At 46.6% G+C, this 57,671-nt stretch carries 45 protein-coding genes (2 of these 45 cut by a window edge); 22 read left to right on the top strand and 23 right to left on the bottom strand.

Going from position 1 to position 57,671, the window contains the following annotated elements:
- The 16 genes from AYJ58_RS16485 to AYJ58_RS16410 all read right to left on the bottom strand — a co-directional run.
- On the bottom strand, positions 1–14 hold the 5' end (the start) of the coding sequence (locus AYJ58_RS16485; protein WP_198555493.1) for a rhodanese-like domain-containing protein. 403 nt of this gene lie to the left of the window's left edge; only the first 14 of its 417 coding nucleotides appear in the window; the start codon lies at positions 12–14; its stop codon lies beyond the left edge, outside the window.
- 94 nt (positions 15–108) lie between these two features.
- Positions 109–321 (bottom strand): YgaP family membrane protein, encoded by a 213-nt coding sequence (locus tag AYJ58_RS16480; RefSeq protein WP_006082265.1) that lies wholly within the window; start codon positions 319–321, stop codon positions 109–111.
- A gap of 43 nt (positions 322–364) precedes the next feature.
- Positions 365–3,613 (bottom strand): efflux RND transporter permease subunit, encoded by a 3,249-nt coding sequence (locus AYJ58_RS16475; RefSeq protein WP_106650959.1) that lies wholly within the window; start codon positions 3,611–3,613, stop codon positions 365–367.
- Between the two features lie 35 nt (positions 3,614–3,648).
- Positions 3,649–4,662: an efflux RND transporter periplasmic adaptor subunit gene (locus tag AYJ58_RS16470; RefSeq protein WP_106650958.1), complete on the bottom strand. Its 1,014-nt coding sequence runs from the start codon at positions 4,660–4,662 to the stop codon at positions 3,649–3,651.
- Positions 4,663–4,838: 176 nt separating this feature from the next.
- On the bottom strand, positions 4,839–5,555 hold the full coding sequence (locus AYJ58_RS16465; RefSeq protein ID WP_106650957.1) for an SIMPL domain-containing protein: 717 nt from the start codon (positions 5,553–5,555) through the stop codon (positions 4,839–4,841).
- A 173-nt stretch (positions 5,556–5,728) separates the two neighbouring features.
- Positions 5,729–6,115, bottom strand: coding sequence for a VOC family protein (locus tag AYJ58_RS16460; protein ID WP_106650956.1), 387 nt, complete (start codon positions 6,113–6,115; stop codon positions 5,729–5,731).
- Between the two features lie 103 nt (positions 6,116–6,218).
- Positions 6,219–7,520, bottom strand: coding sequence for an OmpP1/FadL family transporter (locus tag AYJ58_RS16455; protein ID WP_106650955.1), 1,302 nt, complete (start codon positions 7,518–7,520; stop codon positions 6,219–6,221).
- A 353-nt stretch (positions 7,521–7,873) separates the two neighbouring features.
- Positions 7,874–9,325 carry a sodium/proline symporter PutP gene (gene putP / locus AYJ58_RS16450; RefSeq protein WP_106651851.1) on the bottom strand — a complete coding sequence of 484 codons (1,452 nt, stop codon included), beginning with the start codon at positions 9,323–9,325 and terminating at the stop codon, positions 7,874–7,876.
- Between the two features lie 157 nt (positions 9,326–9,482).
- Positions 9,483–10,187: a DUF3379 domain-containing protein gene (locus AYJ58_RS16445; RefSeq protein WP_106650954.1), complete on the bottom strand. Its 705-nt coding sequence runs from the start codon at positions 10,185–10,187 to the stop codon at positions 9,483–9,485.
- A complete protein-coding gene (locus AYJ58_RS16440; RefSeq protein WP_106650953.1) occupies positions 10,180–10,743 on the bottom strand; it encodes a sigma-70 family RNA polymerase sigma factor in 564 nt (187 codons plus the stop codon). The genes AYJ58_RS16445 and AYJ58_RS16440 overlap by 8 nt, the downstream gene beginning before the upstream one ends.
- Positions 10,744–10,815: 72 nt before the next feature.
- Complete coding sequence (locus tag AYJ58_RS16435) at positions 10,816–12,525, bottom strand: BatD family protein (RefSeq protein WP_106650952.1); 1,710 nt, start codon at positions 12,523–12,525, stop codon at positions 10,816–10,818.
- The gene (locus AYJ58_RS16430; protein WP_106650951.1) at positions 12,519–14,516 is read right to left on the bottom strand and encodes a vWA domain-containing protein; all 1,998 of its coding nucleotides are present in this window, start codon (positions 14,514–14,516) and stop codon (positions 12,519–12,521) included. Before AYJ58_RS16430 ends, AYJ58_RS16435 begins: the two co-directional genes overlap by 7 nt.
- On the bottom strand, positions 14,516–15,535 hold the full coding sequence (locus tag AYJ58_RS16425; RefSeq protein ID WP_106650950.1) for a vWA domain-containing protein: 1,020 nt from the start codon (positions 15,533–15,535) through the stop codon (positions 14,516–14,518). The genes AYJ58_RS16430 and AYJ58_RS16425 overlap by 1 nt, the downstream gene beginning before the upstream one ends.
- Positions 15,529–16,185 carry a DUF4381 domain-containing protein gene (locus tag AYJ58_RS16420; RefSeq protein WP_106650949.1) on the bottom strand — a complete coding sequence of 219 codons (657 nt, stop codon included), beginning with the start codon at positions 16,183–16,185 and terminating at the stop codon, positions 15,529–15,531. The genes AYJ58_RS16425 and AYJ58_RS16420 overlap by 7 nt, the downstream gene beginning before the upstream one ends.
- Before the next feature lie 2 nt (positions 16,186–16,187).
- Entirely contained in the window at positions 16,188–17,141 is a 954-nt protein-coding gene (locus AYJ58_RS16415) for a DUF58 domain-containing protein (RefSeq protein WP_106650948.1), read from the bottom strand.
- A 23-nt stretch (positions 17,142–17,164) separates the two neighbouring features.
- On the bottom strand, positions 17,165–18,121 hold the full coding sequence (locus AYJ58_RS16410; protein WP_106650947.1) for an AAA family ATPase: 957 nt from the start codon (positions 18,119–18,121) through the stop codon (positions 17,165–17,167).
- A gap of 262 nt (positions 18,122–18,383) precedes the next feature.
- Here AYJ58_RS16410 and fadI point away from each other — a divergent pair, with 262 nt between their 5' ends.
- The 3 genes from fadI (at position 18,384) to AYJ58_RS16395 (ending at position 22,402) form a co-directional block, all read left to right on the top strand.
- The gene (gene fadI / locus AYJ58_RS16405; protein ID WP_106650946.1) at positions 18,384–19,694 is read left to right on the top strand and encodes an acetyl-CoA C-acyltransferase FadI; all 1,311 of its coding nucleotides are present in this window, start codon (positions 18,384–18,386) and stop codon (positions 19,692–19,694) included.
- Between the two features lie 5 nt (positions 19,695–19,699).
- Positions 19,700–21,820, top strand: a complete 2,121-nt coding sequence (gene fadJ / locus AYJ58_RS16400) for a fatty acid oxidation complex subunit alpha FadJ (protein WP_106650945.1) — start codon at positions 19,700–19,702, stop codon at positions 21,818–21,820.
- Positions 21,821–22,201: 381 nt separating this feature from the next.
- The gene (locus AYJ58_RS16395; RefSeq protein WP_106651850.1) at positions 22,202–22,402 is read left to right on the top strand and encodes a hypothetical protein; all 201 of its coding nucleotides are present in this window, start codon (positions 22,202–22,204) and stop codon (positions 22,400–22,402) included.
- Between the two features lie 292 nt (positions 22,403–22,694).
- Here AYJ58_RS16395 and AYJ58_RS16385 read toward each other — a convergent pair whose 3' ends face one another.
- The 3 genes from AYJ58_RS16385 to AYJ58_RS16375 form a co-directional block, all read right to left on the bottom strand.
- A complete protein-coding gene (locus AYJ58_RS16385) occupies positions 22,695–23,204 on the bottom strand; it encodes a hypothetical protein (RefSeq protein WP_198555491.1) in 510 nt (169 codons plus the stop codon).
- Between the two features lie 109 nt (positions 23,205–23,313).
- Positions 23,314–27,573, bottom strand: a complete 4,260-nt coding sequence (locus AYJ58_RS16380; RefSeq protein ID WP_106650944.1) for an EAL domain-containing protein — start codon at positions 27,571–27,573, stop codon at positions 23,314–23,316.
- A gap of 283 nt (positions 27,574–27,856) precedes the next feature.
- Positions 27,857–30,646 carry an insulinase family protein gene (locus tag AYJ58_RS16375; protein ID WP_106650943.1) on the bottom strand — a complete coding sequence of 930 codons (2,790 nt, stop codon included), beginning with the start codon at positions 30,644–30,646 and terminating at the stop codon, positions 27,857–27,859.
- Positions 30,647–30,815: 169 nt separating this feature from the next.
- On the opposite strand from AYJ58_RS16375, the gene sixA reads away from it, so the two are divergent.
- Entirely contained in the window at positions 30,816–31,286 is a 471-nt protein-coding gene (sixA, locus tag AYJ58_RS16370) for a phosphohistidine phosphatase SixA (RefSeq protein ID WP_006082236.1), read from the top strand.
- 123 nt (positions 31,287–31,409) lie between these two features.
- Here the strand turns inward: sixA and smrB are convergent, their stop codons facing one another.
- A complete protein-coding gene (gene smrB, locus AYJ58_RS16365) occupies positions 31,410–31,940 on the bottom strand; it encodes an endonuclease SmrB (protein WP_006082235.1) in 531 nt (176 codons plus the stop codon).
- A gap of 80 nt (positions 31,941–32,020) precedes the next feature.
- Here smrB and prmB point away from each other — a divergent pair, with 80 nt between their 5' ends.
- The 6 genes from prmB (at position 32,021) to AYJ58_RS16335 (ending at position 37,753) form a co-directional block, all read left to right on the top strand.
- The gene (gene prmB, locus AYJ58_RS16360) at positions 32,021–32,965 is read left to right on the top strand and encodes a 50S ribosomal protein L3 N(5)-glutamine methyltransferase (protein WP_106650942.1); all 945 of its coding nucleotides are present in this window, start codon (positions 32,021–32,023) and stop codon (positions 32,963–32,965) included.
- 124 nt (positions 32,966–33,089) lie between these two features.
- Complete coding sequence (gene aroC / locus AYJ58_RS16355) at positions 33,090–34,184, top strand: chorismate synthase (RefSeq protein ID WP_006082233.1); 1,095 nt, start codon at positions 33,090–33,092, stop codon at positions 34,182–34,184.
- Positions 34,185–34,288: 104 nt separating this feature from the next.
- A complete protein-coding gene (locus AYJ58_RS16350) occupies positions 34,289–35,464 on the top strand; it encodes an MFS transporter (protein WP_106650941.1) in 1,176 nt (391 codons plus the stop codon).
- A gap of 58 nt (positions 35,465–35,522) precedes the next feature.
- Positions 35,523–36,701 (top strand): ATP-NAD kinase family protein, encoded by a 1,179-nt coding sequence (locus AYJ58_RS16345; protein ID WP_106650940.1) that lies wholly within the window; start codon positions 35,523–35,525, stop codon positions 36,699–36,701.
- A 4-nt stretch (positions 36,702–36,705) separates the two neighbouring features.
- Entirely contained in the window at positions 36,706–36,990 is a 285-nt protein-coding gene (locus tag AYJ58_RS16340; RefSeq protein ID WP_012089592.1) for a YfcL family protein, read from the top strand.
- Positions 36,980–37,753 carry an RNA methyltransferase gene (locus AYJ58_RS16335; RefSeq protein WP_106650939.1) on the top strand — a complete coding sequence of 258 codons (774 nt, stop codon included), beginning with the start codon at positions 36,980–36,982 and terminating at the stop codon, positions 37,751–37,753. Before AYJ58_RS16340 ends, AYJ58_RS16335 begins: the two co-directional genes overlap by 11 nt.
- Before the next feature lie 97 nt (positions 37,754–37,850).
- Here AYJ58_RS16335 and mnmC read toward each other — a convergent pair whose 3' ends face one another.
- On the bottom strand, positions 37,851–39,884 hold the full coding sequence (gene mnmC, locus AYJ58_RS16330) for an FAD-dependent 5-carboxymethylaminomethyl-2-thiouridine(34) oxidoreductase MnmC (RefSeq protein WP_106650938.1): 2,034 nt from the start codon (positions 39,882–39,884) through the stop codon (positions 37,851–37,853).
- 138 nt (positions 39,885–40,022) lie between these two features.
- Here mnmC and fabB point away from each other — a divergent pair, with 138 nt between their 5' ends.
- The 9 genes from fabB to purF all read left to right on the top strand — a co-directional run bounded on the left by fabB (position 40,023) and on the right by purF (position 52,251).
- A complete protein-coding gene (fabB, locus tag AYJ58_RS16325; RefSeq protein WP_198555489.1) occupies positions 40,023–41,234 on the top strand; it encodes a beta-ketoacyl-ACP synthase I in 1,212 nt (403 codons plus the stop codon).
- Positions 41,235–41,394: 160 nt separating this feature from the next.
- On the top strand, positions 41,395–42,525 hold the full coding sequence (locus AYJ58_RS16320; RefSeq protein ID WP_106650936.1) for a 4-phosphoerythronate dehydrogenase: 1,131 nt from the start codon (positions 41,395–41,397) through the stop codon (positions 42,523–42,525).
- Positions 42,526–42,527: 2 nt separating this feature from the next.
- Entirely contained in the window at positions 42,528–43,544 is a 1,017-nt protein-coding gene (locus tag AYJ58_RS16315) for an aspartate-semialdehyde dehydrogenase (protein ID WP_106650935.1), read from the top strand.
- 178 nt (positions 43,545–43,722) lie between these two features.
- Positions 43,723–47,124: a FimV/HubP family polar landmark protein gene (locus AYJ58_RS16310; protein WP_106650934.1), complete on the top strand. Its 3,402-nt coding sequence runs from the start codon at positions 43,723–43,725 to the stop codon at positions 47,122–47,124.
- Positions 47,125–47,226: 102 nt separating this feature from the next.
- The gene (truA, locus tag AYJ58_RS16305) at positions 47,227–48,012 is read left to right on the top strand and encodes a tRNA pseudouridine(38-40) synthase TruA (protein WP_106650933.1); all 786 of its coding nucleotides are present in this window, start codon (positions 47,227–47,229) and stop codon (positions 48,010–48,012) included.
- A gap of 44 nt (positions 48,013–48,056) precedes the next feature.
- Positions 48,057–49,328 (top strand): bifunctional tetrahydrofolate synthase/dihydrofolate synthase, encoded by a 1,272-nt coding sequence (gene folC / locus AYJ58_RS16300; protein WP_106650932.1) that lies wholly within the window; start codon positions 48,057–48,059, stop codon positions 49,326–49,328.
- Positions 49,321–50,079, top strand: a complete 759-nt coding sequence (gene dedD / locus AYJ58_RS16295) for a cell division protein DedD (protein WP_106650931.1) — start codon at positions 49,321–49,323, stop codon at positions 50,077–50,079. The genes folC and dedD overlap by 8 nt, the downstream gene beginning before the upstream one ends.
- A gap of 115 nt (positions 50,080–50,194) precedes the next feature.
- The gene (locus tag AYJ58_RS16290) at positions 50,195–50,683 is read left to right on the top strand and encodes a CvpA family protein (protein WP_106650930.1); all 489 of its coding nucleotides are present in this window, start codon (positions 50,195–50,197) and stop codon (positions 50,681–50,683) included.
- A gap of 53 nt (positions 50,684–50,736) precedes the next feature.
- Positions 50,737–52,251, top strand: a complete 1,515-nt coding sequence (gene purF, locus AYJ58_RS16285; protein WP_106650929.1) for an amidophosphoribosyltransferase — start codon at positions 50,737–50,739, stop codon at positions 52,249–52,251.
- A 205-nt stretch (positions 52,252–52,456) separates the two neighbouring features.
- On the opposite strand, the gene AYJ58_RS16280 is transcribed toward purF, so the two are convergent.
- Positions 52,457–52,744, bottom strand: coding sequence for a hypothetical protein (locus tag AYJ58_RS16280; RefSeq protein ID WP_106650928.1), 288 nt, complete (start codon positions 52,742–52,744; stop codon positions 52,457–52,459).
- A gap of 166 nt (positions 52,745–52,910) precedes the next feature.
- Here AYJ58_RS16280 and AYJ58_RS16275 point away from each other — a divergent pair, with 166 nt between their 5' ends.
- Positions 52,911–55,022, top strand: coding sequence for a DNA topoisomerase III (locus AYJ58_RS16275; RefSeq protein ID WP_106650927.1), 2,112 nt, complete (start codon positions 52,911–52,913; stop codon positions 55,020–55,022).
- 196 nt (positions 55,023–55,218) lie between these two features.
- Here the strand turns inward: AYJ58_RS16275 and AYJ58_RS16270 are convergent, their stop codons facing one another.
- Positions 55,219–56,508 carry an alpha/beta fold hydrolase gene (locus tag AYJ58_RS16270; RefSeq protein WP_106650926.1) on the bottom strand — a complete coding sequence of 430 codons (1,290 nt, stop codon included), beginning with the start codon at positions 56,506–56,508 and terminating at the stop codon, positions 55,219–55,221.
- A 255-nt stretch (positions 56,509–56,763) separates the two neighbouring features.
- On the opposite strand from AYJ58_RS16270, the gene AYJ58_RS16265 reads away from it, so the two are divergent.
- Together AYJ58_RS16265 and AYJ58_RS16260 are read left to right on the top strand one after the other, a co-directional pair.
- Positions 56,764–57,408: an MBL fold metallo-hydrolase gene (locus AYJ58_RS16265; protein ID WP_106650925.1), complete on the top strand. Its 645-nt coding sequence runs from the start codon at positions 56,764–56,766 to the stop codon at positions 57,406–57,408.
- Between the two features lie 146 nt (positions 57,409–57,554).
- A protein-coding gene (locus AYJ58_RS16260) for a methyl-accepting chemotaxis protein (protein WP_106650924.1) crosses the window boundary here: on the top strand, positions 57,555–57,671 show its beginning. 1,623 nt of this gene lie beyond the right edge of the window; 117 of the gene's 1,740 nt are visible here — the first part of the coding sequence; the start codon lies at positions 57,555–57,557; its stop codon lies off the right edge, out of view.

The following is a 57,671-nucleotide window of genomic DNA, read 5'->3' as shown; positions in this document are numbered from 1 at the left end:
AGGTTGTGGGTCACTTTATCTCCTTGACGCCTTTTTGGCTGGCTTGTTTAAGCTAAACGAGTACTCGCTCAGCTATATCTTAACGCTAAAGTAGTGACTTTATGTGGCTTAACTTTGCTTAGCAATCTCAGCCTCTGATTTTACACCCAATTTGCGTAAAACCATGGCGGCAGGGCAAAAACCGGTAAAAGCACTTTGAAACAGGTTAGCGCCAACAAATGCGGTTAACCACAAAAAGTTGTGGTGCACATAGGCGGTTAACACCAGTGACAGTAACACCATAAATCCTGCAAAAGCCATAATGCTGCGTTCTAATGACATACCTTACTCCTTGAGGCCATTTTGGTGATGGCCTTTGTTGTGGTTAGTTTTGTGTTTGTGTCTGTATCTGAACAGTATTCATGCGGTTTTTCATTGCTGTGTAGTACAGCACAGGGATGACAACTAAGGTCAGTATGGTCGAGATAAAAATACCAAAGATCAGACTGATCGCTAAGCCATTGAAAATCGGATCATCAAGGATAAACAGCGCCCCTATCATGGCCGCTAGTGCGGTGAGCATAATGGGTTTAGCTCGCACTGCACCCGAGTGGATCACTGCCCGCTCGAAGGGCACGCCGGATGCGGTTTCTTGATTGATAAAATCGACCAATAATATCGAGTTACGCACAATAATCCCCGCCAGCGCTATCATGCCTATCATAGAGGTTGCGGTGAATTGTGCTCCGAGCAGGGCATGGCCTGGCATTACACCAATCACAGTTAATGGGATGGGCGCCATGATGATGAGCGGCACCAGATACGATCTAAACTGCGCCACTACCAAGAGATAAATGGCGATCATGCCGACCGCATAGGCGATGCCCATGTCTCTAAAGGTTTCGTAGGTGATTTTCCACTCGCCATCCCACAACACGGCGACTGAGTCTAGCCCTGTGGGTTGGTGAATATAATGCTGATCAAACCCTAAGCCATCGGCGCCATCAATTTTGCCCGCCATGTCAAACATGCCGTAGAGCGGGCTGTCCAGTGGCCCCGACATATCGGCGACGACCATGATCATAGGGATCATATTCTTATGGATAATCGGTGCATCGATTTTGCCGCGTTTGATGGTTACCAGCTCAGACACAGACACAGATTGCCCCGTTTGGCTTAGTAACTTCATATTCAGCACTTGCTCTAAATCGACTTTCGCGCCTTCGTTTAATTGCAGGCGGATCGGTATCGGTTGTTTTTGCTGGGCTTGATGTAAATAACTCACGTCTTTGCCGCCAACGGAGGTGGCAATCAAGTCGACAATATTGCTGTAGGGCACGGCCATCAGGCTAGCTTTACTGCGGTCGATCATCACTTGCCATTTTTGCTGGGCGGCGGGCAAGAAAATATCGATATCGACCACGTCTTTGGTTTCATGGAACAGCGCCTGCATCTCGTAAGCGGCTTGCTCGCGGATTGCGGGGCTTGGGCCATACACTTCAGCAACCAGCGGCGACCACACCGGCGGCCCAGGTGGCACTTCAACCACTTTGATATTGGCTTGATATTGCTCGCCAATTTGCTGCAGTTCGTCACGCACCGATACCGCTATGCTATGGCTGTCGCGCTTGCGGTGTTTCTTATCGACTAGGTTCACTTGAATGTCGCCAAGTTCTTGGCTGTGGCGCAGGAAGTAGTGGCGCACTAAGCCGTTAAAGTTCATTGGCGCGTTAGTACCCGCATATAACTGCAGATGCTCGACTTCAGGGACGGTTGTTAGATAGCGACTCAAATCCTGCAATACTCTTTGGGTTTGCTCTACGGGAGTGCCTTCTGGCATGTCCACCATGACTTGAAACTCGGACTTGTTATCGAAGGGCAGCATTTTCAGTACCACGAGCTGACCGACAGGGAGTGCGACGGCGATGCCGATTAACACAAATACGCCGGCAGCCAGTCCCACTCTTGCCTTACGGGCATTTTTACCCAGCAGGAAAGGACCAATTAAGTGAGTAAAGAGGCGCACCATCTTAGTTTCAGCTTCATCCTCGTGCGAGGCTTGGGCTGTATCGTGTTGGTCATTGTGTTTCAGCAGTTTACGACTGAGCCAAGGAGTGACCACAAATGCCACAACGAGGGAAATTAACATGCCCATACTGGCGTTGATGGGGATCGGGCTCATGTAAGGCCCCATTAAGCCCGATACAAAAGCCATCGGCAGCAAGGCTGCGATAACTGTAAATGTCGCCAGAATCGTCGGGCCACCGACTTCATCGACCGCCACTGGGATAAGCTCGCTGAAGGACTTTTTGCCGAGCGCCATATGCCGGTGGATGTTTTCTACTACGACTATGGCATCGTCGACCAAGATGCCGATGGAGAAAATCAAGGCGAACAAGGACACGCGGTTTAAGGTAAATCCCCACGCCCAAGAGGCGAAAAGGGTGATCGCTAGCGTGATAATAATGGCTACACCCACGACTAAGGATTCGCGTGCGCCCATGGTTAAAAAGACCAGTACGACTACGGCGCTGGTGGCAAAAATCAGTTTTAAAATAAGGGTGTTAGATTTATCCGCCGCGGTTTCGCCATAGTTACGTGACACTGTGACTTCGACATTTTCCGGGATCAACACATTGTCGACTTTAGCTATCCGCTCAATCACACTGTCGGCGATATCGACGGCATTTTGGCCTGCTTGTTTACCAATTGCGATTGTAACGGCGGGATAAATGTCGGTTTTATCTGCGTGCCAAACGCTCTGTTTCGGGATATCACTTTTTAAGCTGATTTCGGCAATATCCGCCAAATAAATCGGAATAGTCTTGCCTTGTTTATCTTGATAGACACTGACGACTAATTGCTTGAGATCGTCGATGGATTGTAAAAACTGCCCAGCTTGGACCTTTATCTCTTGATTGCCTTGCACTAAGGATGCAGGCATAGAGACCATATTATTGTCATTCAGGCTTTGTCTTAACTTGTCGTAGGTCAGATTAAAGCTGTTCATCTTGGCGGGATCGATACGTATGTTGGCCACCATATCGTGCTGGCCAACGGTATCGATTTCGCGAGTGCCGGGAATACGCTTAATTTCGGTTTCTAATCCAAGGGCGACATGGGTTAGCTGCTCAGCAGACACTTGCCTGTCCTTTGACCATAAGGTCAAACTGACAATGGGCACATCATCGATGCCGCGTGGTTTAATTAGCGGTTCACCCACGCCAGCGCCCCTTGGTAATTTATCCATGTTGGAATAAATCTGGTTGTATAGGCTGACGATGGCATCATTGCGCGCAACACCGACCTTAAAGATGACGATGATCAGCGCGCCATCGGGTTGGGAGAACGAGTACAGAGTATCTATGCCTTTGATTTCGGAGATCACTTGTTCCGCTGGCAGGGTGACTAAGTTTTCAACTTCCGTGGGTGTCGCGCCGGGATAAGGGATAAACACATCGGCAAAGGTGACATCAATTTGTGGCTCTTCTTCTTTTGGTGTCACCAAAATGGCAAATAAGCCAAGTAAGAGTCCGAGAAGCGCTAATAGCGGCGTGATGGCGCTATTTTGGAAGGCGGCGGCAATTCGTCCGGAAATCCCAAGTGTGGTTTGTGGTACTGGAGCATGTTTCATAAAACAACCTCGACAAAGCTTAAGTCGCTGGGAATTTATTGCTTTTTGCTGAGCAACACTTGGTAGGCATCAAGGGCAACCTTGTCACCCGACTTAAGGCCCGCCAGCACTTCGACCTCGCCATCTAAGGGATTAGCGACGCGGACTTGGGTGAGTACAAATTCTTCGCCTTTTTTAAGGTAAACGCTGCTCAGTTCGTTCATTGTGAGTAGTGCTGAGGTGGGCAATTGGATTTTTTCTCGCTCGCCATTTTTAAAGGAAGCCTTTGCCCACGTGCCGGGTTGAAGATTAGCTTCATTTTCTGGCAAATTAATGCGCACTTGATAACTGTGGCTGACGGGATCGGCGAAACTAAAAATCGTGAGGTCAGTTGAGGTTAACTCGCGGCCATCACTTAAGCGGACGAGGAATTCGGGGGCATTTTTAAGTTGGTTAATGTAACGCTGTGGCACTTGGGTAATAGCGCGCATTTGACTCGCGGAAAACCCTGAAAGTAGCGCTTGTCCTGGGCTGACGGTTTCACCCAGTTCGACAAATCGCTCTGTGACTACACCACTAAAAGGCGCTGAAACGACAGTGTATTTTAAGGATTCGTTGGCTTTGATGACACGGGCTTGTGCTGCACTGACGGCTTGCTCTGTTGCTTTAGCATTGGCGGTGGCTTCATCCATCGCGCCCTTAGAAATCGCGCCTTGGGGAAATAGCTCTTTATAACGTTTGTATTGTGCCTGAGCTTCGACATTTAAAGCCTTCGCTTTGGCTAGATCAGCCTCAAAGCTCGCCAGTTCCGCGCCTTGCTCTTTACTGGTGATCTCCAGTAGCGCGGCTCCCTCTGGGACAACATCGTTAACATCGTAGTTGAGTTTGACAATACGGCCAGAGGTTTGCGCCGATACCGTCGCCGCTTTTACTGCTTCTATGGTGGCATCTAAGGTGACCCAATTGGCGTAGGGTTTAGTTAAGACTTCGATGGTTTCGACTGAGGCAGCCTGAGCTTGAGTACTGGAAAGTGCCAGCAGTAAGAAAAAAGCACGAGAAATTGATGTCATAACTTATATCACCCCAGATGTAATTTATGAGAAAATTCTAATGGAGTTGTTTTCAATAGGCAATCAATATTTATTAGAAAAATTTAATGTAGTGTTTTTACCTAATTTAGGAATAAGGAATAAGGCCTATAGCGCCTTATTCCTCCTGCTTCAGAGCTTCAAATTAAGCCTAAAATTTAGTCATTTAAATAATAGGTTAGTGTGGAAACGATGCGAATTTGTTTAATGTAAGGCGTGCTGCTGTCGCGGTCTGAAATAGTGAACTGGCCTTGACTCGCACTTTTAATTTTTCCGAGGCGAGAATCCGAATCCTTAGCAAATTTTTCAGCCACTTCGCGGGCATTTTGAGTCGCTTCTTGCACCATGACAGGTTTGACTGAGTTGAGATCGGTAAACAGAAACTCAGTGCGATTATCATAATCTTGGCTGGCAATCGCTATATCTTCTTTTACTAAGTTAATCATTTGCTTACGGGTGTTCAGCATGAGATCAATTTGTGGGGTATAAACTGATAGGTTCACTTTTGCCGAGTAACGGTATCTAACGTTGGGATCGACATAACCTTGGGCTTGGCGATCTTCAATTGAAGGTAATGAAATCGTAATTTCGCTATCGCTAAAGCCTTGTTCCTTTAAAAATGCCACTACACGGTCGGTTTTTTGCTGAACCGTCTCGTAGAGTTTAGGCAGATTATTATCGACCTCAGTGAAATTGATTGGCCAAATCGCCACATTGGCTTTGACTTCTTTTTCCGCTAAGCCCTTGACTGTCACTGTGCGTTCCATGGCTTTCATCTGCAATAAGGCCGTGCTCGCTGTCTGGCCGACATACACAAGCCCAGCACAAAGGAAACCGCCCAGTAGCAGGGCTGGAAGGATGTTATTTTTTTCCATAAAAAGAATCTCTTGATTAGATGAACTCAGCCTACGATACCCAATAAACTTAAGTCATGCACTGGGTTTATTCGGGATAGATGCCGCTTAAGATTTGCAGGCTTCAGGTTGGCAATATCAGCTTGATGTCGCTTTTTCAGCTCGATGGCTCATTTTTCAGATTTTCAGACAGGCTATTTTTCTGGAGGAATAACACTCGGCTGCCATAATTCGACTTTATTACCGTCAGGGTCAATAAACCAGCCAAAGCGGCCAAATTCTGAATCTTCAATACCACCAATCGGTTGACCGCCACCTTGCTCTACTTGTACGAGGGCTTGCTCTAGATCGTCAACGACAAAGTTGAACATAAACCCTTTATCTGAGGGGGCGAAATAGTCCGTGCTATGGGCGAAAGGGGTCCAAACATGGTAGCCAAGAGTTGATTTATCTGTGTGATAAAACGCGGCGCCTCCCCAGTTTTCAATGGGGACTTGAAGATGGGTTTTGTACCAAGTTGCCAAGGCAACGGGATCGACACTTTTAAAGAAAATTCCACCGAGTCCAATGACTTTAGCCATAGCCGTAGCTGCATTTACAGGAGTATGAATTAACTTTAGGCAATAAATGCTTAAGATACAAAAAAGCCGCAAAAAATGCGGCTTTTGGTGTTAGGAATTTATCTTAGAACTGGTAGCTGTATTGAACTGAGTAGTACATACCACTCGATTCAGTAATCGCATTAACAGGGCCTATGCCTGTGATAGAGCTGTTTTCGATCAAGTGAACTTCTTCACCTTTAATATAAGCGATACCAAAGTCAACGGTGTTTTGTGGGTTGATGTGGTAGCTCATACCCGCTGTATACCAGTTACGGTCAGAGTCTGGGAATGAAATTGAGCTAATTTCGTCCACAACGCCTTGGTCATGCATATAACCTGCACGTACAGTAAATTGCTCATTGATAGTATAAGTACCACCTAGGCTGAATAACCATGAATCTTTCCATTGGTATTCTTTCAGCGCAACATCACCTACGGCTTGAGTCACTCCAACAGCTGGAATGGTTGCAACACCATCTTTAGCTGTGATTTGTTCAAAATTACCCCACTGTGTGTGCTGCGCAGTATAGTGCAGAGCAAACTTAGGGGTGATTTGATGAAAACCTGCAACTTGGAAGATATCCGCTAGCGGTACATCTAAACTATCAAAACTGGTGGCAACAGCCACTTGTCCAACATTTGGTATATTGGTTGATGTAATGGTATTAACATCACCTTTAACATTTACTGTTGGGCTGAAACGGTAGCTGATACCGAAACGATTGTCTTTATCTAACTCAATTGTGGCACCCACAATACCACCAAACGCCCAACCGTCAGCGTCGACGTCAACCAGAGGTGTCGCGCCCATGTTACGGGTTAAACGACCTTCACCGTAAATGGCATCAATACCAGCACCGATACTGAACATGTCATTAATACGGTATGAAAGGCTGGCGTTAAAGTTAACCGTTGTGACTTCAGTTTCGCCAAGCAGATCATAGGGTGCTGGTGAGTTCGCAGGTAAACTCTTTGAAAGTGAACTGGCATCGGTACCGGTACCAAAGTTAGAAAACGCGGCAAAGCCCACGGCGAACTTATCGTCGATTGGGTGGATGTAGAAAATATTAGGGATAATTTTAGAGCTACCCGCGTCATCGATGCTGCCTAAGTCAACGGCACCACCGGCAAAGTTAACGTCTTTAACATCAACAGTAATATCGGCATAAGTTAAGCCAAAAGACACTGCATCTTTATCGAATAATGCCATAGCAGCAGGGTTACGTGATAACACAGAAGCGTTATCGGCAATAACCGCATCACCCGCAAATGCACGGCCCATACCCGTTGCTGATTGGCTGTTTAGTTGAAAACCTGAAGCTAAGGTTTGTGTGCTTGCTAATGCGACAGAAACGGCAATGAGTGTCTTGTTGAATGTTTTCATTATTATTCTCTCTATTCTTTATAAGTATTGGATTTTTATTCGGTCCTAGTCAGCCGAAAGTATTTAAATCCATTTATTAGTCTTCGGCATCTTATGGACTGAATGTAGCCTCAACAAGTCCGACCAGATGTGAAAAATGTTAATTTTCAGTTAATTAAAAAACTTTAAAACAGAGATTGAACTTTAGCATGCTTGAATGGTCTGGCCAGATGCTTGATATGAAGGGCTTTGGGTTTATCGATAGGTTTCAATTGACGTTAACGGTTTGTAATTTTGTGTTGAGTGTTTAAAAGGATACAAAATGTAAAAAGCGCACAAGTGTGCGCTTTTTAAGTGATACAAGCGTGTTGAAACTAGAGTGAAGACTTAAATTGCTCGAACTCTGTGGTTACATTTTCACTCGGTGCAGACAATTTACTCACCAAAATACCGGCAAATGTGGCGAATACAAACCCTGGGAGGATTTCGTATAGTTCGAAAATACCACCAGTGAGTTGCTTCCAAATCACGACTGTTAATGCGCCGACAATGATAGTGGCGATGGCGCCATTACGACTATATTGCTTCCAAAATAGTGATAATAAGACCACAGGACCAAAGGCCGCACCAAAGCCTGCCCAAGCATAACTCACAAGGCTCAATACACTACTTTCAGGATTAAGGGCAATGATGCCTGCGATCACGGCAATCGCCAGCACGCCCATGCGACCTACCATCATCAGTTCACGATCATCCGCTTGTGGGCGTAACCATTTACGGTAGAAATCTTCGGTGATAACGCTTGAGCATACCAGTAACTGTGAATCGATAGTGCTCATAATCGCCGACAAGATGGCCGCAATGAGTAGACCGCCAATCCAAGGGTTAAACGCGGCTTGTGCTAAATGAATAAATACCGTTTCTGAATTCGCTAGAGGGGCGTTAGCGAAATATAAGGAACCTGCAAGACCTGTCGCGAGCGCACCAATCAGCGATAATACCATCCAGCTCATGGCAATACGGCGCGACAAGGGCAGGGCGTCGGCACTGCCAATCGCCATAAAGCGCGACAAAATATGCGGTTGACCAAAATAGCCAAGGCCCCATGCGAGTAAAGACAACATGCCTATCACTGTGGTTTTGTCACTGACTAAGGCCAACATTGCAGGATCGATAGTTTCAATACCTGCGTGGCTTTCAGGGTGAGAGAAAACGGCAAAAGGCACAATTAAAAGGGCTACAAGCATTAAACAGCCTTGGAAAAAGTCTGTCCAACACACGGCAAAGAAGCCACCAATAAAGGTATAACCGACTATGATGGCTGAGCCAATCACTAGCGCCACTGTGTAATCGAGACCAAAAACTTTTTCAAACAGAATCGCGCCACCGACCATGCCTGAGGAAGCATAGAAAGTGAAAAACACTAAAATAGTGATTGCGGAGACGAGCTTGAGATAGCCTTGGGTATCGTGGAAACGTTTCTCGAAGAAATCCGGTAAGGTGAGGGCATTATCGGCGAGTTGAGTGTAAATACGCAGTCGTCTGGCGACAAATAACCAGTTTAGCCAAGCGCCAAAAATTAATCCTATGCCAATCCAAGCTTCACCTAAGCCGCCTAAGTAGACCGCGCCGGGTAAACCCAGTAACAGCCAACCTGACATATCGGATGCACCCACACTGAGTGCGGTCACAGCGGGGCCCATTTTGCGGCCGCCTAAAATATAATCATCAACAGTATCGGTAGCACGGTAAGCCCAAAAACCTATGCCCATCATCAATACTAAGTAACCAACAAATGTGATTAAAATCGGGGTTTCAATCGTCATCTTGCCTTTTCCCATCTTTTTATTATTAAAAGTGGCAAGCATGCTACCAGATGTTTGAACAATCGCCCATTAGCAGATAAAAGTGTGATTAAAATCTAACCTCCGATTGCATTGAAATATCGGAGGTTAATTTAAAAATGGTAAATATAATATATGGTTAGATAAAGGTGTTCTTGATTTCGTCTTTCACATAGCTAAGGTCAGCTTGATCCTCACCTATGAGCAAAATAAACGCATCTGGTGTTTCAAAGCCCATTCCTTGGTATTTGCCATCGGCGAAGGTTTGGTCTAGCACCATACGTTTTTCGAGTGGCACGATAAAGAGTGTAACCTTGCTTTGCTCGCCCTGTAGCACTAAGTGCAGGCTTTTCACCCCTTGAAAATCACAATAGGAGGTGTAATACACTTTGCCTGGTTGCTGGGTGAACTTGGCATGACCAAAGTCTTTCATCGACGCGAGCTGCGCATTGACCTGATTAAAGTTGACGTTTTGATCCACCTGTAAGGCAACCCCTTCATGGTAGACATGGGCCAGTGCATGTTCGGCTAAATCGATTGGCCCTAAACGTAATAGACTAAAACTGATCCCCACCACAAATGCCACCGAGGCCGCCATGGCCACTAAAAAGCCGGTTTGACGGCGGTGTTTATGGTGTTGTTGTAACTGCTGACGCAAAATCAGTTTATCGGCGAGATCGTCCGCCACTTCCACTTTCAATGCATTTGTCAGTTTGGCATCAAGGTTTTTAAGCTCATTGATTAAGGCTTGGTTTTCTGGTTTAGCATTAATTTGCGCCAGAAAATCAGCATCTTGATTATGAGGATCTTCATAAGCTTGACGTCTAAATTTAAGCTCATCCATTGGATTGACCTCTTACCTCATTTTTCTCAAGTAATTCTTTCAATTGGCTTCTCGCCCGAAATAAACGTGTCATTACGGTGTTGCGATTAAGCTCCATCAGCTCGGCGATTTCATCGCCACTAAAGCCACCAATCAGTTGCAGTAAGAGTGGCTCGCGGTATTCGATATCCAGTTTGCCAATTTGCCGACGGATCAGATATTGCTCGGTCTGCTCTTCACTGCTATTGGAGATATTGTCCTCTAAGGTATCTTGCTCAACGTCGGAATAATCGAACTGTTTACGCTCGAAACGCCGTGCATTCTCACGCCTAAGAATCGTGATAAGCCATGCTTTCGCCGCTTTATCATCCTTGAGGGAATCTAAAGAGCGCCACGCCCGCAAGAAGGTTTCTTGGGTAATGTCTTCAGCCACATGTTTATCGCCGCATAACCAATAGGCGTAGCGGAAGATGTCTGCATGCAGCGCCTTGACTAGGCTGTTGTATCGTCGTTGTTTACTTAGCATGTCAGAAGAGACCGCAGGCTCGACGGATTTCTTACGCCAGTTAGCAAACATTTTTAATTTTTCGGCTTGGTGGTTGAATGTTTAGCATAGTTGAGCTCGCTTCTCTGTCATTAACCCCATAATTTACTTAGGATTCAGTGGGCTTAATGGCGCCGATTTTGGGTTTAAATGTTTATGCTCACAAGCCTTAACTGCGTTAAGCAATGCGGCGCACTCGGCGCTCAGCTTGTTAGTATTAGCATTGTTAGTATTCGCACTGTCAGTATGGCTGCTGGCATCGGCCTTCGCACTGTAGGCGGCAATTTGCAATTGCTGTATCGCCTTTGCGAGTTGCGGTGACTGCTCGGCAATCTTATCGAGTGTCATAGGCACTTGCTGTAATTCGCTGAAGTAGCGCTGTAACTGCAACATAATGCGGCTCACATCGCCACTGGCACAGGCTTGCTCCAATCCTTGGAAGCCCGCAACATTTACTGATTGTGCTGAACTTATTGAAGCGTTAAGCGCAGTCGAGGCGGCCGATGGTTTTTTCAAGGCGCGGCGCCAAGCGATTAAAGTGATGATCCAAGCGACGAGAGTGATCAGCCATAGCGCCGCAAATACCTTAACCATCCACGAGTCATTGTTGTCGGTCGCTGAATTTGCTTGCCAAGAGGCTTGGGCGGGCGCATCTGTCACTGCACCGCCTATTACCACTATGGTGCGTGCGGGTAGTGTTGCGGTTTCTTGACGTTTAAGGTGCGGATTCCACCAAGGCACTTTGACTTCGGGCAGGGTAAATGTTCCCACTTTGCTGGGAACGATTGCCGACGTAATACTGTACTGGGAGACAATTTGTGCATCGCGCACAAAGGTTTGTCGCTGAGGTTTTTCAGGATATGACTTCAGTTCATTAGGCAGAGTTTGCACTATATCTGGCAGGCTATTTTCATCGGCATTGGACGCCAACAAAGTAATAGTGCGAGTGATAGGGCTACCGACGGTAAATTCTTTAATATCCTCAGGGAAGTTCTCTTTTAACACCACTAAATCGGCAACCAGCCATTGGCCTTGGAAGCTTGTCGGTGCAGGATTCACTTGCACTGTGAGTGAGGGCGCCCCCGCTTGCATTGGGCGGCTTTCATTAAAGCCAAACATGCCGCCGCGGCGTTGGGATTCAACTAACACATCGCCCGCAAAGGTTGCACCTTTGATGTTCACTTGGCCGGGTAAGTCGGGAATGATGCCATAGGTGCGTTCAATCACGCGGTAACGGCGGCCATCGACTATCTCTGAGCCATCCTTATCTTCGCCAATTTGTTTGATCTGCGCGCCTTCGATGACTGGTGCGCTCAATACACCCCTTTGTAATTCCACTGCTAGATAGAGTTTCACCTTGTAGGTAATGAGCTGCCCAACATAGGCCTCGTCGGTTGACACTTTGGCATCGATGAATAGGTTGTTCATCTGCGCGGGCTGGCTACCCGTTTCGACCACTTTGAGTGGAATAGGCGCCGAGCTGATGCCATCGATAGTAAAGGCTGGAATGGTTAACTGACCTTGTTGTTTTGGCGCGAGTAGCACTTGCCAGCGAGTCTCTTTGACCGCGTCGAAGTTCATGATCTGTGTGCTGCGACTCACGCTGGTGCGGCCAACAATAAAGTCTTTCAGCAGGGCGGATGTGTCTAGTTTACCGGTATCGATTTCATCATCGACGCTGATGTTGAGCACAAAGTATTCGCCCTCCATCACAGGATTGCGATCGACCGATGCCTCAATTTTGCTGAGTGCAAAGGCGGGCTGAGCCACTCCGATGGCAAGGAGTAGCAGGATAAAAAATTGTCTGATTACCACTGTTCGTTATCCTTTGATATTTGGCCATTTTGACGGCGTTTTTGATATTCCAACTGCATCTTGTTGCGCAGTAACACTTGCGGGTCTTCACTCACGCCCCTCAGCGCTCGCTGCATTTCTGCGGGCAGTGGCTCGCTATTGGTTGGCGGTGCTTCGGCAGACTCACTCATAGCGGCTTCTTGTTTATCTTGCGCATTTTGCTCAGGAGCTTCTTTGGCGGCAACGCTTTGCTTTTCTTGCTCAGCTGACTTTTGCTCTTCAGCATCGGCTTTAGCCTGCGCTTGCATCTTAGCTTCATTGTCTGCAGGTGAATTGTCTACAGGCTCATTTTCCTGCGCATCCTGCTCGCCATTTTGCTTATCTTGCTCAGACTGTTGCTCATCCGTTTTTTGCTGTTCAGGGCTTTGATCCGCGTCGGCATCATCCTGTTGATCCTGAGACTCTTGCCCTGCTTGATCTTGCTTATCTTTCTGAGCGCTATCTTGGTCAGATTGCTGTTTATCCTGCGACTGTTGATTACCGGATTGTTGGTCGCCGGACTGTTGGTCACCTGATTGGGGATCTCCGGACTGCTGATCGCCTTGTTGATCTTGGTTCTTATCCTGTTGATCGTTTTTACCTTGCTGCTCTTTCAATAACTTTTCAGCCAGTTCAAGGTTGGCCTTTGCCGCAGGAAAATCGGTTTGTTTTTCTAGTGCGGCTTGATAGCGCTCCTTGGCCTTATCGGGTTTACCGAGTTGCATCAAGGCATTGCCTTGATTGTAGAGGCCTTGGGCCGAGCTATCTTGCTCGAAGGTTTTCAGCGCTTGCTCATAATCACCAGCTTTATATTGGGCGCTGCCTCGCCACTGGGGCGACTCAAACTGCTTAGCGGCGTTGGCATAATCTTGGGATTGATAGGCCTGCATCCCTTGCTGATCTGGCGTTTTCCACACATCTTCCCACACACTGGCATGGGCAGGCTGAGGCGCAGCCGCGAGCAGTATGCCGCCCGCGAGAGTGGCAAATCCAATGCTTGCAACTATTCCTTGCCTAAAACTGAAGAGGGCGGGGAGCAGTAATAACAGGGCGAGATAAGGGCCGAGATCCTGCCAAGTTTCACCGTCAAGATCTGTGGCTTTGGCATCGCCCGTATCACTTAACCAATCTTGCAATTGGGTCAGATCATTGCCGTCGGTGCGATTCTGGATTAACACGCCTTTGTTATTCGCGGCCAGTTTTTGCAGCAAAGCGAAATCAGTGCTGGCAACAACGACTTCATTGCTACTGTCGCGCTGCAATTGTCCATCGGGTAACCGAATTGGCGCGCCTTGGCTGGTTCCAAAAGCGACGATAGCAAGACGATATTGGGTGCCACTTAATGCCGAGTTAGCCTCATCAAATTGGGCTGCAGTTATGCCATCTGTCATCAGGATAATATCACCGCGAATATGCCCACCCTGAGCCAGTAGCGTTTTGGCTTGGGCTAAACCTGCCGCTAAGTTTGAGCCACGAACGGGCATGATCTCAGGGCTTAAGGTCGGCAATAAATTGAGTAGCGTGCCGGTATCGCGCGTTAACGGGCTGATGGTAAAGGCATCGCCGGCAAAGGCGACTAAACCTGTTTCACCTTCTTTAAGATTTCGCAGCAGATCCGTAGCCCTAAATTTAGCTTGGGTTAACCGGTTTGGTGCAAGATCGGTAGCGAACATAGACACAGACATGTCCATCACCAATACGCGGCCTTGCTCGGCGGCAAACACAGGTAAGGATTGTTTATTCACGGCAGGTCCGGCGAGCGCCAAGGTCGCAATCAACCAAGTGAAGGCTAATAAATGCAACGGACGACGGGATTTCTTGCTGCCTTGGGTGACCAATCTCTTGGCTAAGTGCGGCGCAATATACCGATTCCACGCGCTGTGGCTTTCGTGTTGCCGCCATAAACTCAACAAGGCTAAGGCTAGCGGCACTAGGGCGAGTAGCCATTCGGGACGAATAAAATGTAGGCTCATTATTTGATGTTCCCCTGTGAAGTGGTTGCGACAGAGGGTTTAACGCGGCGCGCTGCAAAGAGTGGCAATTGACCTAAGGCAATCCACAGACTCGTCAGTAATGCCAGTGCCAGCGGCCAATAGAACAGATCTGCCTGCGGACGATAGCTTAACTGGTCGCGACTCACAGGTTCGAGTTTATCGATTTCTTGGTAAATCTGGTCTAGCTCTTGGCTGTTACGGGCGCGAAAATAACGGCCGTGGGTGACGTCGGCGATGTGCTTAAGCTGGTTTTCATCCAGATCCATCGAAGGGTTAACCCGCTCGCGGCCAAAGAGTGTGCGGCGCTCCATCACATCGGCACCGACACCAACCGTATAAATAGTAACTTTACGATTAGCGGCAATTTGCGCTGCTTGCTCTGGTTCGATATTACCCGCGTTGTTAGAGCCGTCGGTCAATAAAATCAACACTCTGTTACTCTCGTCCATTTTATCGAAGCGCTTTACCGCCAGCGCGATAGCTTCACCTATGGCGGTTTGTTTACCGACTAAGCCGATTTGCGCTTCTTTTAAAAATTGGGCGACTGAACGTCTATCTTGGGTGAGCGGCGCCTGTAAATAGGCGTGATCGGCAAAGAGGATCAAGCCGATACGATCACCCTTGCGGCGCTCGATAAAGTCACTGACAACGTGCTGAATTAAAGTGAAACGGTCGACGGTTTTGCCATTTACCACCATGTCTTCAATCTGCATGCTGCCGGATAAATCCACCGCCATCATCAAATCGCGGCCTTGGCTTGGCAGTTCGATAGGGTCACCTAGCCACTGCGGACGAGCTATAGCAAGCACTAACAGGCACCACATCAGCCAGTAGCGTTTGCGACTCTGGCGCGTGTTGGCCGCTAAGCTTTGTTTACCTGTTTGGCTTATTCCGGGGAGTTGCAGCCGGCCACCATCCACTTGTACGGTTTGTTGGCGCCAAAAAATTAAAGGTAAAGGCAGTAATATCAATAGCCAAGGCCATGCAATGGTTAACATTGTGCCTCCGGTTGTTGGGTGTCAGCTGGCTGGGGTTGCGCTTGGCATTTAGCTTGAGCGTCGCCACTCGCTTGAACGTAGCCCTTAGCTGGAACAAGATTCGGCAGAGGTGCACTCAGTTTTACTTTTGATGCCAACCAAGCTTGTGCGAGTTCATGTAACTCATTGGCTTCAGCTAAGGTCAACGGCGTGGGTTGATGACGTTTGGCTAACAAGGGGCCAAGACGTTGGCGTTTTGGCGCGGGTAAATAGCTGTCTAGCCACGTCGCCCAAGCTTCACCATCTAAGGAGGCTATTGCTTCTCTGCTGATATAACTCATGGCGGTGCGCTTTAATAGGCTATTGACATCAGAGACATAGGACGGCGCTTGTCTATCGAGCTGATTAAGTAACTGTTTCGCGGCTTTTTTCGGCGCTAAGTCACGGGCGCGTTTTCTTAGCCAGATAACTAAGAGTGCGATGAGGGCAATCACGAGTGCTAAAACTAGCCAATAACCGATTGCCCAAGGCCAAGCGCCGATCGGTTCGGGATGAATAATATCCTGCAGTTCCGCTAGTGCTGGGTTTGGCGCTGTAGCCATGGGGACTGCAGCCGGTGGATTTGCTATCACTGGTGTCACTATTTCTGAATTCACTGTTGCTGGATCCATAGTTAACGCAATAATTCCAATTGATGGGCTAGGGGAGCACCCGCATCGATAAGCTGGGTGCGCACGCGCAGTTGCTGCATCATGGCGATAAAGTCCCTTTGCTGACGCAGCTGGATATCAAGCCAAGCCTGATAACTGTGGCGGGTGAGCACTAAGTCCTCCTCCCCATCCTGTACTGGCAAACTAAAGTTGTGCGGTAACGGTAGTGTGCCTTGGCGCAGGGGATCGGTAATCAGGTAGGCGCCCACATCGCAATGACGTTTAAGCTCGGTTAACGGCGCGATACATTGGGGACTAAAATGGCTGCCATCTGTCACTATCCAAACTAAGGAGCCGGGTTTGGCGATGCGTTGTAATCGCTGACAGGCGCGCAGAATATGATCGGGATCGCGCTGGCCGCTGCCAACATGATTGAGTTGATTCTCATGCACGCGGCGCAGACCTGAGATTAATTGCAATATGCCCTGACGACGGCTGCGGGGTTTGAGCTCTAAATGCTCAGACTCGCTGGCGATCAAGGCGCCGAGCCTGTCGCCATGGTTAATCGCATTCCAACCTAAGGTGGTCGCTAGGTGTCCTGCTTGCACCGATTGCAGCAATAAACTCGAGCCAAAATAGAGGCTTTGACTCAAGTCGATCAACAACAGAATCGGGCGCTCACGTTCTTCGACAAATAACTTAGTGTGGGTTTTGCCCGTGCGAGCGGTCACGCGCCAATCAATGGTGCGCACATCGTCGCCCTGTTGGTAGTGGCGCACCTCGGCAAACTCCATCCCGCGGCCTTTGATTAAGCTGCTGCGATGGCCCGCTAAATTAGCGCGGGCACGGCTGTAACGCTCGGGCATCGCACGGGCGATATTTTGGCACGCCAGCAGCTCTTGCTCGGTTAAATGCAAGCCATCGGCAAACAGCGGCAAGCCATCGGCCGAGGCTGAGAGTCGCGCAGTGTCACTCATCTGATTCACCTTTATCTTTACCGTTAAGGTACTGCAACTTGACTCAAGATGTGGTTGATCACCTGATCGCGGCTGACACCTTCGGCTTGCGCTTGGTAGCTGAGTAGCAATCTGTGTCTTAACACATTCGGCGCAACGGCTTGAATGTCTTCAGGTGACACAAAGTCCCGCTCGTGAAGCCAAGCGCGGGCGCGGGCACAGCGTTCTAACGAAATAGTGGCGCGCGGGCTGACACCGTACTCAAGCCATTTCGCTAAGTCATCGCTGTAACGACTTGGCTCACGGGTCGCCATCACGATTTCGACTATGTATTTTTCGAGTGGCTCGGCGAGATAGATTTCCATGGCTTCGTCACGGGCGGCAAACACATCGGCCTGAGCAATCGGCTCAGTCGTTGGCAACTCGTGGGTGAGCGCTTCTTTACGGGATTGGCGCAGAATTTCGATTTCAGTCTCGCCGCTCGGGTAATCAAGGTTTAAGTGCATTAAAAAACGGTCAAGCTGTGCTTCGGGCAGCGGATACGTGCCTTCGTTCTCTAATGGGTTTTGGGTGGCCATCACTAAAAATAGCGGTGGCAGCTTATAACTGTGCTTACCGACGGTAACTTGACCTTCGGCCATGGCTTCTAACAGCGCCGATTGTACCTTGGCTGGGGCGCGGTTAATTTCGTCCGCCAAGATTAAATTGTGGAAAATCGGACCGGCTTCAAATTCGAAGGTGCCGGTTTGCGAGCGATAGATATCTGTGCCGGTTAAGTCGGCGGGTAGCAGATCTGGGGTAAATTGAATGCGGTGAAAATCGCCCTCAACCCCGTCACATAAGGCTTTCACTGCACGGGTCTTGGCCAGTCCTGGAGGTCCTTCAACTAATAAGTGACCATTGGCAATTAAGGCAATGAGCAGATTTTCGGTCAATACTGGCTGCCCTAAAACAACCTTATTTAGGTAAGTGCGTAATGCGTGGAAGCGACTCAAAGGCATGATGCTACTCGTTTTATTATGTTGAAAATACGTGTGTGGGCTATAGACAACGGATATGGTAAAGAATTCCCTTAGGGTTTGGCTAGTGTTAAAAAAACAAACAGGTGTTTAAAACTTGCTGACAAGAAGTTAGAATCAGATCACACTTTAATGGTCAGACCTGTTATTGGGCGTTTTTCGCCGTAAAACAATAGGTCAAACACGGAAATCGATAGCGCCGCCTGAAATCTCTCAGCGATTGCGCACATAAAGAGGGTGACAAATGAGTGATAGACAACAGGTTACGAACGCCAAGGGTGAACGTATCGCCATAGTAGCGGGTTTAAGAACGCCATTTGCAAAGCAAGCCACGGCATTCCACGGTGTATCGGCGCTCGATATGGGCAAAATGGTGGTCAATGAATTATTGGCGCGCTCTGAACTCGATCCTAAGCTGATTGAGCAATTAGTGTATGGACAAGTGGTGCAAATGCCCGCTGCACCTAACATTGCCCGTGAAATCGTACTCGGTACTGGCATGAATGTGTTGACCGATGCCTATAGTGTCACTCGTGCCTGTGCGACTAGCTTTCAATCTGCCGTCAACGTGGCCGAATCTATCATGACAGGCAATATCGAAATCGGTATTGCGGGCGGCGCCGACTCTTCTTCTGTCTTGCCTATCGGCGTGTCGAAAAAATTAGCCCATGCGTTAGTCGATCTGAATAAAGCCCGTAGCTTTGGGCAAAAATTACAAATTTTCCGTCGTTTAGGCATTAAAGATTTATTACCTGTGCCGCCTGCGGTAGCCGAGTACTCAACGGGCTTGTCTATGGGACAAACCGCCGAGCAGATGGCAAAAACCTACAATATTAGCCGCGCCGATCAAGATGCTTTAGCGCACCGCTCGCACACCTTAGCGAGTGAAACTTGGGCTTCGGGCCATCTTCGTGACGAAGTGATGGTTGCCCATGTGCCGCCGTATAAACAGTTTATCGATCGCGATAACAATATCCGCGAAAACTCGGTACTGGAGTCATACGCTAAGTTGCGACCTGCTTTCGACAAACAGCATGGTACTGTGACGGCGGCCAACAGTACGCCACTGACTGACGGTGCCTCAGCGATTATCCTGATGAGCGAAGGTCGAGCGAAAGCCTTAGGTTATCAACCGATTGGCTACATTAAGAGCTATGCCTTTAGCGCTATTGATGTGTGGCAAGACATGCTGATGGGGCCCTCTTACGCGACGCCACTGGCGCTGAAACGTGCTGGAATGGAACTAGAAGATCTTACCCTGATTGAAATGCATGAAGCCTTTGCGGCGCAGACATTAGCGAATATGCAGATGTTTGCTTCGAAAAAATTTGCCGAAGAAAAACTTGGCCGTAACCGCGCCATTGGTGAAATCGACATGAGCAAGTTTAACGTGCTAGGCGGCTCGCTTGCCTACGGCCATCCTTTTGCGGCAACGGGAACCCGTTTAATCACCCAAGTGTGCCGTGAGCTTAAGCGTCGTGGTGGTGGAACTGGCCTAACAACGGCCTGTGCGGCCGGTGGTTTGGGTGTGGCTATGATAGTGGAAGTGGAGTAATTGGCATGGAAAAGACCTTTAATTTAATCCGCCGCGACGACGGCATTGCCGTTTTGACTATGGATGTTCCTGGCGAAACCATGAACACCCTAAAAGCACAGTTTGGTCCTGAAATCAGTGAGATTTTAGCCGAAATTAAGAGTGATTCGAGCATTCGCGGTTTAGTGCTGATCTCGGGCAAAAAAGATTCTTTCGTCGCGGGCGCGGATATTTCTATGCTCGATGCCTGTAAAACGGCGGGCGATGCCAAAGCCTTATCCCAGCAAGGGCATGTGGTTTTTAATGAGTTAGAAGCCTTAAAAATTCCTGTGGTTGCGGCAATCCACGGTGCCTGTTTAGGCGGTGGTTTAGAGTTAGCCTTAGCCTGTCATCAAAGGGTATGTAGCGACGATGGCAAGACTATGCTCGGCGTACCGGAAGTCCAACTTGGCTTATTGCCAGGCGGCGGCGGCACTCAACGTCTGCCACGTTTAGTTGGTATTACCACCGCCTTAGATATGATGCTAACTGGCAAACAAATTCGTCCTAAACAAGCCTTGAAAATGGGCTTAGTGAATGATGTTGTACCGCAAACCATTTTGCTGCAAACCGCAGTTGAGATGGCGCTTGCGGGGAAACGTGCACCGAAACCTGTTAAAAAGTCACTCGTTAATCAAGTGCTTGAAGGCACGAGCTTTGGCCGTAATATTATTTTCGATCAAGCGACTAAACAGGTCGAAAAGAAAACCCAAGGTAATTATCCTGCGCCTGCCAAGATCATTGACTGCGTGCGTCAAGGTATTGCGAAGGGGATGCAAAAAGGGCTAGAAGTCGAAGCGAGTCACTTTGCCGAACTAGTGGTATCGAAAGAGTCTGAAGCGCTGCGCAGTATTTTCTTTGCGACCACAGAAATGAAGAAAGAAACCGGCGCAGAAGGCGCGAGCCCACGCAAAGTCAAAAAAGCGGTGATCTTAGGTGGCGGTTTAATGGGTGGCGGTATCGCATCTGTCACAACAACCAAGGCCAAAATCCCCGTTCGCGTAAAAGACATCAGCGAAAAAGGTTTAAGCAATGCATTGGCCTACGCCTACAAGTTGTTGGATAAAGGGGTTAAGCGCCGCCATATGACGCCTGCTGCCCGTGACAATTTAATGGCACTGATGACCACAACGACTGAATATAAAGGCGTTAACGATGCCGATATCGTTGTGGAAGCAGTATTTGAAGACCTAGCGCTTAAGCATCAAATGGTGAAAGACATAGAGCGTGAGTGTGGTGAGCACACTATTTTTGCGTCAAACACCTCATCTTTGCCTATTAGCCAAATCGCCGAGGCGGCGACACGTCCTGAGAATGTAATTGGTCTGCATTATTTCTCGCCAGTAGAGAAAATGCCGCTTGTGGAAGTGATTGCCCACGCTAAAACCTCGCCAGAAACCATTGCGACAACCGTAGCCTTTGCCCGTAAGCAAGGTAAAACACCGATAGTGGTGCAGGATGGCGCGGGTTTCTACGTGAACCGTATTCTTGCGCTTTACATGAACGAGGCTGCGCAATTATTACTTGAAGGCCAAAGTGTTGAACATCTTGATAAAGCGCTGGTTAAGTTTGGTTTCCCTGTGGGCCCCATTACTTTACTTGACGAAGTGGGTATCGACGTGGGCGCTAAGATTTCACCAATCCTCGAGAAAGAATTGGGTGGACGTTTTAAAGCGCCAGCGGCTTTTGACAAGCTTTTGGGTGACGATCGTAAAGGCCGTAAAAATGGTAAAGGTTTCTATCAATACGGCGCATCGAGCAAGAAAGCTAAAGCTGTCGATGAGAGTGTTTATGGCGTGTTAGGTATTAAGCCTGGCACCAATAAAGACGCCAAAGCAGTAGCCGAGCGTTGTGTGGTGCAAATGCTTAATGAAGCGGTGCGTTGCTTGGATGATGGAATTATTGCATCGCCAAGAGATGGTGATATTGGCGCCATTTTCGGTATTGGCTTCCCACCATTCCTCGGTGGTCCATTCCATTATATTGACACTTTGGGCGCCGCGAACTTAGTGCGAATTCTTGAAGGTTATCAAAGTCAATTAGGCAGCAGATTCGAACCTTGTGAGCGCTTGAAAACCATGGCTCAAGAAAACGCGCACTTTTTCTAAGTTTTAGTGAATCTAAGTCATAGTTAATCTAGGTCTTAGTCAACTAAGGTTGAATAAAAAAGCGGCAGATCATTGCCGCTTTTTTTATTGCCACAAGGCATGTTTTTGCCTAAAAAATGTTCACAATTTAGCTGTAGATCTTGTATTATCCAAGCCCTTGATGAAGAAAGCTGTGCTCAGTGCTAGGTGTCCTGTACTGAGAACATAGCGATGAATAAGTGTTGCTCGTTTCAGCAGTCTGCAGAGAATATTTCATCCAGCCGTTAAAATGGCGTATTTAACGTGTGCACCAATCTGCAAGACTATGCGAGCAGTATCCGCATTTTGATGGGGATTCATTTCTCTACATTTATGATTTTGTTGTTTTTAAAGAGGTGGTTTGTGGTCTTGCTGGTTATCTGTATCGCATTAATCTCGGCTTGGTACTTCGGTTTAGCTGCATTTACCACAGGCCTTTCTGTTACGTATTGGGCATTACTGGGTTTTGTGCTCGGGCCACTGGCTTACCCACTTTTTACGACACACAGTCATTTAGCCTTGAGGAAAATCCGTTGTAGTGAGGAAGGGATATTAAATAGCTAATCTATCAGTATGTTATGACATATTTTTTCATACTTTTCATATTCATATAAAACTAAAGGGAGCCAATGCTCCCTTTATTGTTTTAAAGCTGCGCTAGCTTAACTTGTTATCACTGTGCATGAGTTAGACCCATAACCACAGGATTTTAATTAATTCCACCAACCTTTCGCAGAAATAACTTCAAGGTGGTTTAAGCCTTCAGGCAACTTAACTTTTTTACGCGCTGGCTTGGATAAACCGAGTGCTTTTTTGATTGAATTTAGCATAGCCACTCTCCCTAACCTGATTAATATTATGCAACTTCAGAGTTAATAAATTTAACGTAAGGATGTCCTGCTACTTCGAGAGGTTTGAACTTCACGTAAGGATGTCCTGCGATTTCAAAAGGCTTGAACTTCACGTAAGGATGCCCAGCGATTTCAAAAGGTTTAAACTTTACGTAAGGATGCCCAGCGATTTCAAAAGGTTTAAACTTTACGTAAGGATGCCCAGCGATTTCAAAAGGTTTAAACTTTACGTAAGGATGCCCAGCGATTTCGAAAGGTTTGAACTTCACGTAAGGATGTCCAGCGATTTCGAAAGGTTTGAACTTCACGTAAGGATGTCCAGCGATTTCAAAAGGCTTAAACTTCACATATGGATGCCCAGCTACTTCTACTGGAGTAAGTTTAACAGCAGGTTTTTCTGAAGTAATTGATTTAGCAGCTGGTTCTAATTTTGTGTTATCTTCAAGTGCATAAGTATTTACTGCAAAACCAATTGAAGATAATAAAGTAACGGCGGCAAGGATTCCTTTCATCATTTTGATTCTCTCTCAGGGTAGTTGATATTGATTTATTATTGACACTGATAATGCTATTGCATTTGTTGTGCCAATGTTGTAAATCGCAATCAAATTGAGAGTCAAATGATTAGGTTATGTTGCTTTTTGTGTTTGGCTTTATCATGTCCTCTTGGAGCAGCAAGGTAAACTCTTTCTCTTTGATAGCCTTACTAAAAATGTAGCCCTGAATTTCCTCACAGTTGAGTGCGCGTAAAATATTTAACTGTGCAGTTTGTTCTACACCTTCTCCCACCACTGAAAGCCCCATATTATGGGCAATGGTAATGATAGAGTCGACCATTTTGAGATCGCGATCAGACTTATCAATATCGTCAACAAAAGCTTTATCAATTTTTAAAGTATGAATCGGGAAACGTTTTAAGTATGAAAGGGACGAGTACCCAGTGCCAAAATCGTCCAGTGCCAAGCTAACGCCCATTTTCGCCAGTTGCTGCATGACTATAATCGCCGTTTCCGGCTGCTTAATGACAGTACCTTCAGTTATTTCTAATTCAAGATGACAAGCGGGGAGTTTGGTGAGCCTTAAAATTGACTCTATTCGTTGTTGGATATCGGGGAGTGCAAATTGACGTGACGATAAATTGACGGCGACTCTGCCGCTGAATATTCCTTGTTCACGCCATTTCTGCGCTGCGAAACAGGCTTTGCGTAAGACGATTTCACCAATTTCAACAATTAAACCGTTTTCTTCAGCAAGTGGAATAAAATCATTTGGGGGTATCAAGCCATGTACTGGATGATTTAATCTGACTAAAGCCTCCATGCCTGCAATTTTACCGCGCTTAAGATCAACCTTAGGCTGATAATAAACTTCAAATAGATCATCTTTTAAGCCTTCACGGATGAGATTCTCTATTTCTAACTGCCTAATCGCATGTTGATTTAATGACTCTGAATAAAACTGATAGCAATTACCTCCTGCTGACTTTGCATGGTACATAGCAATGTCAGCTTTCCTCAGTAATGCTTGCTCACTTTGCTCATCTTCTGGAAATAGTACTATACCAATACTTAATCCTAGGACTAGTTGTTCATTACTTACTTCAAAAGCGGGTTTTAACCCTTCGATAATACGGTTAGCAATCGCAGCACTGGCACTTATATCTGAGCCTTTATCTAATACAATGGCGAATTCATCTCCGCCAAGACGGTAAATACTGGTATTTTTAGGAAGTAAGGACTTAATGCGAGTAGCAACTAGCTTTAATAAAGAGTCTCCAATTTGGTGACCCAAGGAATCATTAATACGTTTAAAATTATCAAGATCAAGTACCATTAACGCATGGGCTATTTCCCGATTCACTAGGTTACTTAAGGTCACTTGTAAGTTGGAGCGATTTGGGAGTCCGGTTAAGAGATCATTATTGGTTAGTTTTCTAAGTTCTTCTTCTTGCTGCTTACGTCTAGAAATATCTGAAAAAACACCGACATAGTGTGACAATTCACCTAATTCATCATAGATAGCATCGATAGTGAGCTCCATATGGAAGTGACTTTTATCTCCTCTTGCGGCTTCCACTTCATTTGCCCAGCGTCCTTGTTGCTTCAACATGGTTCTGATTTGGGTGGAGAAGGTTTCAGGATATAAATCAAATGTGAGTAAGTTACCAATAAAATCAGTTCGGTTACGTAATGAAATCTTACAGCAAGCTTCATTAACTTCGACAAAACGGTATTCGCTGTCGAGGATAAACATGCCTTCCGAAATATTTTCAATTGCCTTTTCAAAGAGTTTTAGTTGCTCTTCTTTTTGTTTAAATTGACTAATATTTTTAATCGTACCTGTCATACGCAGGGCATTATCTTTTTCATCACGTTCTACAATTTTGGCGCGGTCTAAGATCCATACCCAATTGTCATCTTTACCTTTTACTCGGTATGCGGCTTCAAAATGATCTGTTTCACCATAAAAATGCTTATTGAGCGCTTCTCGAACACGCTCTTGATCCATTGGATGTATATTGCTCTCTTCATTTGATTTACCAGAACGGTGTCCATCACGGGGGAATTCAAGTGCTCCCCAGATATTTGAGCGGAAAATGTTGCCAGTTTCTATATCCCAGTCCCACATTTCATCACCACTTCCCCATAATGATAATTTTAATCGTTCTTCACTGAGTACAATCTGTCTTTGTGTTTCTCTACGACGTAATATGGCTTTTGTCACAAGGTAGGAAATAAATAATACAATAGCAGCATAAATAGATTTTGCTTGAAATGATGACCACCAAGGAGGTGTTATAATGACAGTAAGCTCTTTTGTTGCTGCTTTTTCACCGGAAAGTGAATTAACAGCATAAACTTGAAAAGTATAATTTCCTGGAGATAGGTTTGTATATGTTGCTGAGTTTGTTCCATTTGCAGGTATCCATATATCAGAAAGACCGAACATTCTATAGTAGTAGTTAGTTGATGAGTCGTCTGACATGGGAGATATAAAGTTGAACGAAAATGGATAGTCAGAGTATTTCAATGATATTTCATTAGATGCTGCGATTGATTGTGCTAGATAGTTACTTTCTTGATTTTGAACTATATTAAATACTAATAAATCTGATATTTCTGTTTTATTTACCTTGCTTTTCTTTACATAACTTACAACATCTTTAGGTGATACTAGACTAATGCCACTAATCCCCGCAAGTAGAGTGTTACCATTTATATTGATACCATTGGGAGCGTTGTACTCATATTGACTCCCATTTGATGTTTTTAAGGTATAAGATACTTTACTTTTTTTTTCAAAAATAATGACTTCACTTAGTGATGAGGCTGTTATAAAACCATCATTATCTACAATGGCGTAGATCTCTTTATTGTTAGAAAGTATTCTCGAAATTTTTTTATTGGTATCATTATAAAGCATCAGTGATGTTGATGTTCCGAAGTAAATGCCATTATCACTTTTTTCGATGCTGTAAGTTATTTCATTACTTAAGTTTTCTAATAATCCATTTTCATATTTTTTTAGTCCATCTTGTCCAGCTATATATATTAGATTGTCAGATGTTAACTCTACGTCAAAAATTGGCTCATTCTTTTTTGTATCAATGCTGTTAGTAATTTCACCATTTTTGATGATTAAAACTTTACCATCAGGTGTGCCAGCAGCAATTGTCAAACTATTTTCATTAATAGAGAGTGATGATATTATATTTTTGCTAATCAACTTGGATGAATCATCTTTCTGTAAAAACAACCCTTTATTAGTGCCAAAATAAAGCCCATCGTCACTTAGAGCAGCGTATTTGTATCCTTGAGTATGAGTGTTGAAACTTTTTATTAGGTTTAAATTTTCATCAAAAAGTTTTATTTTTTCAGAGTCAGATGAAACCAGAAAACCTTTAGTGTTTTTTGTAAGATGCCATGTGCTATCTGTCGTTAAGTTAGTTTTTTGCACTAAATTATTCACTTTTTTTACAATAGTGATGCCTTGATCAATACTTCCTAATACAAACATGTCTTCGGTTGCAAAAAATGAAGATGTTTTGTCAGGTCTATCAGGAGATAAAATTCCTAAAGTAGTGTTGCTGGAAATATCAACAAAATTTTCATTTGTGAAGCCATATATGTTTTTTTTGTATTTTGTAAGTAATGAAAATGCTCGATTATCGACTTTTACTATTTCATTGCCTTCGTATTCATATAATCCATCACTAAATGATATTAGCATTTTTGTGTCATTCGTTTGCTCAAAATCCATTGTTTTTCGAGCTATCTCTTTTAATTCACTCCCGCTTAGTTTAAATAATGTACCTGCATAGTCTCTTATATAATAATCGTCGCCTATTTTTATCGTTTTTTTAATTTCACTTACGCCTTTCTTTGAAAGTTCATAAGTTTGTTCTATGTTACTTATATCAATAATTGCTTTGTTGGTTCCAACAATTAAACTCTTATCACTTGAGTTGAGGCTCCAGACTGGGGAGTCATTTACCGACAGACCATAATGAGAAAATGATTCTTGCTGTTTATCATATACGACTAGACCATTATCGGTTCCAACATACAACACGCCTTGTTCATCAATGAGTAAACTTCTAATAAAAGAACTTGGAAGACCTGTTCTGGCATCATTAGCATAAAAATGTTTAAAGTTTTTCCCATCAAATCGATTAAGCCCATTAAATGTTCCAATCCATAGATAGCCATCATGGTCCTGGACTATAGACGTAACTGTGCTTTGGGAAAGTCCTTGTGGGACACCAAAAGACTGTGATTGGAGAATAATTGGAGATTTTTCAGAAAAGGGAGATGCGTTTACGTCTTCGAATGCATGCAAGCCAAAGAAAGCGAGCAAGACGATTTTAAAGAGTGCTTTAGGCATAGTGTTTGTTCTTTTTATCCGAGGATGCCATGAAACAATTGTGTTACATCACTTTTCCAGAAAGTGCGGGGTTTGTCAAAGCGGTATCGGTAAAAAATCCTTTTAACAGCATGTAGATGCAGTAAAATTGTGCGTTGTAGAAGGGGGAGAACATGGACTCGCCATGTTTTACATCAGTATTAGGCCCAACCGTGATAGATACAACTATAGTTGGGCCAATTTGTAGCGGTTTTGTTTGTTTGTCCAGCTTTACAAACAAATGTGTGTGTAAAAGTTTTTTTGTTTAGAAATTAAACTTCTCTGCTGTTTGCTTAAAGGTTTTGAGATCTGTGATCATCTTTTCTGACTGCAACACCGCCTGGGTTCTGTGCTGTTCACCCGTGCTAAATAAGACTAAGCGGTCACTGTGTTTGGTGCGCATTTTACGCATCATGAATTTGAGTAAATCAGTGCGGGTGAGCTTAGTGATTTCGTCTACGACCAGCTCCCTTTGGTTAAATTGATAATCTCTGTTGCCGACACTGACCCAATATCGCTGGCTGCGAGTTTTAAGGTTTGCATCATGCTCCATGATTTGGCTAATAAGACCGACCTTAGTGCTTTCCCATTCTTCGTTGGTGATTTGCATCACGGCATAATTAAAGTCGGCAATAAACTCATCTATCGCCTCTAATAAATGCAGTGGTCCAGTCGTGGGCGACTGGATATAAAAAATGAGCCCAGGATGACGATTGAGCGGCAGATAACCTGTGCCGACCATGTAGCCCAACTGTTTTTCAGTGCGCAGTTCGTGGAAGAAGGTGGACGACATTGTGTGGTTCAGTAAGCTAAACAGCGCCATTTTTTCTGGCGTTGCCACAGCAGACTGGTAATACACAATGATCGCGCTATCTTGATGATCTATAGCGAGTTCTCTCAGTAAGGTGCCTTGACCCGTTAAATTGACTAATTCTCTAGTGGACTCGGCGCTTGGCGTCGAAACCAAGGACAATATGTGCTCTAAGCGTTTACCGAGAGCTTGTGCTTCAGAGACTAACCAATCTCCATAAACTAGTCCTTCAAGATAGATTTTCTCGTAAAAGGCGCGTACATGGTTATGCAAATCTTCAAGGCTTATGTCTTCGAGCATTTGAGCCATGCGGGCAGGCTCATAACTGCTTTTTTGTAGCGTGACAGTGAGACTAGTGAATAATTGTGAAATAGGTTTCGCCTGCGCCAGATTTTGCCAACTGCGCAGTAGTTGAGATTTAATCAGGGCAAAGCGCTCTTCGGTAAAATTACGCTCTCTGGCTTTGTGGATTAACAGCGCTAATAACGTTTCTTGATTGCCGGTAAAGCCCGATAAATGCAGGGTAATGCCACCTTGATGCGGATAAATATTGTAGCTTAAGCCTGCAACTTCGGCTTGATAGGTTGGTTCTGTCAGATAATCGAGCAGCATTTCAACATATAGGCGGGTGAGGGCGGCATGCTTTGGGGTTTTACTCGCCTGCTCTGAGTCCAGTGACAAATACATGTGGCCCTTGGGCACATTAAACTCATCGTCTTTCTTGTGCCAAATACGGTATCCCGTCGATTCTGCAACGATCACAGGTACATCGACATCGCTCTTATCTGGTCGAGGAATGGAGTCGGCGACGATAAATGGGTTTGCTGCAGGTAGTTGTAATTCTGGGCGAATACTGCTCACTTGCCAACGAGCAAGTGATTGAGGTGCAATAGGGCGCACTTTATAGGGCGTGTGATACCAGTTGGCTTTACGATCCGTTTTAACCGATTGCGCGATAAGCTGCAGACGCATATTGTGAGGCGTCATTAGCTCGAGTAGGGCTATGGTTTCAGGGATATCCAACCCATCCATTCGATAGTCACCAAAGACCAAATCTTCGACTTCATAATGATGCATATTGATACTGAGGTGGCTGGCCAAATCGAGTGATTTAACTTGCTCTTGGTAACGAAACGCCATTTTGAGTAAGTTTGCGCGCTCTAAATAACGCCATTCATCTAAGCCTTGGGTTTTGATGAGCTCAATATACTCAAAACAGCAGCTGATAATCTCATCAAGATTCGCTAGTCCCTTATCGGTTAACTGTAAACCGATACTGTAATCTTTGAAGTTATAACCATTTACGCCGCCGCCCGCAGACAAGTTATTCACCAGTCCCTGCTCTTTAAGATAGGACAACAGGCTGCCATGGCTCTCATTGCCTAAAATATGGCTGATATAAGTCAACGGTTTACGTTTGTAGTAGTGGTCAATGCCTGGGAAATTAAAGCTGATGCTTAAGCGTTTTTGCTCCTTAAGCGGCACGATATCGATTTGGGTTAACAGCTCATTTTCCGAAAACAGCGGCACTTGAGGATAGTTTTTCACTAAGTTCAAGTTTCGGATCCCGCTAAAATAATGGCTGGCTAACTCTTCTAATTCGTCGAGGGAAAGCGGCGCGACTAAGCACAGGGTCATTAAGTTGGCGCTGTAGTGGCTTTGATAGAAATCGAGTAATTCGCTACGTACCTGTGCTTGCTCTCCGCCTAAGGTCACTAAGTTACCGACTGAAAATTTTGAGAAAGGATGCAGTGGATTAACTGTCTCTTTGAGCACTTGATAGATACGGCGGATATCGTCTTTCAGTTTTAAACTAAATTCAGATTCAATGGCTTGGCGCTCTCTGTCGACTAAATCTAAATCAAATTTAGGGGCGATAAAAAATTGGCTGAATCTGTCTAAGGAGTCGGCAAATACGTCTTCATTGATGGTGAAAAAGAAGTTAGTGTGTTCAGTGCCCGTCCAAGCGTTATTGCTGCCGCCATGTTGGTTGATAAAGGCGTGGTACTCGCCTGAGTCGGGAAATTTTTCGGTACCAAGAAAGAGCATATGCTCTAAAAAGTGTGCCATGCCGGGTCTATCTGCGGGATCATCAAAATGACCCACGCCTACAGCCATAGATGCGGCCGCTTGGCTGGCATCTTGATCTTCAACCAATAACACCCTAAGCGCGTTATCTAACACAAGATAACGATACTGGCGGTGATCGTTTGGACTTTTATAAATGGACTGAGAGGCTTGCAAAGAGACACTCCGATAACGATAGCTTGTTATATATTGATAGTCTTAATGGTTTTTAGCAAATATCTCTTGTGTTTATCGACTAAAGATTAAGCCTTACATGGTTTGTTGAAATGAATTTTAGGGCTACAATTGGGATAAAACAAAAACAAGTTTGAGTCGCGAGAGAAGTATGCAGCTATTTTTGATGAGACATGGTGACGCCGGATTTAATGCTCAGTCTGATAGAGACAGAACACTGACCGATGTTGGAAGGCACCATACTGTGTTGATGAGCAACTGGTTGGCTCGCAGTGTGACTGATTTCGATCTTGTTTTGGTGAGTCCTTACTTACGTGCACAGCAAACTTGGCAGGAGCTGAGTCAGCATTTTCCTGAGCCGCGTAAGTGGTTAGTCGCTGATGATCTTGTGCCTTCTGGCGATCCCGCCAATGTAGCAGCTTTAGTTGTAGCCTACGCTGAGTTATACAAGGCGGATAAAGTGCTAGTGATTGCTCACATGCCGTTATTGGGCTATTTAGTCAGTGAGTTAGTGGCGGGTGTTGAGCCGCCGTTATTTGCCACTTCGGGCATTACGCTTATTGATAAACATGCCGAGCAAGCTTCAATCGTGTGGCAGCACGCGCCCCACAGCATTAGCTAGTCTTGATTGATATCCTTTTTACAAACGAAACGGCCCACTGAATGTGGGCCGTTTGTTTTCGGTAAATCACTAAATCACTAAATCGCCAAATCGGAAACGTTAATGTTTAAAGCCGATAGCGAGTTAACGTCTATGCGGCTGCTCCCCAATATCAATCAGCACTAATAATGCCGCATCGCCACCCCATTCTTTAGGCGCTTGATGGAAAGCCTTCACCATAGGATGCTGCACTAACCACATGGGGACTTGTTGTTTCAATATGCCACTGCCATAACCATGCATAATGCAGCAGCACAGGCTTTGCTGTTTAACGCAGGCTTGGATCAGTGCCGCTAGCTCAAGTTTGGCTTCTGATTGGCGATAGCCGTGCAAATCCAGCAGTAAATCTGGCTGGTAATCTCCACGTCGCAGGCGTTTGAGTTCTAGGCTATCAACCCCTTCCTCCAACCAACGCATCGGCCCTTGTACTGGCAGTAGCGGCTGATAAGTATCTGAGAAATAACTGTTAGCATGCAGTTGCTGCTCTTTCAGTTCTATTTCCTGTTTGGTTTTTAAGGGCGTGCGAAAGTGTCGCTTATTTTGCGTGATGGGTTTAATACCATCGATAAGCGCTGAGAACATCGCCAAGCCTTCTTTGTCGTCGTCTTTATTCATGGCGGGTATTCTATTGAATCCTATGGTTTCTGAATAGAGTTCAGTTACAATGTTCGCGAACAAACTAGCGGGAGCACGTTTTGGATAAGATCTTTGTAGATGAAGCTGTGACAGAATTACGCACGATTGGCGATATGTTACGTTGGGCCGTGAGCCGTTTTAACGACGCCAATGTGTATTATGGTCATGGTACTGATAACGCGTGGGATGAAGCCATCGCCTTAGTTTTCCATGCTTTACACTTACCCGAAGAAATCGGCCAGCAAGTGATTTTAAGCAACTTGACCAGCAGTGAAAAGCATAAAATTGTCGAGTTGATTATTCGCCGTGTCAGAGAGCGCCTACCTGTGCCTTATCTGACCAACAAAGCGCGTTTTGCTGGACTTGAATTTTACGTCGATGAGCGCGTGTTAGTGCCACGTTCACCGATTGCTGAAATGATCGCCAACCGTTTTAGCCCTTGGTTATACGGCAAACCGGTAACGCGTATTTTAGATTTATGTACTGGCAGCGCTTGTATCGCCATTGCTTGCGCCTACGAATTTGAAGACGCCGAAGTCGATGCGCTGGACATCAGCGAAGATGCCTTAGATGTGGCGCAAATCAATATCGAAACCTTAGGTGTGATGGACCGAGTATTCCCGATGCAATCGGATCTGTTTTCGGCCATCCCTGAAGGCCCTCAGTATGATTTGATTGTCTCAAACCCACCTTATGTGGATGCCGAAGACATTGGCGATATGCCAGATGAATATCACCATGAGCCTGCCATTGGTTTAGCCTCTGGTCGCGACGGCTTAGATTTAACCAAACGCATACTGGCCAATGCCGCGCAATACCTCACACCAACGGGTTTACTCGTGGTCGAAGTGGGTAATTCTATGGTGCATTTGATTGAGCAATTCCCAGAAGTGCCATTCACTTGGATTAACTTTGAAAATGGCGGCGATGGCGTATTCGTATTGACCCGCGATCAACTGGTCGAAAATCAGTCAGTGTTCGGCATTTATCGCGACGCGCAATAACCTAAAGTAGCAAATTAGGTTGAGACTTTTCCCGCTGCCAGTTAGGCTTGCAGCGGGAAAATAAATGGTCCAGTGGTCGCTGGACACGGAGCGATGAAAAAATAACCTAAGGTGTACAAAGCGGATGTCTGGAAACAGTATTGGTCAAAATTTTGTAGTGACGACGTTTGGTGAGAGTCACGGTGTTGCGCTCGGTTGCATTATTGATGGTTGCCCACCCGGGCTTGAATTAACCGAAGCCGATATGCAGCACGATCTAGACCGCCGTCGTCCAGGGACATCCCGCTATACCACGGCCCGCCGTGAGCCAGACGAAGTGCGGATTTTATCCGGCGTTTTCGAAGGTAAAACCACGGGCACTTCAATTGGACTCTTGATCGAAAATACCGATCAACGCAGTCAAGATTACTCTAATATCAAAGATTTATTCCGCCCTGGACACGCCGATTATACCTACCAGCAAAAGTACGGTATGCGTGATTATCGAGGTGGTGGCCGTTCGTCTGCCCGTGAAACCGCGATGCGCGTTGCGGCGGGTGCTGTGGCTAAAAAGTATTTGAAGCAAGTTCACGGTATCGAGATCTATGGGTTTATGTCACAGCTGGGTCCTATTTGTGCGCAGACTATTGATCTTGACCAAATTGAGCAAAATGCCTTTTTCTTCCCCGATGCCAGCAAGCTTGAAGCGCTTGATGAATACATGCGTGAGCTGAAAAAATCAGGTGACTCCATTGGCGCGAAAATCTCGGTTATCGCGACAGGTGTGCCAGTGGGTTTAGGTGAGCCAGTATTTGATAGGCTCGATGCCGATATCGCCCACGCTTTGATGGGCATCAATGCCGTTAAAGGTGTTGAAATTGGTGATGGTTTTGGCGTGGTGACGCAAAAGGGCTCCGAAGGTCGTGACTTAATGTCGCCGCAAGGCTTTGAATCCAACCATGCGGGCGGTGTGCTCGGTGGGATTTCGTCGGGTCAGCCGATCATTGCCCATATTGCCTTAAAACCCACCTCCAGCATCAGTGTGCCGGGCCAAAGTATGACGGCGCAGGGGGAAATGGCCGAAGTTGTCACTAAAGGTCGTCACGATCCTTGTGTTGGGATCCGCGCGGTACCGATTGCCGAAGCTATGCTTGCCATTGTGTTGATGGATCACTTGTTAAGGCACAGAGCGCAAAATCAGGATGTACGCAGTCACACGCCCGTTCTCGGAATGAGATAGGGGTATGCGATAGGAGCATGAGATAGGGGTATGCGATAGGCGCATGAGGTAGATGGTGTGCGATAACAATCCAACAAGTGACATGAGATAAAGGGAATGCGTTAATGTCAACTTCTTCTAGCACAAGCCGGCAATTACGCTGGCTTTGTGCCTGCTATTTTTTCTTCTTTTCTATTCTCGGTACTATGGTCCCTTATCTTGGGGTCTTCTTCGAAAATCGCGGTTTTAATCCTCAAGAAATTGGCTTTCTACTCGCTATCCTAATGGCGACGCGCATCGTAGCGCCGAATGTGTGGGCCAAAGTGGCTGACCGAACGGGAATGCGTGCCGAGCTGATAAAAATGGGCGCGGGAGCCGCCGCGCTGGCGTATTTGAGTTTCTTCTACCATGGCGGTTTTGTGTATATGGCGCTGAGTTTGGCCCTCTATACCTTCTTTTGGAACGCAATCCTCGCCCAGCTTGAAGTGATCACCTTAGAAACCTTAGGTGAAAATGCCAGCCGCTACGGTCAAATTCGCAGTTGGGGCAGTGTTGGTTATATCTGCCTAGTTGTCGGTGCGGGCTTTGCCATTGGCCAGTGGGGCACTGAAGTGCTGCCATATATTGGTTTTTCATTATTTATCGGCATGTTAGCCAGTGCGTTGCCATTACCGGCCAATCGCTTAGTGCGCGACACCAGCCAAGTGCGGCCGCCATTGCAATGGCATCGGGCGATTATTTGGTTCTTAGTCTCGGCCATGTTGCTGCAAATGAGCGCGGGACCTTTCTACGGCTTCTTCGTCTTATATTTAAAACAAGCGGGTTACTCAGAATCCTCGGCGGGGATATTTGTCGCCCTTGGCGCTATGGCCGAGATTGTGATGTTTATGTTCGCACCGCGTTTACTGGGCCGCTATGGCGTTAATACCCTATTGATTGTCAGTATCGGCATGACTTGCTTGCGTTGGTTGTTGGTCGCCTTTGGGGTAGACAGCGTGTTGTGGCTAGGTGTTAGTCAATTATTACATGCCTTTACCTTTGGCTTAACCCATGCGGCATCGATTCAATTTGTGCATAAACATTTCGATGCGAGTCACAGAAGCCAAGGTCAAGCCCTGTATGCCAGCTTAAGTTTTGGTGTTGGCGGCGCGCTCGGCACTTGGATTTGTGGCTATATTTGGGGCGATGGAAGCGGGGCGGTTTGGTCTTGGGTATTTGCAGCAGGATGCGCCTTTGCCGCTATGCTGGCGGTATTCTTTATTCCTACGGATAAACCGAGTGTTGTAGCCCATACGGCCTAGTCATATCCATTAAGATAAAAGTATAAAAAATCAAAAGATTGTGTTAAGTGAGGTAAAGGTGATTCGGTTTCGTTTAGGGTTAGTTATCAATCCATTGGCTGGCTTAGGTGGCAGTGTTGGCCTTAAGGGCAGCGATGGCGTTGCGCGAGAGGCGCTTGCCTTAGGCGCCGAACCCAAAGCCGCCTTGCGTATGATGCAGGCCCTTGAGATTATCCGTGATTATAGTGATGACATTGAAGTCATTACCGCTTCGGGCATCATGGGTGAAGATGCGGCTAAAACACTCGGTTTTACCACGCGAGTGGTGTATCACACTCCAGATAAAACACAGGCGCAGGATACGCAGGCCGTTGTGCGCGCGCTGCTGGATGAACCACTGGATTTACTGCTCTTTGCCGGTGGTGACGGCACGGCTCGCGATGTTTATTCCGTGTTTGAACAAGCCACTATCGATGACAAATTACCCGTGCTTGGCGTGCCCGCTGGCGTGAAAATTCATTCCGGCGTTTACGGTATTACGCCCCATGCCTCTGGCATGGTGGTCAAAATGTTACTCGATGGCGAACTCGTTAGTTTGATGTCCGCCGATGTGATGGATATCGACGAGGTGGCTTTTCGCCAAGGCACAGTGCGCGCTAAGCGCTTTGGTGAGCTTTTAGTACCCGCCGAGCCGCGCTATGTGCAAGCGGTGAAGATGGGCGGCAAGGAAGTCGATGAACTCGTGCTGGCTGATATCGCCGCCGATGTGATCAATCAAATGGAAGATGAACTGTACATCATGGGCTCTGGCAGTACGGTTGCCTTTGTGATGGAAGAGTTAGGACTCGATAATACCCTGTTAGGTGTTGATCTTATTCAAGATAAAAATCTTGTCGGTAGTGACTTAACCGCAAATGAATTACTCGAACTGACCCAAGATAAGCCGACTAAGTTGGTGATTACTTTAATTGGCGGTCAAGGCCATATCTTAGGGCGCGGTAATCAACAATTGTCGCCTGAGCTGATTCGGCGTATCGGAAAAGACAATATTATTATCCTCGCCACAAAAACTAAGTTAAAAGCACTTGATGGACGACCACTAATTGTGGATAGTGGCGACCCTAAATTAGATAGCGAGCTTGGCGGCTATTACAAAGTGACGACGGGCTACCATGATTACGTCATGTATCAGGTGGCCAATCCAGATTTATTGGTCGCAGCAGATGTGTCGGCCAATCCAGTATTAATGGAGAGTTAGACCCATGTTAGAGCATTACGAAGACGCATTAGAACAGTGGATCGCCAGTGTAGTCAGCCATGGTGATGACGATGCTTTATTTGCCTGTGGCTACTTACAGGGTCATGTCGCCGTTGTGTTATCGCAACTTGAAGCGCAGGGTGAAACCGATCTTGATGCTTTAATGCTAAAAATGACCGACTGTTTAGCACTCGCGCGCCAAGAATTAAACGATGCCGATTATGCCTTGGTTGAACAGGCATGGGCACAGTTGCATGCATGGATTGTAGGCGAATTAGATGTTGCCTAGGGTTATGCCTATGACTGACGATGAGCGAGTGACTAATACTGCAGTGACTAGTACCAAAGTAACGAGTACAGAAATGCCGAGTGCTGAATTAGCCTGTGAGCAAACGCTCGATGCTAGCGCGGTATTTATCGGTTTAGTGAATCCTAAAACGCCCGTTAACGTCGGGGGCATTATGCGCGCATCGGGTTGTTATGGCGTCGATGGCGTATTTTACACTGGCAGGCGCTACGAGTTAGCCGCGCGTTCGGGTGCAGTGCAATACCATGTCGATACTAAAGATGCTGGCGAGCGCATTCCGCTCACGGGCGTCACTTCATTGTTAGCCGCGATTCCGGCGGACACTCAGCTTATTTGTGTCGATTTGGTGGTGGGCGCGACGCCGCTACCGGATTTTGTCCATCCCGCGAAAGCCTTTTATGTGTTTGGTCCTGAAGATGGCACCATTGGTCAAGAGATTATCGATAAAGCCGATGCCGTAGTGTATGTGCCTACGGTCGGGTGTATGAATCTTGCGGCTTCGGTCAATGTGCTGTTATACGACAGATTGGCCAAATCCCATCGCGTGGCTGCAAGCCTGACATCGAGCCTAGCATCTGGTCTACCTTCGAACCTAAGTGGCGATGCACTGATCCGCCAGAGTCGTGATAACAACAATCGTACTCGGGTGAAAGTGGCGAGAGAATCGAGAAAGCCCCGACATATTGAGCCTAGCAGTCTTGAACCTAGCAGCATTGACAACGCAATAGTCATCACAGCCGCTTAAGTGGTTTAAAAATAACATTTTAAAAAAGGGATTAAGCCAAGGCTTAATCCCTTTTTTATAGCGCTCAAAAACGTTATTTTTTCTAGCGATTGATTGCCTAGAGCGCTTTACCCTTGAGCAATTTTCGCAGCCACATGCGATTGGGGTTGAGTTTACACAGGGTTTCTTTATCGAGTGGTATTGGCTCGCCGCAAAGCTGCGCCGCGAGACATTCGGCGGCAAGTGGTCCAGAACTTAACCCTCGTGAGCCTAACCCACCAAGAATATACAGTCCTTGATGCACTGGCGCTGGCGTGGTTTGCCAGTAGTGACGACTCTCTTTAGTGAGTTGATGTTGCTCATAATCCTCAAGGATTTTGGCCACATCGGGCGCGCAGCCCATCATAGGGAAATGATCTCGCGTCACCATACGCACGCCAACACGGGCATTGTTGCCACTCATGTCGATATCTTTAAGCCAGCTTTGCTTCGGATAACTCTCGTGCATTTTGGCGAGGTTTTCCTGTTGCTCCTGCGGGCAAAAATCTAAATGCCTAGGTTCTTTAACGTAACTCGCGCCTAGGCAGTGGAGCCCTTGGTGACTCGGCGTTAAATAACCGTTGGCGCACAGCACAGTTGCGAGCTGACTCAATTGAAATTGTGCGGGCACATGGCTGACTTGGCCGCGAAAGGGGCTAATTTGTAATTTGTTGCTGGCATCAAATTGTGTTAATTCTGCGCCATTGGCGAGTACAAGTTGCGCAAAGGGGCCAAAGCGATGCTTGGTGGCGATTAAATACCAACCTTCACTTTGATACTCAATTTCAAGGATTTCAGTCTCCAAATGGAGCTTAACCTCGGTAAGCTGCTGCGCTTTTTGTATCGCAGCTTCGGCATATTCAAATGGACAAACCCAGCCACCTAAGGGATAGAAAAAACCTGATTTGTCGATATTAATGTTCGCAAGAGAATTGGCTTGCTGCGCATCGACTCGATAGGCAATTTCACTTGGCCAAGCTTGGCCTTGAATGATTTTATCGAGTCGTAATTGGCTGCGTTCATCGTGAGCAGTTTGCAATACCCCGCAAAAATCATGGGAAATCGACGTTTGATTTGGTGCGGGGGCTGATGTCAGCGCCTGCACTCGACGTCGACTAAATAAAAATGCCTGTTGGAAGAAGCGGCTAAGCTCGTCATTTTCCGGTGTCAGCAGTGGATAAATCGCCCCTTGACGATTGCCCGAGGCGCCTTGGCCAAGCTTGGCATCTTTACAAAACAGCTGCGTGCCTTGGCCTCGCTCGGCCAAAGACAGCGCTAAATGCGCCGAGGCTAAGCCACCGCCTATGATGGCAATCGAGCTGGACGTGTCCGAGGGTAAGATTGCAGCCATAGGATTAAAGGCATAGGCTTTGGCATCTTGCTGGCGTAAGACGTGGCGCTCGTGTAACAAAATGGCATCGGGCTGATGGTTTGTCTGTATTTCAGTGCAGGTAAAATCCCTCACCTCAAAGCCACAGGCTTGGAAACGATTGATTGTTGTTTCGTTTAATCCGCTTGATTCGCTTGATTCAATAGTGGCGCTATCGTCACTGAGTTTTGCCATCTGCCAGAGGCTTTGATGATTTAGCGCCTGTTGCTGATGGGGCAATACCAGCCAGTGCTGAACGGGGTGAAGTGGAGAATGGATGAGTGAACTGAGCTGGGATTGAATATCACCAAAGTGCAGGTCGATTGTGAAACGACCGTCATCAAAAATTAATCTCTGGCAACCTATAATAGCCGCAGGCTCTGCATGAAGTAAGCGTTGGGCAAGTGGCTCAAGTTCAGGCTCTTTGGTTAAACAGGTGGATTGATCCCAAAGTAATTTAAGTTCGTAAGCATTAATCGGATTGGGTTCGAACACCTTAAGGAGTAAACGTTGGCTAGGATTCGCCTGAGTGCGCCACCAAGATAAGAGTTCAAGCCCGTTACCTAAACCAATTTGGCCTAATACTAAGAGTTTTTGCTGTGAATGAGCCTCAAATACCCGCTTCTGATAAATGCTCAACTTGCTGAGATAGTGTGCATCAGTGTCAGCTGTTGCGGGATAAAGGTTGATTAATTGCGGGTAATCACGCTTAATTTGGCAAGGTTTATTGGGCTCTGCAGTCAAAGAAATTTACTCTCGGTCTCATAATTGGCATTATTTTACTCGCCTTTATGGAAAGCTGACCACTTAATTGAGTCAAAACAGATACTATTGGCTCAGCGAAAAGTAGGTACTGACATGTACACAATGGATAGCAATAAAATGAAAAGAGTCGTGATCACCGGAATGGGTGTTGTTTCAAGTATCGGTAATAACAAGCAAGAAGTGACCGAGTCACTGAAAGCGGGCCGCAGTGGTATTACGCATTCAGCTCAGTTTGAAGAGATGCAGTTACGTAGCCACGTATGGGGTGACATCAAGTTAAACCCAGCTGAGCATATCGATCGTAAAGCGCTACGCTTCATGGGCGATGCCGCTGCCTATGCTTACATTGCGATGCAAGAAGCTGTTAGCGATGCCAATTTAACTGAAGAGCAGTATTCAGATCCGCGCGTCGGTTTGATTGTCGGTACAGGCGGCGCATCATCGTCTAACCAAGTGCAATCTGCCGATACACTGCGTGAAAAAGGCGTTAAACGTGTTGGTCCGTATATTGTGCCTCGCATCATGTCGAGCACGGCCAGCGCTTGTTTGGCTACGCCATTTAAAATTAAAGGCATGAACTATTCTATCAGTTCAGCTTGTGCAACCAGCGCCCACTGTATTGGTCACGCCGTTGAACTTATCCAAATGGGTAAGCAAGACATGGTGTTTGCCGGTGGTGCTGAAGAAGTGGATTGGACGCTGACCATGGGCTTTGATGCTATGGGCGCACTGTCAACTAAGTACAATGCCACACCAGAAAAAGCCTCTCGTACCTATGATGCAGACCGTGATGGTTTTGTGATCTCTGGCGGCGGCGGTATTTTAGTGGTTGAAGAGTTAGAGCATGCTCTGGCTCGCGGCGCAAAAATTTACGCAGAAGTGATTGGTTATGGCGCGTCTTCAGACGGTTATGACATGGTAGCGCCATCTGGCGAAGGCGCAGTGCGTTGTATGCAAATGGCGATGATGGATGTCGATACCCCAATCGATTACATCAACACTCATGGCACTTCAACGCCAGTGGGCGACGTGCGTGAATTAGAAGCGCTACGTGAAGTTTTCAAAGACAAGTGCCCACCGATTGCATCGACTAAGTCTATGACAGGTCATGCATTAGGCGCCGCAGGCGTACATGAAGCGATTTACAGCTTAATCATGATGGAAAACAGCTTTATTGCCCCAAGCATCAATATTGAAAATCTGGACGACGCGGCGAAAGACATGCCTATCGTTCGTGAATATCGCGCTGCTGAGCTGAACACTGTGATGAGCAACAGCTTCGGTTTTGGCGGTACAAACGCCACGCTAGTGATGCGTAAATTCAAATAAGTTTATTGATTAAACGCGATAGAAGGGAAGCTTAGGCTTCCCTTTTTTATGGGCGTTTTATGTGAACCTGTTGCATAGGCAGGGATTTATCCCATTAGTCTTGTTAGAATACCGAGCATCTTGATGCCTTCCATTCCCACTTTTATCCGATCAGGTGCCCATGAAGATTTTAGTCGATGAAAATATGCCCTATGTTGAACCGCTATTTGGCGATCTCGGGGACATTATTCCTGTTAACGGCCGTACGTTAACCGCCGAGCAAGTACGCGAGGCCGATGTGCTATTAGTGCGCTCGGTCACCAAAGTGAATGCCGAATTGCTCTCTGGCAATAACAAGCTGAAATTTGTCGGCAGTGCCACCATAGGCACAGATCATGTGGATTTAACCTATCTTGCTGAGCGAAATATTCCCTTCTCTAATGCACCAGGTTGCAATGCGACTGCGGTTGGGGAGTTTGCTTTTATCGCTATGCTGGAGTTAGCGCAGCGGTTTAATTCGCCGCTTAAGGGCAAAGTTGTCGGCATAGTGGGCGCGGGCAACACTGGCACTGCAACAGCTAAATGCTTGCAAGCCTACGGTATTAATGTGTTGCTTAATGATCCCATCAAAGAGAAACAGGGCGATCCACGCAGTTTTGTGAGTTTAGAGACCATCATGGCGCAGGCCGATATCATTAGTTTGCATGTGCCCATCACGCGCACGGGCGAGCATAAAACCAAGCATTTGTTCGATGAGGCGCGCTTAAAGGCACTCAAACCCAATACATGGTTAGTGAATTGCTGCCGCGGTGATGTGATAGATAATCAGGCGCTTATCAAAGTGAAGCGTCAGCGTGACGATCTTAAGTTAGTGCTCGACGTGTGGGAGGGTGAGCCAACACCGATGCCTGAACTGGTGCCTCTGGCTGAATTTGCCACCCCGCATATTGCAGGTTACAGCTTAGAAGGTAAGGCGCGCGGCACTTTTATGCTTTACCAAAACCTGTGTCAGTTGCTGAATGTGGCAGCCGATAAAAGCCTGCTGGATCTGTTGCCAAGCTTTAACATTAAGGCGGTCGAACTAGCGACCGCGCCGAATGAAAAAGCCTTATTACAGCTTGCGCGCTTTGTCTATGATTTGCGCGACGATGACAAGATGTTCAGAAATACATTCTTAAATGAGAATGGCTTCGACACTATGAGAAAAAATCACCAACATAGACGCGAATTTAGTGCATTGACGCTGGCTTATGACGGTCAATCTGAGGTAGATTGGTTGTCCAATTTAGGTTTTTCAGGAGTCGGTCAGTAGCTATGTCACAGGAATTTAATGTTGTCGTTTTAGGTGCATCGGGCGCAGTGGGTCAAACAATGATAGAGATCCTCGAAGAGCGTAATTTCCCGGTTGCCAATTTGTACCCTTTAGCCAGTAGCCGTAGCGCCGGTGAAACGGTCAGCTTTCATGGCAAACAAATTACCATTCTCGACGTAGAAACCTTCGATTGGACCCAAGCTCAAATTGGTTTCTTTTCTGCAGGTGGTGATGTTTCCGCCAAATGGGCCCCGATTGCCGCTGAAGCAGGTTGTGTTGTGATTGATAACACCTCGCACTTTAGATACGACATCGATATTCCCTTAGTCGTACCCGAAGTGAATCCCCATGCTATTGCTGATTTTCGCAATCGCAATATCATTGCTAACCCAAATTGCTCAACGATTCAAATGCTGGTGGCGCTTAAGCCTATTTATGATGCCTATGGTATCAGCCGCATTAACGTGGCAACGTACCAGTCAGTTTCGGGTACAGGTAAAAAAGCCATTGAAGAGTTAGCGCATCAGTGCACTAAATTACTGCAAGGTTTACCTGCTGACGCTGAAGTCTATCCAAAGCAAATTGCTTTTAACGTATTGCCGCAAATCGATAAGTTTATGGATAACGGCTATACCAAAGAAGAAATGAAAATGGTCTGGGAAACCCAGAAAATTTTCGGTGACGATGAGATTTTAGTGAATGCGACCGCGGTACGTGTACCTGTGTTTTATGGTCACTCTGAAGCCATTAATATCGAAACCCGTCAGCCTGTTGATGCAGAAGACGTTAAAGCTTTACTGCGTAATGCCGAAGGAGTGGTATTGTTTGAGTCAGATGATGACTATCCAACGGCTGTAACCGATGGTGCTGGTACCGATCCGGTTTATGTGGGCCGTATTCGTAAGGATATCTCTCATTCTCATGGGATTAACCTGTGGGTGGTGTCAGACAATATTCGTAAGGGCGCAGCCTTGAACAGTGTGCAAATTGCCGAGATCTTAGTGAGAGATTATTACTAAGCACGAGATTGCATTTTATGCCCATTGAAAAAGCCTGCTGTCAGCAGGCTTTTTTTGTTTTACAATTGTGAACAGTAGCAGGGCAGGGATTTCTGGTTTATAGTAATCTCAATAAATACAATTGCCTAAAGCCTGTTATCAGCGAGATAACTTTATAGCGCTTCAAAGGGAAGGATTGATGAAATTTCGCACTTCGTATCTTGTGGGTCTAATGGCCACTGTTTTAGCTGTTTCTTCTACCGCTTATTTTATTGATCCCGCCGTTGCAGCAGATACGCCAAGATTAAAACCCTTAAAAATCATGGGTCCAGACGGACAGATCCGTCAAGTTAATCATCAATATGGCCCAACGACATCCAGAGACACGTTTTGGAGCATAGCGCAAAAAGTCCGTCCCGATGCCAGCGTCAGCGTCTATCAAGTGATGGCCGCGCTATACGATGCTAACCCCCATGCGTTTAACTCTGCCAGCTACAACAGTTTAGAACGTGGCATGATCCTGCTGATCCCGTCTAAAGAAGTCATGCTGTCGATTCCTAATAGCATGGCGATTGCAAGAGCAGAACAAAGCGACAGACAATCCCGTGCGCCAGCGAAAGCGGTGCAGAAACCTGCTGCGAAAGTCACTACGCAAGCACCTGTGACGGCTCCCGCCGTGATTGCTGAAACTAAAATCACTGAAACCAAAGTGACGCCGCCCAAAGCGCCAGTGGTAGAAACGCCGACGCCAGACAAGCCTAAGATGCTGAGTTCTGATGTAACGTCGCGTTTAGAAGCGGCCGAAAGTAAAAACCTGTCATTAACCGATGAATTAGCTCGTACCCAAGATCAACTCACTGTCCGCACTTCAGATGTTGAAGCGCTAAAAGTGAAAGTTGAAGAGTTGAATCAACGCATTGCCGTGCTAGAGGAAACTCTGCAAGCCAGCAAATTGCAAAACCAAGCTTTAAAAGCCGAAGTCGAAGCTGCCCAAATGCCAGAGATGGCAACGGGAACGGCTGAAGCTGAGACTCTGGCCCCTGCTGAGCCCGATGATTTATGGCGTAATATCCTCAACAGTCCAGTGTTAATGATTGCTGCCGCTGTGATCCCTGCCTTGTTCTTGTTACTGGCAGTGTTCTGGTTGCTGCGCCGTAAACGTAATAAAGAACGTCGTGAAATGCAGGCGCAAGAAGCGGTTATGGCCGCGGGTGCTGCTGGCGTTGCCGGTACTGCCATCATGGACATGGATGATGACGACTTAGATGATATGGCGGTGCATTTAGATACCGACCATGCCGACTCTATCGATAGCCTGCTTGATATGGGCAGCGTCGATTTACAGCCTGAGCAAGATTTGACTGATTCAAACGATCAGATGGATATGGCGTCTGAAATGTTTGTCGATCCGGGTCTCTCTGCCGAACCTGAGGTTGAAGACGAAGGACAATCTCTTGATGACCTGTGGGCCGAAGCCATGGGCGATCAGGAAGAGGATATTGTTGAGGAGAAACCTAAATCTGACAATATTCTTGAGGAAGCCGATCTCGATGCGCTATTAGCGGGCCTAGGTTCAGAAGACAACACTGAAGCTGAAGACGATTTAAGTGAATTAGAGCGAAACTTTGCTAGCGATTTAGCTGAAGAAGACGACGTTGAAGTAGAAGATACTAAACCTGCCGATGAAGCCATCGCGGATGACGATGATCTTGATGCATTACTTGCCGAGTTTAGTGTTCCTGCAGAAGATACTGAGATTGCACAAGCACCAGACGCTGTTGCGTCTGATGATGAAGATCTCAGTGCTGCCATCGCCGCAGAACTCAATAATGAGTTAGATGATGAACTGGGCAGCGAAGAGGTTGATGATATCGATGCGCTGTTAGCGGATTTTGATAAACCCGCAGAGCCCGAAGTCGAGCCTGATCTTGGCGCTGAAATTGCTGCCGAGTTAGACGCAGAGTTAGACGAATTGGGTGTAGAAGATACCGACGACATCGATGCGCTGTTAGCGGATTTTGATAAACCCGCAGTGCCCGAAGTCGAGCCTGATCTTGGCGCTGAAATTGCTGCCGAGTTAGACGCAGAGTTAGATGAACTGGGTGTAGAAGATACCGACGACATTGATGCGCTGTTAGCGGATTTTGATAAACCCGCTGAGCCTGAAGTCGAGCCTGATCTTGGCGCTGAAATTGCCGCCGAGTTAGACGCAGAGCTTGATGAGCTTGGCGTAGAAGACACTGACGATATCGATGCACTGTTAGCTGATTTCGATAAACCAGCAGAACCCGAAGCTGAACCCGATCTTGGCGCTGAAATCGCCGCCGAGTTAGACGATGAACTGGATGAATTAGGCGTAGATGAATCCGATGATATCGATTCACTGCTGGCAAGTTTTGATGCTGAGCCTGAAGTCAAAGTTGATGCAGAAAACGATGATATCAGTGCAGAAATCGCCGCAGAGCTAGAAGCTTCGTTACCGGAAGATATCAAGGGCGAAGCGTCAGGCGATGAAGATTTAGATGCGTTGTTAGCTGAATTTGATGTGCCAGAGCAACTTGATGCCGATGAAGATGAATTCGACTTCGATATGGAAACGGCGCAGCTTGATACGGACGATACCACCACAGACGAAGATAATTTACTCAAAGGTATTGGTGCATCCCATTCGATTAATGGTACTGATGATACTTTCTCGTTAGTCGAAGAGTTGGGTGAAGATGATGATTCCGATACCCTGACTACGGCCGCAGCCACTTTGGCAGCTGCTACCGCAGCAGCGAGAGTTAAGGAAAAAGAGTCTTCTTTCTTTAATGATTTAAAAGCCAATAAGAGCAAAGATCCCCACGTGCTTGATTGGGACTCAGAGCTTGATTTTGCGCCTAAGGCCAAACCTGCTGCCACGCCAGCCGATGCCGCCGCTGAAACGGATGTCGATGATGTCGAGCCTAATGCCGATGCTTCGCTAGCTGATACGCCGGCTCTGGACGATGCGACGCAAAATAAGCCGATTAAGGCGACGCGTAACGATCTTGATTTTAGTGAAGATTTTAAACTCGATACCCAAGAGGGTGCTGACGATTCTGAGCAAGGCCTCGATTTAAGCGATGACAATGTACTCGCTGCTTTCACGGCCAATACCGATTTTGATGACGATGAAGATGTACTGACGTCAGAAGACAGTTTCTCACTCGTCGATGATCTCACCGTCGATGAAGCGTTAGCTGCACTCGACGCCCAAGAATCGCGTAAAGCGCAGAAGAAGTTTGTTCCTGAGCATGATTTAACGAATTTCCAAAATGAAAACGGCTTTATCGACATCGACAAGTTGCTGAATGATGCCGATGAAGACAGTGCAGATAGTGATTTGTATTCGGAAGTCGACGTGGAAATGAGCGATGTCGGAGCCTTAATCGGCGATGCCGCAATGATTGATGTCGACGATGAAGAAAACTCAGTCAACGCTAAGTTGGATTTAGCCCGCGCTTATATCGAAATTGACGACAGCGACAGTGCCAAAGCCCTGCTCAAAGAAGTGCAAATTGACGGTAATGAGCGCCAGCAAGAAGAAGCGGGACGTTTACTCAAAGAGATTGGTTAATCTCGATTGAGAGAGTTTCAAGCTAACGGCGCCTTCAGCGCCGTTTTTTTTATGGGCTGCTGTGATAAAATGCGCCGCTAAATCAATTGTGAGGATAAGTGGATGCGGATTGCATTAGGTATTGAATATGACGGCAATGGTTATTTTGGCTGGCAACGTCAGGCCGAAGTCGATTCAGTACAAGGGCAATTAGAACGGGCGCTGTCGATAGTGGCCAACGAGCCTATCGGCGTCTTCTGCGCTGGCCGTACCGATGCGGGCGTGCATGCCACAGGCCAAGTGGTTCATTTTGAAACCCATGCCATTCGTAATGAAGGCGCATGGACCTTAGGGGTGAATGCTAATTTGCCTGACAATATTGCCGTGCGTTGGGTTAAAGAAGTCGATGACAGTTTTCATGCACGCTTTTCAGCAACCGCCAGACGCTACCGTTACGTGATTTATAATCATAATTTCCGTCCAGGCATTTTGCGCCACGGTGTCAGCCATTATCACGGCGATATCGATGCCGATAGAATGCACCAAGCGGCGCAGGCACTCTTAGGCGAGCAAGATTTTACCAGCTTTCGCGCAGTCCAGTGTCAGTCGAAAACGCCGTTTCGCAATGTGCATTGTGTCAATGTCACGCGCCAAGGCATGTATGTGATTGTTGATATCGCCGCGAATGCCTTTTTGCATCACATGGTGCGCAATATCGTCGGTTCATTGTTAGAAATCGGTTTAGGCAATCAGCCGCTGACGTGGATGGGTGATTTGCTCGCCTTAAAAGACAGAAATCAAGCCGCAGCGACGGCTAAACCCCATGGGCTTTATTTAGTCGATGTGACTTATCCAGAACAATATCAATTGCCTAAACTCGCCCTTGGGCCATTATTCATGTTGGATTGAAAAGTTCTTATTTGAGAGATAATCGAATACGAGGATGTACGGACATGCTAACAGCGCCAGCGTCAAAGGCAGCATTGGAACAGTGGTTGGATTATTTGTTATCCATACATCCAACCGAAATTGATATGGGATTAACCCGTGTTGCTAAGGTTGCGCAAACCCTTGGCATATTAGATTTAGGTCAAAGCAAGATAGTCACAGTGGCAGGCACAAATGGCAAAGGCACGACCTGCGCCATGCTGGAAAATATTCTGCGCTTATCGGGTTTGACGGTGGGCGTATACAGCTCGCCGCACATGCTGAAATACAACGAGCGAGTGCGTATAAATGGTAGCGATGCCAGTGATAGCGCCTTTGTCGCCGCCTTTGAGCAAATTGAAGCCGCGCGCGCCGAGATTTCCCTGACCTTTTTTGAATACGCCACGCTTGCGGGTTTAATACTCTTTAAAGCCGCTAAGCTGGATGTCATCATCTTAGAAGTCGGTTTAGGTGGACGGTTAGATGCCACCAATATTATCGATGCCGATATTAGCGTGGTGACGTCGGTCGATTTAGATCATGAGAGTTATCTCGGTAATACCCGCGAACTCGTCGGCCGTGAAAAGGCGGGCATTTTCCGCCGTGGTAAAGCTGCGATTGTCGGCGAGCCTAACTTGCCGCATACCGTCAATGATGTTGCCAATGAGGTTGGCGCCATCTTGTATCGTGTCGGCAATGAATTCAGTTACCAAGTTCATGGCAATCTATGGGATTTTCAAGGCCAAGTGCTCAAACTGCACGATTTAGCGTTACCCACCTTGCCGCTACCGAATGCCGCGACTGTATTGGCCGTAATTGAACAGGGTTGGCCGGATATCGCGCCCGCTATTATTGCCGAGGGTATTCGCACGGCTCGGTTAACCGGTCGATTAGAGCGGGTAAGTGAGCAGCCGTTAGTGCTACTCGATGTGGCGCATAATCCCCATGCGGCGCGTTTTTTGGTACAACAGTTAGCGCCAATGGTTGTGGGTAAGCGGGTGTTCGCCCTTTGCGGCATGTTGAAGGATAAAGATATTGAAGGTGTGTTGCCTGTGATCCATCCACTGATCGACACTTGGTATTTGGTCAGTCTTCACGGTGAGCGTGGCGCGAGTTCGGCTATGCTGCGCAAAACCTTAGCACCTGAGGCCAGCGCATTTGAGTTTGAGGACATAGCTGAGGCATGGTCGGCATTAAAAGCGCAAATTAACCCAGATGATGTGGTAATTGTGTTTGGCTCCTTTTACACTGTGGCAGGTTTTAAGTCTCAATTTATGCAGGAAGTCCGTTTTGTCTAGCCAGTTTCATAATCGTTTAGTCGGCACTGTGGTGCTGGTTGCGCTTGGAGTGATTTTTTTGCCAGATATTTTGGATGGCAAGAAAGATCGCCAAGAAGAGCAATTTTCCGAAATTCCTTTGCGTCCGACTGTGATTGAGCAGCAAAAAGCCGACGATGATATGTTTGAAGTCTTGTCGGCCGAAGACACTGCTGCGTTAAGTGGGGCAGATGCCACCTTAGCTGAGGCAGGCAATAATGCCGACAGTGACAAGTCAGCCGCGCTTGTCATCGCTAAGCAAGACGTTAAGGCGGACATTAAAGCTGAGGTGAAAAAGCCAGAGGTTAAGCAAGCAGAAGTTAAAAAGCCTGAAGCGAAACCAGAACCTAAAAAAGAGCCACCTAAGGCGACGGTAAAAACGGAGCCCGCTAAAAAAACTGAGACTAAAGCGCCAACCGTCGCTAAGACTGAAAAGCCCAAAGCAGAAACGCCAAAAGCCAGTACTGCCAGCCGTGACAGCTTAAAAAGTGGCTTTACCTTGCAGCTCGGCAGTTTTAACAATGCAACCAATGTTAAAGCTTTGGTTGCACAGCTACGTAAGAGTGGTTTTAAAGCGTACACTATCCCTGAAAATCCTAAAGATGGCGTATTAACTAAAGTGTTTGTCGGGCCAGATGTGTCTGAGGCAAAGCTGAAGAAAATACAAGTTGAGGTGGAAAACCTCACCCGTCTTAAGGGCTGGATTGTTCCTTTTAATCCCTCAGAATCTTAATGGTGATACAACACTCGAGACTGAAAATGATTTATTTACTTCTCTAGGGGTGAGAATCGTTTCAGTCTCTGGTAGAATCGCGCCGTCTTAAAGCCCATGTCGGAAAGCCATCTCAATGGTTTGGATTGATTACGCTATCATATTCGTCATCGGATTATCGACTCTCATCAGTCTAATCCGCGGATTCGCCAAAGAAGCCATGTCCTTAGTGGTATGGTTCGCGGCTTTCTTTATTGCCAGCCAATTTTACCAAGATCTTGCCGTTCACTTAACGCAAATGAACGATGAGATGCTGCGTAATGGCGTGTCTATTGCCATCCTTTTTATTACCACTTTGGTACTCGGCGCCTTAGTTAACTATATTCTCGGACAACTTGTTGTCAAAACCGGACTATCTGGCACTGATAGGCTCTTGGGCCTATGCTTTGGTGCTATTCGAGGCGCGCTAATTGTCAGCGCCTTGCTGTTTTTTATGGATGCTTTCACAGGCTCGCCGAACACCCAATGGTGGAAGGACTCTGTGCTAGTGCCCGAATTTGGCGTTGTCATTCAATGGTTTTTTAACTATTTGGAAAACACCTCCAGCTTTGTACCCAAACTATAAGAAAATAAAATAATCCTAAGTGATAGAACATCTTACAATGAGGAAGCTTACCCATGTGTGGTATCGTCGGAATAGTTGGCCAATCATCGGTTAATCAGACCATTTATGATGCACTGACAGTGTTGCAGCACAGAGGTCAGGATGCGGCAGGTATTGTGACCATTGATCGTGGTGCTTTCAGACTGCGTAAAGCCAATGGTCTGGTCAAAGACGTTTTTGAAGTCAAACACATGCAACGCCTACAAGGTAATGCAGGTATTGGCCATGTGCGTTATCCAACTGCGGGCAGTTCAAGCGCATCTGAAGCGCAGCCTTTCTATGTTAACTCGCCATTTGGGATATCTTTAGCCCACAACGGTAACTTAACTAACACAGTCGAATTAGCCGAAGGGCTCATTAAAAAACGTCGCCACGTGAACACCACTTCGGATTCTGAAGTCTTGCTCAACCTGTTGGCCGACGAACTGCAAAAAACCACTAGCTTGACCCTGACGTCGGAAGAAGTGTTCGATGCGGTCGCTAACGTACACCAACAAGCTCGTGGCGCCTACGCGGTAGTTGCTATGATCATTGGCCAAGGCCTAGTCGCGTTCCGTGACCCATTTGGTATTCGTCCTCTGGTGTTAGGTAAGCATGAAACGCCAACGGGCACTGAATACATGGTCGCTTCTGAAAGCGTGGCACTCGATGCCGTTGGCTTTGAAGTGATGCGTGATGTCGCACCGGGTGAAGCGATTTATGTGTCAATTGACGGTCAGCTGTATACCCGTCAATGTGCAGCCGAGCCTAGCTATGCACCTTGTATCTTCGAATTCGTCTATTTTGCCCGTCCAGATTCGACGATCGACAAAGTGTCTGTATATGCCAGTCGCGTCAACATGGGCGCTAAGCTTGGCGAGAAGATTAAGAAAGAATGGTACGATCACGATATCGACGTGGTTATTCCTATTCCTGAAACCTCTTGCGATATCGCGCTGGAGATTGCCCGTTGCATGGACTTACCGTACCGCCAAGGTTTTGTGAAAAACCGTTATATTGGCCGTACTTTTATCATGCCAGGTCAACAGGAACGTAAGAAGTCAGTGCGTCGTAAGTTGAATGCGATTAACACTGAATTCAAAGGCAAAAATGTCTTGCTGGTGGACGACTCTATCGTTCGCGGTACCACGTCTGAGCAAATCATCGAAATGGCCCGTGAAGCGGGGGCCAAGAAAGTGTATTTTGCCTCTGCCGCGCCGGAAATTCGTTTCCCGAACGTGTATGGTATCGACATGCCAACGTCAAACGAGCTTATTGCCCACGGTCGTGATGCCGATGAAATCGCCAAGTTAATTGGTGCCGATGGCATTATTTTCCAAGACTTACCCGATTTAATTGAAGCGGTAAGAATGGAAAATCCAGCGATTAAACGTTTCGAAACTTCTGTTTTTGATGGTCATTACATCACTAGCGATGTGGATCAAGCGTATTTAGATCACTTGACGCAATTGCGTAATGACGATGCTAAAGCCGACCGTAACAAAGATATCGGTACCAACTTAGAACTGCATAACGTCTGTCATCCATAAGGTGAAACGTTAGGCGGATAAAAAGCCAGTGATAACGTCACTGGTTTTTTTATGGATCTTTTATAAATTGTTAATCGTCATTAGGGAAAGGTATCGCGATTGGGCGAGGGAACACGCCAGTGGATATTTGTTCTCGACATCCGCGTACTCAATCCATTGTTGGAGATGCGAGGCTACTGATCTTTTCAGCCATAGGTTAGTTGGCTTATGCCCAGATCCACAGCAGCATCCATACCCCGAATAAACTGCTTAAGCTATAGCGGGTGACTTGATGTTTAAGCACAAGCGATACACTCACCGCAATCGGCATCATTAACATGAATCCCCAAGCTAAAGGCATGGCGATGATTTTCATTTGTCCCAGCCAAGTGCTTGTGAGCATACTTATCGCGAGTAACATCAGGCTATGAAATAACAGTAACTGATTGAATCTTAATATCAATGCTGGACTGATTGTCATCGTCTGCCGCGCATTTATTGCAAATTGTCTCATAGCCACTCCTCTAAATTTCAGTGTATCTTAGTAGTTGTTGAGAACTATTCGCAATTGAATTTACATTTGAGTTTTGGTATTTAAGCTCGGTGCACAACAGAAATTTGCACTTAACGGGCATTTGGGCTAAATTGTACTGTAATTATATCCAGTGCTTGGTGTTTGTATGATCCTCTATATCGCAGAAAAACCTAGCCTAGGGCGGGCCATTGCCGATGTATTGCCTAAACCCCATAAAAAAGGCGATGGATTTATCGAAGCCGCCAATGGCGATTGTGTGTCTTGGTGTGTCGGTCATTTGCTCGAACAAGCGCAGCCTGATGCCTACAATCCAGAATATAAGTCTTGGAAATTTGAGCACTTACCCATAGTGCCGGACAAGTGGCAACTCAAACCTAAGGCCGCAACTCGCAGCCAACTCACAGTGCTAAAACGATTAGTCAAACAAGCCAACACGCTGGTTAATGCGGGCGATCCCGACCGTGAAGGGCAGTTACTGGTGGATGAAGTGATTGCTTATCTTGGGGTGACAGGGGACAAACTACATCAAACCCAGCGTTTACTGATCAGCGACTTAAACCCACAAGCCGTAAAACGGGCGTTAACTCAGCTACGCAGTAATCGCGAGTTTATTCCTTTGTCCACTTCGGCCTTAGCCCGTAGTCGTGCCGATTGGCTTTACGGCATGAATATGACGCGTGCGTATACCATCCAAGGTAAAAAGGTCGGTTATCAAGGCGTGTTGTCCGTTGGGCGTGTACAAACGCCTTTACTCGGGCTAGTGGTGCGCCGTGATGAAGAGATTGCCAATTTTCAATCTAAACCTTTCTATGAAGTGCTAGCGCATTTGGCGACCGAAAAGCAAGAAACCTTCAGTGCTAAGTGGCAACCCAGCGAAGCTTGCCAGCCATATATGGACGAAGAAGGGCGAGTACTAGCCAGAGGGTTAGCGCAAAATGTGGTGAGTCGCATCCACGATAAACCCGCTTTAGTGACCCAATTAGTGGCTAAGGACAAGAAACAGAATCCGCCTTTGCCCTACAGCTTATCCGCGCTGCAGATTGATGCAGCAAAACGGTTTGGCATGAGTGCTAAGGACGTGCTCGATACCTGCCAGAGTCTGTATGAACGCCATAAGCTCATTACCTATCCTCGCTCCGACAGCCGTTATTTGCCCGTCGAGCAACATAGCTTAGCGCCGTCGGTTCTTAAGGCGATTAGCAGCGGTGCCGCTGAGTTATTGCAAGGCGCCGATGCCCCCGATCCACGGCTTAAATCCAAGGCATGGGATGATAAAAAAGTGGATGCCCACCACGCCATTGTTCCTACCGAGAAGACGGCTAACTTATCCAGCTTGAGTCAGCGTGAGAGGCAGTTATATCTTCATATTGCCCGTCAATACTTAGCCCAGTTTTATCCAGTCTATTGTTACAGTGAAACCACAGTGCAAGTGACAATTGAGGGCGGCTTATTTAATACCAAGGCGCGTCAGGATAAATCCCTCGGCTGGAAGCAACTCTTTGCCCGCCAAGAGCCAAATGGCAGTAAGGCGAGTGGCAACAGGTCGACGGAAGAAAGCGCAGGTAAGGATGATGAGGAGAATGACGAGTTTATCGGCCAATTGCCCCCTCTGAAATTGGGGCAGGTTTTACATTGTACTCGCGGTGAATTGCTTGAAAAAAATACCCAGCCGCCAAAAGCTTTTACCGATGCCACTTTACTCGGTGCTATGACGGGGATCAGCCGTTATGTCACCGACGCTGAGATCCGTAAAATACTCAAAGAAACCGATGGTTTAGGTACTGAAGCCACCCGTGCAGGTATCATCGAACTGCTATTCAAACGCGGTTTTTTACAACGCTTAGGCAAATCCATTGTCTCGACAGACGTGGGTAAGGGCTTGATTAACAGCTTGCCCGCGAGTGCGACTACGCCGGATATGACAGCCCTGTGGGAAGCCAGCCTGAACGGCATTTGCCATAAAGAAACCTCCTATCAAGCCTTTATGCAACCGCTGCTAGGCACTTTATCCACGCTTATCCAAAATGCAGGAGCACAACTGCCAACCGCGCTTAATGGTTTACAAGGCCAAGGTTATCGTAAAACGCCTGGGAATAAATCCGGTTATCGCAAGTCGCCTTACCGTAAAGCCTCTAGCTCTGCAAAACGCACTGGCACGGCAAGTACCGCAAAAAAAAGTACAAGTAGCAGTGCGAAAAAGTCGAGTGCGAGTTCAGGGATGCGGAGTCGAACCCGCAAAGTGGCTGCTGAAGTTTGATGGATACGAGTGTGGGATTTTCCGACCATTAAACAATAGCTGGAACTAGCCTTAAATTTTTTGCAAAAAAAAAAGAGTAAACCAACACGGTTTACTCTTACGGAAATAGGTCGTTGAAACTTGCCAAAATCACTCAATAGATGAGGAGCGGGTTTATAATGTCAGCGTTAACTTAATTAGCCCTTAAAATTAACTTTTATCTTAAGGTGTCGCCTCGGTTTAAGCTGATGAGCTTATCCAGTATGTGCTCACCATCCATGCGAATGCCGTTGTGTTCATATTCTGATGTTAGCCAATACTTTAGCCTGCCGACCTGTTGCGCGGTTTCAAGGCTGTATTGCATTTCGACAAACATATCTTCACTGTAAATGGCCGCGGCAACGGGGACGCGGTTTTGCGCCAGTTGTTCAAGATTATACAGTGCAGGCCAATTTGATTTATGGGCAAGGATTTCAGCTGCGGCTTTAAGGGGCACTAAGTGACTGAATTGGTCAAACATCCAAGGGTAAATCATCTCGCCGGTAAATAAAAAAGGCTTACCTTGCTGATAGTTAAAGGCGGGGAATTGTTGTCTTACCCTGTGCGCCGCCCATTGTGAAGCTGTGTGCTGGCAGTAGATCGCCTCATGCAGCAGGGCAAAAATCGGGTTTGTGTTGTAGTCGAGCATTTGACCGAAATGATTTAAAAATAACGGGTTAACGACTGTCCCAGAAGCTGTGTTGATCAAGGCTTGCTCAAGTAAATAATAAATCGATTCAGGTCCTTGCTCCATGCCGATATTAATACCCAGCAGCTGCAACATTTCAACCGTGAGGCGTTCTCCCGTGGCTAAATACACTTCATTTTCAAGCAAGTGTTTGGCTAAGCGAGTGGCTAAATGTTGGGCATCGTGGAAGCGTTGGAAAAATAGTTTATTCTTCGCCAGTACGCGTTGATAAGTCGCAAGATAGACCTCATCGGCGCTGCGGGTTAATGAGGGGATGCCACCTGTGATATAGGCTTCGCTAACACCTTGAGGGGCGGCGCTTAAATAATGCAACACGCAAAATCCGCCGAAACTTTGGCCAAGAATTGCCCATTTATCGGCGGGGCAAAGCTGGGCACGAATCGTCTCGGCATCACGGATGATATTGTCAGCCCTGAAATGGCTTAGGTATTCGGCTTGTGCTGCGGGATCTAAGTGTTGCAGGCTTTGGTAATTAATGGGTGTCGATAAGCCTGTGCCACGTTGATCGAGTAATAACACCCGATATTCTTTTAATGCGCGGCGGATCCAGCCGCTGTTGCTGGCGGGGCGCATGGCCGCAAATCCCGGGCCGCCTTGGAAAAACACGATATAAGGTAGCTTTTTATCTTTGTTTTCTGGGCTACAGAGTTCTCTGGCAAACACTTGGATTTGCTCTGCAATTGGATTTTGATAGTTGAGAGGCAAGGTAAAAGTGTGTTTCTTCGCCAGCACTCCGGCGAGAATAATATCGGGTTTCATCAAGCAACCTTAATGGCAGAGGAGCATATTATTGTGATTGGCAGATTGTATACCCAAATAACCTGCAGATGCAGCAACCTAGGCGAGTTGCAACTCGTATCTTCAACGAGTTTGGCTATAGTTTAAATAGTTTATGCCACAAGCTAGGATTATTTGATTAGCTTTTGGTGAAGATCAATTTTTCCAATATAAATTTGAGCCATGATGAGTTTCTTAGCGTAATCTATCGCTTATGGATAACACGAGATTGAAGCTATGAAGTATCAGATTATTCCAGTGACACCCTTTCAGCAAAATTGCAGCCTGATCTGGTGTGAGAAAACCAAGCGAGCTGCGGTCGTGGATCCTGGTGGCAATATTGACAGGATCCAAAACGAAGTAACAAAACTTGGACTCGTTCTCGACAAAATTATCCTTACCCATGGGCATATCGATCATGTTGGTGGGGCAAAAGCTTTGGCACAAGCGGCCAATGTGCCGATCATCGGTCCACATATCGCCGATAAATTTTGGATTGACAACTTACCTAAGCAAAGCCAAAACTTCGGTTTTCCCCATTGCGATGCCTTTGAACCGGATCAATACCTGCAGGACGGCGATAACGTGCAAGTGGGTGAACAAAGTTTGTCTGTGTTGCATTGCCCTGGGCATACGCCGGGACACATTGCCCTTTTCTCTGCCCAATCTAAGTTGGCGTGGGTGGGGGATATTTTGTTTAGAAGCTCAATTGGGCGCACTGATTTTCCTCAATCAAATCATCAGGATTTAATTCATTCGATCACCGAAAAACTGTGGCCTTTAGGCACAGAAGTCGAATTTATTCCTGGACATGGCCCTATGTCGACCTTTGGGGAAGAGCGCGAACATAATCCTTTTGTCGCGGACCAACTTTTACTTTAAGTGTCATGCTATTAATCTTTGCGTGATTTGTGAGCGATAATCACTCGCAAATCAAACGATTATTTCCGTTGATTGTTCCACTTTTACCCATGTTTTCTGGTTTTCCTTCTAGACTTAAAGCAGTTCTTCTGTCTATTGGGGTAAGTATGAAAACAAAAACCATGATGAGTGTGGTATTTTCGACCATAGTCGCGAGTGCCGTGATTTCTGCGGCACTGAGCTTCAATGTTAAGTCTAAAATCGATCTCTTTAATGATGCTGCC

The sequence above is a fragment of the Shewanella sp. Pdp11 genome (assembly GCF_002838165.1).
Classification (GTDB): Bacteria; Pseudomonadota; Gammaproteobacteria; order Enterobacterales; family Shewanellaceae; genus Shewanella; species Shewanella hafniensis.
Note: the sequence above shows the minus strand (reverse complement) of the source record. Positions and strands in the feature narration are given on the sequence as shown.

Excerpts from the sequence above, each read along its gene's own strand:
- AYJ58_RS16320 (WP_106650936.1), top strand. The coding sequence starts at position 41,395 with ATGAAGATTTTAGTCGATGAAAATATGCCCTATGTTGAACCGCTATTT.
- AYJ58_RS16290 (WP_106650930.1), top strand. The coding sequence starts at position 50,195 with ATGGTTTGGATTGATTACGCTATCATATTCGTCATCGGATTATCGACT.
- AYJ58_RS16270 (WP_106650926.1), bottom strand. The coding sequence starts at position 56,508 with ATGAAACCCGATATTATTCTCGCCGGAGTGCTGGCGAAGAAACACACT.
- AYJ58_RS16430 (WP_106650951.1), bottom strand. The coding sequence starts at position 14,516 with ATGAGCCTACATTTTATTCGTCCCGAATGGCTACTCGCCCTAGTGCCG.
- smrB (WP_006082235.1), bottom strand. The coding sequence starts at position 31,940 with ATGAATAAAGACGACGACAAAGAAGGCTTGGCGATGTTCTCAGCGCTT.
- AYJ58_RS16470 (WP_106650958.1), bottom strand. The coding sequence starts at position 4,662 with ATGACATCAATTTCTCGTGCTTTTTTCTTACTGCTGGCACTTTCCAGT.
- AYJ58_RS16455 (WP_106650955.1), bottom strand. The coding sequence starts at position 7,520 with ATGAAAACATTCAACAAGACACTCATTGCCGTTTCTGTCGCATTAGCA.
- AYJ58_RS16275 (WP_106650927.1), top strand. The coding sequence starts at position 52,911 with ATGATCCTCTATATCGCAGAAAAACCTAGCCTAGGGCGGGCCATTGCC.
- AYJ58_RS16380 (WP_106650944.1), bottom strand. The coding sequence starts at position 27,573 with ATGCCTAAAGCACTCTTTAAAATCGTCTTGCTCGCTTTCTTTGGCTTG.
- fadJ (WP_106650945.1), top strand. The coding sequence starts at position 19,700 with ATGGAAAAGACCTTTAATTTAATCCGCCGCGACGACGGCATTGCCGTT.
- AYJ58_RS16385 (WP_198555491.1), bottom strand. The coding sequence starts at position 23,204 with ATGATGAAAGGAATCCTTGCCGCCGTTACTTTATTATCTTCAATTGGT.
- truA (WP_106650933.1), top strand. The coding sequence starts at position 47,227 with ATGCGGATTGCATTAGGTATTGAATATGACGGCAATGGTTATTTTGGC.
- AYJ58_RS16280 (WP_106650928.1), bottom strand. The coding sequence starts at position 52,744 with ATGAGACAATTTGCAATAAATGCGCGGCAGACGATGACAATCAGTCCA.
- putP (WP_106651851.1), bottom strand. The coding sequence starts at position 9,325 with ATGACGATTGAAACCCCGATTTTAATCACATTTGTTGGTTACTTAGTA.
- AYJ58_RS16415 (WP_106650948.1), bottom strand. The coding sequence starts at position 17,141 with ATGAGTGACACTGCGCGACTCTCAGCCTCGGCCGATGGCTTGCCGCTG.
- AYJ58_RS16465 (WP_106650957.1), bottom strand. The coding sequence starts at position 5,555 with ATGGAAAAAAATAACATCCTTCCAGCCCTGCTACTGGGCGGTTTCCTT.
- AYJ58_RS16310 (WP_106650934.1), top strand. The coding sequence starts at position 43,723 with ATGAAATTTCGCACTTCGTATCTTGTGGGTCTAATGGCCACTGTTTTA.
- AYJ58_RS16445 (WP_106650954.1), bottom strand. The coding sequence starts at position 10,187 with ATGGATGAGCTTAAATTTAGACGTCAAGCTTATGAAGATCCTCATAAT.
- aroC (WP_006082233.1), top strand. The coding sequence starts at position 33,090 with ATGTCTGGAAACAGTATTGGTCAAAATTTTGTAGTGACGACGTTTGGT.
- AYJ58_RS16420 (WP_106650949.1), bottom strand. The coding sequence starts at position 16,185 with ATGGATCCAGCAACAGTGAATTCAGAAATAGTGACACCAGTGATAGCA.
- AYJ58_RS16315 (WP_106650935.1), top strand. The coding sequence starts at position 42,528 with ATGTCACAGGAATTTAATGTTGTCGTTTTAGGTGCATCGGGCGCAGTG.
- AYJ58_RS16475 (WP_106650959.1), bottom strand. The coding sequence starts at position 3,613 with ATGAAACATGCTCCAGTACCACAAACCACACTTGGGATTTCCGGACGA.
- AYJ58_RS16425 (WP_106650950.1), bottom strand. The coding sequence starts at position 15,535 with ATGTTAACCATTGCATGGCCTTGGCTATTGATATTACTGCCTTTACCT.
- fabB (WP_198555489.1), top strand. The coding sequence starts at position 40,023 with ATGAAAAGAGTCGTGATCACCGGAATGGGTGTTGTTTCAAGTATCGGT.
- AYJ58_RS16335 (WP_106650939.1), top strand. The coding sequence starts at position 36,980 with ATGTTGCCTAGGGTTATGCCTATGACTGACGATGAGCGAGTGACTAAT.
- fadI (WP_106650946.1), top strand. The coding sequence starts at position 18,384 with ATGAGTGATAGACAACAGGTTACGAACGCCAAGGGTGAACGTATCGCC.
- AYJ58_RS16350 (WP_106650941.1), top strand. The coding sequence starts at position 34,289 with ATGTCAACTTCTTCTAGCACAAGCCGGCAATTACGCTGGCTTTGTGCC.
- folC (WP_106650932.1), top strand. The coding sequence starts at position 48,057 with ATGCTAACAGCGCCAGCGTCAAAGGCAGCATTGGAACAGTGGTTGGAT.
- AYJ58_RS16440 (WP_106650953.1), bottom strand. The coding sequence starts at position 10,743 with ATGTTTGCTAACTGGCGTAAGAAATCCGTCGAGCCTGCGGTCTCTTCT.
- AYJ58_RS16265 (WP_106650925.1), top strand. The coding sequence starts at position 56,764 with ATGAAGTATCAGATTATTCCAGTGACACCCTTTCAGCAAAATTGCAGC.
- AYJ58_RS16460 (WP_106650956.1), bottom strand. The coding sequence starts at position 6,115 with ATGGCTAAAGTCATTGGACTCGGTGGAATTTTCTTTAAAAGTGTCGAT.
- sixA (WP_006082236.1), top strand. The coding sequence starts at position 30,816 with ATGCAGCTATTTTTGATGAGACATGGTGACGCCGGATTTAATGCTCAG.
- AYJ58_RS16410 (WP_106650947.1), bottom strand. The coding sequence starts at position 18,121 with ATGCCTTTGAGTCGCTTCCACGCATTACGCACTTACCTAAATAAGGTT.
- AYJ58_RS16340 (WP_012089592.1), top strand. The coding sequence starts at position 36,706 with ATGTTAGAGCATTACGAAGACGCATTAGAACAGTGGATCGCCAGTGTA.
- AYJ58_RS16480 (WP_006082265.1), bottom strand. The coding sequence starts at position 321 with ATGTCATTAGAACGCAGCATTATGGCTTTTGCAGGATTTATGGTGTTA.
- purF (WP_106650929.1), top strand. The coding sequence starts at position 50,737 with ATGTGTGGTATCGTCGGAATAGTTGGCCAATCATCGGTTAATCAGACC.